The sequence below is a fragment of the Streptomyces sp. NPDC102283 genome (assembly GCF_044766265.1).
Classification (GTDB): domain Bacteria; phylum Actinomycetota; class Actinomycetes; order Streptomycetales; family Streptomycetaceae; genus Streptomyces.
Window position 1 is genome coordinate 230,687 of sequence record NZ_JBIWLQ010000009.1, and the last position, 55,856, is coordinate 286,542.

General features: G+C 71.8%; 52 protein-coding genes (2 of these 52 running past the window's edge). 28 read left to right on the forward strand and 24 right to left on the reverse strand.

All coding sequences use genetic code 11. The features are described from left to right. A protein-coding gene (locus ACIRJT_RS19935; RefSeq protein ID WP_403910912.1) for a PQQ-binding-like beta-propeller repeat protein crosses the window boundary here: on the forward strand, positions 1-1,637 show its 3' portion. It extends 613 nt beyond the left edge of the window; the window shows 1,637 of its 2,250 coding nt (coding positions 614-2,250); its start codon lies beyond the left edge, outside the window; the stop codon is at positions 1,635-1,637. Positions 1,638-1,680: 43 nt separating this feature from the next. On the opposite strand, the gene ACIRJT_RS19940 is transcribed toward ACIRJT_RS19935, so the two are convergent. Both ACIRJT_RS19940 and ACIRJT_RS19945 read right to left on the reverse strand, forming a co-directional pair. Further along, complete coding sequence (locus ACIRJT_RS19940) at positions 1,681-3,447, reverse strand: siderophore-interacting protein (protein WP_403910914.1); 1,767 nt, start codon at positions 3,445-3,447, stop codon at positions 1,681-1,683. Further along, on the reverse strand, positions 3,447-4,433 hold the full coding sequence (locus ACIRJT_RS19945) for an ABC transporter substrate-binding protein (protein WP_403910916.1): 987 nt from the start codon (positions 4,431-4,433) through the stop codon (positions 3,447-3,449). The genes ACIRJT_RS19940 and ACIRJT_RS19945 overlap by 1 nt, the downstream gene beginning before the upstream one ends. A gap of 137 nt (positions 4,434-4,570) precedes the next feature. Between ACIRJT_RS19945 and ACIRJT_RS19950 the strand changes: the two genes are divergently transcribed. The 4 genes from ACIRJT_RS19950 to ACIRJT_RS19965 all read left to right on the forward strand — a co-directional run bounded on the left by ACIRJT_RS19950 (position 4,571) and on the right by ACIRJT_RS19965 (position 8,195). Beyond that, entirely contained in the window at positions 4,571-5,317 is a 747-nt protein-coding gene (locus ACIRJT_RS19950) for a helix-turn-helix domain-containing protein (RefSeq protein ID WP_403910918.1), read from the forward strand. Between the two features lie 91 nt (positions 5,318-5,408). Continuing rightward, the gene (locus ACIRJT_RS19955) at positions 5,409-6,467 is read left to right on the forward strand and encodes an iron chelate uptake ABC transporter family permease subunit (RefSeq protein ID WP_403910920.1); all 1,059 of its coding nucleotides are present in this window, start codon (positions 5,409-5,411) and stop codon (positions 6,465-6,467) included. Then, positions 6,464-7,498, forward strand: coding sequence for a FecCD family ABC transporter permease (locus ACIRJT_RS19960; protein ID WP_403910922.1), 1,035 nt, complete (start codon positions 6,464-6,466; stop codon positions 7,496-7,498). The genes ACIRJT_RS19955 and ACIRJT_RS19960 overlap by 4 nt, the downstream gene beginning before the upstream one ends. A 70-nt stretch (positions 7,499-7,568) precedes the next feature. Then, complete coding sequence (locus ACIRJT_RS19965; protein WP_403910924.1) at positions 7,569-8,195, forward strand: hypothetical protein; 627 nt, start codon at positions 7,569-7,571, stop codon at positions 8,193-8,195. A gap of 586 nt (positions 8,196-8,781) precedes the next feature. Here the strand turns inward: ACIRJT_RS19965 and ACIRJT_RS19970 are convergent. Further along, positions 8,782-9,387 (reverse strand): GNAT family N-acetyltransferase, encoded by a 606-nt coding sequence (locus ACIRJT_RS19970; RefSeq protein WP_403910926.1) that lies wholly within the window; start codon positions 9,385-9,387, stop codon positions 8,782-8,784. Positions 9,388-9,532: 145 nt separating this feature from the next. Here ACIRJT_RS19970 and ACIRJT_RS19975 point away from each other — a divergent pair, with 145 nt between their 5' ends. Both ACIRJT_RS19975 and ACIRJT_RS19980 read left to right on the forward strand, forming a co-directional pair. Further along, on the forward strand, positions 9,533-9,901 hold the full coding sequence (locus tag ACIRJT_RS19975; RefSeq protein ID WP_403910928.1) for a BlaI/MecI/CopY family transcriptional regulator: 369 nt from the start codon (positions 9,533-9,535) through the stop codon (positions 9,899-9,901). Continuing rightward, a complete protein-coding gene (locus ACIRJT_RS19980; RefSeq protein WP_403910930.1) occupies positions 9,898-10,797 on the forward strand; it encodes a M56 family metallopeptidase in 900 nt (299 codons plus the stop codon). Before ACIRJT_RS19975 ends, ACIRJT_RS19980 begins: the two co-directional genes overlap by 4 nt. A 30-nt stretch (positions 10,798-10,827) precedes the next feature. Here the strand turns inward: ACIRJT_RS19980 and ACIRJT_RS19985 are convergent, their stop codons facing one another. The 4 genes from ACIRJT_RS19985 to ACIRJT_RS20000 all read right to left on the reverse strand — a co-directional run bounded on the left by ACIRJT_RS19985 (position 10,828) and on the right by ACIRJT_RS20000 (position 15,128). Further along, complete coding sequence (locus ACIRJT_RS19985; RefSeq protein WP_403910932.1) at positions 10,828-11,886, reverse strand: NlpC/P60 family protein; 1,059 nt, start codon at positions 11,884-11,886, stop codon at positions 10,828-10,830. A 214-nt stretch (positions 11,887-12,100) separates the two neighbouring features. Further along, positions 12,101-12,628, reverse strand: a complete 528-nt coding sequence (locus tag ACIRJT_RS19990) for a GNAT family N-acetyltransferase (protein WP_403910936.1) — start codon at positions 12,626-12,628, stop codon at positions 12,101-12,103. Positions 12,629-12,734: 106 nt separating this feature from the next. After that, positions 12,735-14,252 carry a glycerol kinase GlpK gene (gene glpK / locus ACIRJT_RS19995; protein ID WP_403910938.1) on the reverse strand — a complete coding sequence of 506 codons (1,518 nt, stop codon included), beginning with the start codon at positions 14,250-14,252 and terminating at the stop codon, positions 12,735-12,737. A 27-nt stretch (positions 14,253-14,279) separates the two neighbouring features. Next, positions 14,280-15,128, reverse strand: a complete 849-nt coding sequence (locus ACIRJT_RS20000) for an MIP/aquaporin family protein (protein ID WP_403910940.1) — start codon at positions 15,126-15,128, stop codon at positions 14,280-14,282. A 319-nt stretch (positions 15,129-15,447) separates the two neighbouring features. Between ACIRJT_RS20000 and ACIRJT_RS20005 the strand changes: the two genes are divergently transcribed. From ACIRJT_RS20005 to ACIRJT_RS20040, 8 genes are all read left to right on the forward strand, one after another. Further along, positions 15,448-16,299 carry a heparin lyase I family protein gene (locus ACIRJT_RS20005; RefSeq protein WP_403910942.1) on the forward strand — a complete coding sequence of 284 codons (852 nt, stop codon included), beginning with the start codon at positions 15,448-15,450 and terminating at the stop codon, positions 16,297-16,299. A 79-nt stretch (positions 16,300-16,378) separates the two neighbouring features. Further along, positions 16,379-18,400 carry a PQQ-binding-like beta-propeller repeat protein gene (locus ACIRJT_RS20010; RefSeq protein WP_403910943.1) on the forward strand — a complete coding sequence of 674 codons (2,022 nt, stop codon included), beginning with the start codon at positions 16,379-16,381 and terminating at the stop codon, positions 18,398-18,400. Positions 18,401-18,514: 114 nt separating this feature from the next. Beyond that, entirely contained in the window at positions 18,515-19,603 is a 1,089-nt protein-coding gene (locus tag ACIRJT_RS20015; protein ID WP_403910945.1) for a substrate-binding domain-containing protein, read from the forward strand. Between the two features lie 113 nt (positions 19,604-19,716). Further along, positions 19,717-21,021, forward strand: coding sequence for an ABC transporter substrate-binding protein (locus tag ACIRJT_RS20020; protein ID WP_403910946.1), 1,305 nt, complete (start codon positions 19,717-19,719; stop codon positions 21,019-21,021). Between the two features lie 103 nt (positions 21,022-21,124). Beyond that, entirely contained in the window at positions 21,125-22,021 is an 897-nt protein-coding gene (locus ACIRJT_RS20025; RefSeq protein WP_403910948.1) for a carbohydrate ABC transporter permease, read from the forward strand. Next, positions 22,018-22,917: a carbohydrate ABC transporter permease gene (locus tag ACIRJT_RS20030; protein WP_403910950.1), complete on the forward strand. Its 900-nt coding sequence runs from the start codon at positions 22,018-22,020 to the stop codon at positions 22,915-22,917. Before ACIRJT_RS20025 ends, ACIRJT_RS20030 begins: the two co-directional genes overlap by 4 nt. A 21-nt stretch (positions 22,918-22,938) precedes the next feature. Then, complete coding sequence (locus ACIRJT_RS20035; RefSeq protein ID WP_403910952.1) at positions 22,939-23,949, forward strand: hydroxyacid dehydrogenase; 1,011 nt, start codon at positions 22,939-22,941, stop codon at positions 23,947-23,949. A gap of 25 nt (positions 23,950-23,974) precedes the next feature. Next, complete coding sequence (locus ACIRJT_RS20040) at positions 23,975-24,655, forward strand: ThuA domain-containing protein (RefSeq protein WP_403910954.1); 681 nt, start codon at positions 23,975-23,977, stop codon at positions 24,653-24,655. 40 nt (positions 24,656-24,695) lie between these two features. Here the strand turns inward: ACIRJT_RS20040 and ACIRJT_RS20045 are convergent, their stop codons facing one another. The 5 genes from ACIRJT_RS20045 to ACIRJT_RS20065 all read right to left on the reverse strand — a co-directional run bounded on the left by ACIRJT_RS20045 (position 24,696) and on the right by ACIRJT_RS20065 (position 31,271). Further along, positions 24,696-25,634 (reverse strand): dihydrodipicolinate synthase family protein, encoded by a 939-nt coding sequence (locus ACIRJT_RS20045; RefSeq protein WP_398069615.1) that lies wholly within the window; start codon positions 25,632-25,634, stop codon positions 24,696-24,698. Continuing rightward, a complete protein-coding gene (locus tag ACIRJT_RS20050) occupies positions 25,631-26,638 on the reverse strand; it encodes an oligopeptide/dipeptide ABC transporter ATP-binding protein (protein ID WP_403910956.1) in 1,008 nt (335 codons plus the stop codon). Before ACIRJT_RS20050 ends, ACIRJT_RS20045 begins: the two co-directional genes overlap by 4 nt. Continuing rightward, positions 26,635-28,608, reverse strand: a complete 1,974-nt coding sequence (locus ACIRJT_RS20055) for a dipeptide/oligopeptide/nickel ABC transporter permease/ATP-binding protein (protein WP_403910958.1) — start codon at positions 28,606-28,608, stop codon at positions 26,635-26,637. Before ACIRJT_RS20055 ends, ACIRJT_RS20050 begins: the two co-directional genes overlap by 4 nt. A gap of 1 nt (position 28,609) precedes the next feature. After that, a complete protein-coding gene (locus ACIRJT_RS20060; RefSeq protein WP_403910960.1) occupies positions 28,610-29,560 on the reverse strand; it encodes an ABC transporter permease in 951 nt (316 codons plus the stop codon). A 115-nt stretch (positions 29,561-29,675) separates the two neighbouring features. After that, on the reverse strand, positions 29,676-31,271 hold the full coding sequence (locus ACIRJT_RS20065) for an ABC transporter substrate-binding protein (protein ID WP_403910962.1): 1,596 nt from the start codon (positions 31,269-31,271) through the stop codon (positions 29,676-29,678). Positions 31,272-31,445: 174 nt separating this feature from the next. Between ACIRJT_RS20065 and ACIRJT_RS20070 the strand changes: the two genes are divergently transcribed. The 3 genes from ACIRJT_RS20070 (at position 31,446) to ACIRJT_RS20080 (ending at position 34,827) form a co-directional block, all read left to right on the forward strand. Beyond that, entirely contained in the window at positions 31,446-32,177 is a 732-nt protein-coding gene (locus ACIRJT_RS20070) for a FadR/GntR family transcriptional regulator (RefSeq protein ID WP_403910964.1), read from the forward strand. Between the two features lie 160 nt (positions 32,178-32,337). Next, entirely contained in the window at positions 32,338-33,336 is a 999-nt protein-coding gene (locus tag ACIRJT_RS20075) for an acetylxylan esterase (protein ID WP_403910966.1), read from the forward strand. 51 nt (positions 33,337-33,387) lie between these two features. Beyond that, the gene (locus tag ACIRJT_RS20080) at positions 33,388-34,827 is read left to right on the forward strand and encodes an exo-alpha-sialidase (protein WP_403910967.1); all 1,440 of its coding nucleotides are present in this window, start codon (positions 33,388-33,390) and stop codon (positions 34,825-34,827) included. Positions 34,828-35,088: 261 nt separating this feature from the next. On the opposite strand, the gene ACIRJT_RS20085 is transcribed toward ACIRJT_RS20080, so the two are convergent. From ACIRJT_RS20085 to ACIRJT_RS20100, 4 genes are all read right to left on the reverse strand, one after another. Beyond that, complete coding sequence (locus ACIRJT_RS20085; RefSeq protein WP_403910969.1) at positions 35,089-36,474, reverse strand: erythromycin esterase family protein; 1,386 nt, start codon at positions 36,472-36,474, stop codon at positions 35,089-35,091. Between the two features lie 285 nt (positions 36,475-36,759). Then, positions 36,760-37,602 carry a hypothetical protein gene (locus ACIRJT_RS20090; RefSeq protein ID WP_403910971.1) on the reverse strand — a complete coding sequence of 281 codons (843 nt, stop codon included), beginning with the start codon at positions 37,600-37,602 and terminating at the stop codon, positions 36,760-36,762. After that, positions 37,599-39,488 carry an FAD-dependent oxidoreductase gene (locus ACIRJT_RS20095; RefSeq protein WP_403910973.1) on the reverse strand — a complete coding sequence of 630 codons (1,890 nt, stop codon included), beginning with the start codon at positions 39,486-39,488 and terminating at the stop codon, positions 37,599-37,601. The genes ACIRJT_RS20090 and ACIRJT_RS20095 overlap by 4 nt, the downstream gene beginning before the upstream one ends. Beyond that, positions 39,485-39,919, reverse strand: a complete 435-nt coding sequence (locus ACIRJT_RS20100) for a hypothetical protein (RefSeq protein WP_403910975.1) — start codon at positions 39,917-39,919, stop codon at positions 39,485-39,487. The genes ACIRJT_RS20095 and ACIRJT_RS20100 overlap by 4 nt, the downstream gene beginning before the upstream one ends. Before the next feature lie 464 nt (positions 39,920-40,383). On the opposite strand from ACIRJT_RS20100, the gene ACIRJT_RS20105 reads away from it, so the two are divergent. Continuing rightward, positions 40,384-41,247: an RNA polymerase sigma factor SigF gene (locus tag ACIRJT_RS20105; protein WP_403910976.1), complete on the forward strand. Its 864-nt coding sequence runs from the start codon at positions 40,384-40,386 to the stop codon at positions 41,245-41,247. Positions 41,248-41,378: 131 nt separating this feature from the next. Here the strand turns inward: ACIRJT_RS20105 and ACIRJT_RS20110 are convergent, their stop codons facing one another. The 6 genes from ACIRJT_RS20110 to ACIRJT_RS20135 form a co-directional block, all read right to left on the reverse strand. Further along, positions 41,379-41,855 carry an ATP-binding protein gene (locus ACIRJT_RS20110; RefSeq protein ID WP_403910978.1) on the reverse strand — a complete coding sequence of 159 codons (477 nt, stop codon included), beginning with the start codon at positions 41,853-41,855 and terminating at the stop codon, positions 41,379-41,381. A gap of 143 nt (positions 41,856-41,998) precedes the next feature. After that, positions 41,999-43,381, reverse strand: a complete 1,383-nt coding sequence (locus ACIRJT_RS20115) for a PP2C family protein-serine/threonine phosphatase (RefSeq protein WP_403910980.1) — start codon at positions 43,379-43,381, stop codon at positions 41,999-42,001. Continuing rightward, positions 43,378-44,598, reverse strand: a complete 1,221-nt coding sequence (locus ACIRJT_RS20120) for a SpoIIE family protein phosphatase (RefSeq protein WP_403910982.1) — start codon at positions 44,596-44,598, stop codon at positions 43,378-43,380. Before ACIRJT_RS20120 ends, ACIRJT_RS20115 begins: the two co-directional genes overlap by 4 nt. Then, positions 44,586-44,999 (reverse strand): anti-sigma regulatory factor, encoded by a 414-nt coding sequence (locus ACIRJT_RS20125; protein ID WP_403910984.1) that lies wholly within the window; start codon positions 44,997-44,999, stop codon positions 44,586-44,588. Before ACIRJT_RS20125 ends, ACIRJT_RS20120 begins: the two co-directional genes overlap by 13 nt. Beyond that, positions 44,996-45,400, reverse strand: a complete 405-nt coding sequence (locus ACIRJT_RS20130; RefSeq protein ID WP_403910986.1) for an STAS domain-containing protein — start codon at positions 45,398-45,400, stop codon at positions 44,996-44,998. Before ACIRJT_RS20130 ends, ACIRJT_RS20125 begins: the two co-directional genes overlap by 4 nt. Then, positions 45,397-46,260: an STAS domain-containing protein gene (locus ACIRJT_RS20135; protein WP_403911117.1), complete on the reverse strand. Its 864-nt coding sequence runs from the start codon at positions 46,258-46,260 to the stop codon at positions 45,397-45,399. The genes ACIRJT_RS20130 and ACIRJT_RS20135 overlap by 4 nt, the downstream gene beginning before the upstream one ends. A 368-nt stretch (positions 46,261-46,628) precedes the next feature. On the opposite strand from ACIRJT_RS20135, the gene ACIRJT_RS20140 reads away from it, so the two are divergent. The 9 genes from ACIRJT_RS20140 to ACIRJT_RS20180 all read left to right on the forward strand — a co-directional run bounded on the left by ACIRJT_RS20140 (position 46,629) and on the right by ACIRJT_RS20180 (position 54,561). Beyond that, positions 46,629-47,588, forward strand: coding sequence for a dihydrodipicolinate synthase family protein (locus ACIRJT_RS20140; protein WP_403910988.1), 960 nt, complete (start codon positions 46,629-46,631; stop codon positions 47,586-47,588). Then, a complete protein-coding gene (locus ACIRJT_RS20145) occupies positions 47,585-48,544 on the forward strand; it encodes an ROK family protein (protein ID WP_403910990.1) in 960 nt (319 codons plus the stop codon). The genes ACIRJT_RS20140 and ACIRJT_RS20145 overlap by 4 nt, the downstream gene beginning before the upstream one ends. Next, positions 48,541-49,254 (forward strand): N-acetylmannosamine-6-phosphate 2-epimerase, encoded by a 714-nt coding sequence (locus ACIRJT_RS20150; RefSeq protein ID WP_403910992.1) that lies wholly within the window; start codon positions 48,541-48,543, stop codon positions 49,252-49,254. The genes ACIRJT_RS20145 and ACIRJT_RS20150 overlap by 4 nt, the downstream gene beginning before the upstream one ends. A 174-nt stretch (positions 49,255-49,428) precedes the next feature. After that, positions 49,429-50,355 carry an AEC family transporter gene (locus ACIRJT_RS20155; RefSeq protein ID WP_403910994.1) on the forward strand — a complete coding sequence of 309 codons (927 nt, stop codon included), beginning with the start codon at positions 49,429-49,431 and terminating at the stop codon, positions 50,353-50,355. Between the two features lie 76 nt (positions 50,356-50,431). Then, positions 50,432-50,992: an RNA polymerase sigma factor gene (locus tag ACIRJT_RS20160; protein WP_403910996.1), complete on the forward strand. Its 561-nt coding sequence runs from the start codon at positions 50,432-50,434 to the stop codon at positions 50,990-50,992. After that, positions 50,989-51,792, forward strand: coding sequence for a zf-HC2 domain-containing protein (locus ACIRJT_RS20165; protein ID WP_403910998.1), 804 nt, complete (start codon positions 50,989-50,991; stop codon positions 51,790-51,792). Before ACIRJT_RS20160 ends, ACIRJT_RS20165 begins: the two co-directional genes overlap by 4 nt. After that, a complete protein-coding gene (locus tag ACIRJT_RS20170; protein WP_403911000.1) occupies positions 51,789-52,622 on the forward strand; it encodes an ABC transporter ATP-binding protein in 834 nt (277 codons plus the stop codon). Before ACIRJT_RS20165 ends, ACIRJT_RS20170 begins: the two co-directional genes overlap by 4 nt. Beyond that, positions 52,619-54,001 (forward strand): hypothetical protein, encoded by a 1,383-nt coding sequence (locus ACIRJT_RS20175; RefSeq protein ID WP_403911002.1) that lies wholly within the window; start codon positions 52,619-52,621, stop codon positions 53,999-54,001. Before ACIRJT_RS20170 ends, ACIRJT_RS20175 begins: the two co-directional genes overlap by 4 nt. Continuing rightward, complete coding sequence (locus ACIRJT_RS20180) at positions 53,998-54,561, forward strand: hypothetical protein (RefSeq protein WP_403911004.1); 564 nt, start codon at positions 53,998-54,000, stop codon at positions 54,559-54,561. The genes ACIRJT_RS20175 and ACIRJT_RS20180 overlap by 4 nt, the downstream gene beginning before the upstream one ends. A 30-nt stretch (positions 54,562-54,591) precedes the next feature. Here the strand turns inward: ACIRJT_RS20180 and ACIRJT_RS20185 are convergent, their stop codons facing one another. Both ACIRJT_RS20185 and ACIRJT_RS20190 read right to left on the reverse strand, forming a co-directional pair. After that, positions 54,592-55,524, reverse strand: coding sequence for an ABC transporter substrate-binding protein (locus ACIRJT_RS20185; protein ID WP_403911006.1), 933 nt, complete (start codon positions 55,522-55,524; stop codon positions 54,592-54,594). 9 nt (positions 55,525-55,533) lie between these two features. Further along, on the reverse strand, positions 55,534-55,856 hold the 3' portion of the coding sequence (locus ACIRJT_RS20190) for an ABC transporter permease (protein WP_403911010.1). Its footprint extends 355 nt past the window's final position; only the last 323 of its 678 coding nucleotides appear in the window; its start codon lies off the right edge, out of view; its stop codon occupies positions 55,534-55,536.

A 55,856-nucleotide genomic window follows, 5' to 3' on the forward strand; every position in this document is an offset into this window, starting at 1 on the left:
CGGCGACCGGCCACGGGCCCTTCGACGCGGACAGCCCCTATATGACGGCCTACCAGGTGGTGCACGAGGAACCGTCACTGGACGCCGTGCCGGAGGCTCTGCGGGCGGTCGTCGAGCCGTGCCTGGACAAGGAGCCCGAGGGGCGCCCCTCGGCGGACGAACTCCTCGTGCTGCTGCGGGACCTGCCCGCCGAACTCGGCGGGGCCAGGACCGGCGGCCCTGGCGCGGGCCGCACCCGCGACATGGACACGCAGGCTCACCTCGCGACGGGGGGCACCTCGGCGCGGACCACCCCGACGGGCACCGGTACGGCAAGCACCGGCGCGCCGGTCGGCGGTCGTCCGCGCCGCCGCTGGCGGCCCGTGCTCGCGGCGGCGGTCGCGGTCGCGGCGATCGGTGGTGGAGTCGCCGCGCTGACGACGGACGGTTTCGACGGGAGCGGAGGCGGCACGAGCCCCGGTGGCACGGGCGCGGGGAAGAACACCGCGGTAGCGGCGGGCGCGCTTCCGGACGGCTTCGAGCCGTGGCGCGGGACCGTGCTGGGCGGTCGCGAGGACATCCCCGACGAACTGCGTTGCGTCGTGCGCGGCGACGCGCTGTTCTGCGGGGGCGGTGGCGTCGTCGCCACTCGGATCAGGGCTCACGACGGTTCCCGGGTGTGGACCGCGAAGAGTCCCGGCGTCCCCGCCCAGGGCATGCACCTGGTGGGCGCCACCGACGACACGGTCCTCGGCTACCGCTTCGCCGCCCAGGACGACCCCGAGGGCCCTCGCAGCGAGGTGGTGGCCCTCGACGCCGACAGCGGCCGGGAGCTGTGGTCCGCACCGTCCGGCGCCCAGTCGACGGCCGTCACGGGCCGGACCATGGACGCCGTCGTGGTCGGCTCCGCCGTGGTGACGGTCGACGCCTCCAACTCCCGCTTCGAGGCCCGGGACGCCCACAGCGGTGACGTCCTCTGGACGACGCCGTTCCCCGCCGGCACGCAGTGCGCCCCCGTCCCGCTCCGACCGCGGCTCCTCGCGATGTGCGCGGCCGACGTGGAGGTGGACGACCTACAGGTGAGCCGTCCCACCCTGCGTACGCTCGCCCTCCCCTCCGGGACACTGGGCGGGCCCGTCACCGTCGACGGCCCCGTCGTGCCGATGGGCGGGGCCCGCGGCGGGCTCGTCCTCCTCTCGAAGCGCCACGAGGGAACGGCTCCGGTCGGGTACGACGGAGTGGCGCGCTTCGACCCGGTCTCGCGGAAGGTCACGTACGCACGGTTCGACAAGGTGTACGCGGGCACGCCCGGCATGGCGGACGGCACCGTCTACGTGAGCGGGCAGGCCGGTCTTCTCACGGCTTTCGAATCCGCGACGGGGCGCAGGAAGTGGTCGCGTCAGACGGGTGTGGAGGGTGCGTCGGGCCCCGCGGCGGGAGCCGGCGCCCTGTACTTCAGCTCGGCCACCGGCCGGGTGGTCGCCCTGTCGCCGGACAACGGCAAGCCGTTGTGGGCGACGGATCCCCGGATCGACGCCCTGACGGGCGAGCAGGACGCCAGCCCTCGCGTGACCGTCGCGGGGCGCGCGGTGTTCGTGGCCGCGGCCACGAACACCCTCTTCGCCTTCGACGCGCAGAGGCCGCCGAGGTCGGGCTGACCCCGGCGGCCTGACGCCCGCCCCTCCCCTGTGGGGGCGGGCGTCAGGCCCGGCGCAGGACCGTGGCCTCCGTGCCCCAGCCGAGCGCGATCGTCCGGTCGACGCTCCAGCCCGATCGCTCCGCGAGAGCGGCGATCGCGGCGGAGTCGCGCAGCGGGCTGCCGGTCGCGGTGTACGCGTGCAGGGCCGCCTCGGCCGCGTGCGGGCTCAGGCCGTCGGGGCGGGAGGCCTCGACGAGGACCGCCGTCCCGGTCCATCCGGCCAGCCGCGTGAGGAGGTGGATGCCCTCCTCGTCGGTGCGGTGGGCGAGGGCCTTCGCGGCGACGGCGACGTCGGCGGGGCCGGCCGTCCAGTCGATGCGGTCCGGCGCCGTGACGTGGCCGCGCAGCACGTCGGCCGGGGTGGCTTCCTCCGCGATCCGCAGCCGGGGACGCCGCCCGGCATCGTCGAGAGCGGCGACCACCGAGGCGCTGCCCGGCCCCGTCAGGAGGCACGTTCCGACGTCCTCCCAGAGGGAGTCGGCCGTCAGGCCGGCCAGCAGGAAGACCAACTGCTCGCATTCCTCGACCAGTTCGCCGTAGCGGTCCGCGTCGTGGGCCACCGTGTCGTGCAGAGTGGCGCCCGAGGCGAGCCGCCAGGGGGACGTGCCGTCCCGGAGGGCGGGAGCCAGGTGCGCGAGGGCGAGCAGCAGCTCGGCCTCGTGGCCGGTGTACTCCTCGCGCTCGTGGTCCTCCAGGAGTTCCTCGCCCGCCCGGCCCAGGCGCAGCCCGGTCCCGTCGCCGCCGACGACCACGTCGTACGCGCCGAGCAGCGGAAGCAGTACGCCGATCCCCGGCCCGGACACGTCCAGGCGCGTCGCGAGCGCGTCGGCGGAGAGCCCCGGCGTGTCGGCCACCGCGTCGACGACGCCGAGCTGCAACGCGGCCCGTGCCACCAGCCACGGCAGCGGCGACGGGATCTCGGCGGTGCCCTGTGCGACGGCGTCCGCCGGGCCCTGCGCCTCCGGTGCGGCGGCCTCCTCGCGGTGCCAGTAACCCGTGATGTTCACGCGGTCCTTGGGGAGCTTGCGCTCCCGCTGGAGATACCGGCGTACCGGAAGCAGCGCCCGGCTCTCCGCGGCCGCCCAGGCGAATCCCTCGCCCGGCGGCGACGGCAGTGCGCGGACGGCTGCGTCCAGCGCCGCCGCGTCGCCCGGCTCCGCGACCACCCAGGTGATCGTGTCGCCGTCGCGCAGTGCCGGATCCTGGCGTGCCGCGTCGTCCGAGACGGTCACCAGGACGTGCGCCGGGGCGTCGAGCGGACGCTCGTCGAGGAAGCGGCCGATCGCGGGCAGCGCCGTCTCGTCCCCGATGAGGAGGATCCAGTCCAGCCGTTCCGGCAGCCGGAGCGACGACTTGGGCCCGACGAACCACAGCTCGTCGCCCTCCCGCGCCGACGCGGACCAGGCCTCCGCGGGCCCTTCGCCGTGCACCACGAAGTCGAGGTGGAGCTCTCCCGCCCGATGGTCCACCCGCCGGGGCGTGTAGTCGCGGGTCAGCCGGTGTTCGGCCGGTGTCCACTCGATGCCGTGCGGCAACTGGGAGGGGAGCGCCGCCCGGACGTCCCCGTCCGCGGCCAGGATCAGCTTGATGTGGTCGTCGAACCCGGGTGCGGCGAAGGCCGGGTGAGCGATCCCGTCGCGCGTGAACGCGGCGAGGTCCTCGCCGCCGAGGACCACCCGGCGCATCCTGGGGGTCACCTCGTGGACGCGGCGGACGGTGACCCGGCGCAGGACGAGGGGGTGCGTGGTGTACGCACGCTGGGCGGCCATCAGGAGAACCGCTTCTCGATGATGTCGAGCAGGGCCATCGACTCGTCGTAGTCGCCGCGCAGCACCCAGTGCGGCAGGTCGTAGGCCTGGTTCGTCCTGAAGGCGGGCAGCGCGCTGTAGACGGGGTTCTTCTTCAGGGTGGCGACGTCGGTCGTGTCGCCGTTGAAGCCCATCACGAACACGGACGGCTGGGTGATCGTCTGGCCCACCTTCTCGGTCGACAGCTCGAACATGTCACCGCCCTGCCCGTACACCTTGAAACCGCCCTCCGCGAAGACCGGTGCCGGCTCGATGCCGACCTTCTTCAGCTCGGTGGGCAGGCCCACGCTCTCCACCAGGCCGAAGGCGGTGCCGTCGCCGGTGAAGGTGAGGAAGGAAACGGGGCCGGCCGGCGGCTTGATCGCCTTCTTCACCTCGCCGATCCGCTGGTCGTAGGCGGCCAGGTGCTTGTCGTAGACGTCGGCCTTGCCGAACACGTCACCCGCGAGGAAGGAGAACTGGCTCCGCCAGTCGCCGAGCTTCTTGCCCACGAGCACGGTGGGGGCGATGTCGGTGAGGTCGTCGTACACCTTCTCCGCCTGGAACAGCGGGAAGCCGATGCCGCCGCCGACGATGAGGTCGGGCTCCAGGGCGAGGATCGCTTCCAGGTCGAAGCCGTCGACGCTCCACGGCAGGAACGTCGTGCCGTCCGCCTTCGCCTCCTTCGCCCAGTTCGGGGAGAACTCGCCCTTGCTCTCGGCGTCCTCGGGGATCGTGGCCCGCACCGGCACGTCGAGGTCGTAGAGGTATCCGGCGAGGGCGTGGTTCAGCACGACCACCTTCTTGGGCTCGGCCGGCACCTTCACCTTGCCGTAGTCGGTCGTGACGGTTCGGGTCTTCGCGGCGGAGGCCTTGTCCCCGTCGCCCGACGGGTCGGCGGCCGAGCAGCCGGTGAGGGCCAGCGCGGCGACGACCGCGACGGTGAGAAGGCGGGCAGGAGCAAACATGGGACCTCATGTGGCTGGGTAGGCTCGAATGTTCGAGCTGTTGGTAAGGTGAGGCTAACCTCGCTGGTTCCGCTGCGTCGATCCGAGTACGACATCGCCGGTGACGGACACGACGTATCGCACAACGGGAGGCACGCTTGCCGACGACATCCCTCGGCACCGTGGTCGCCGAGAACGCCATTCGCTTTCTGGGGCACGACACACATCGGCACGACGCGCCGCACCTCATCTACCTGGTGACCGGCAGCGCCCGCCTGTCCGCCGGCGGGGAGGAATGGCGGCTCGGACGGCACGAGGCCCTCTGGCTCGCTCCACGTGTGCCGCACGCGCTGCGGATCGAGCCGGGCGGCATGGCACTCGGCCCCCTCCTCGACCCTGCTGACCAGCCACGATGCCGGGTTCAACCGCTCGGGGCGGTACCCGCGATCGTCGAGGTCATGACCACCGCACTCGGCGCGGCGCCGACCACACCGGAGCAGGTCGAGCCGTTCCGCCAGGAGTTGGGACGCGTACTGAAGGGCATCTCCCGGCAGTACTTCCCGGTCGTGCTGCCCGTCCACCCCGCGGTACGCGCACTCGCCCGCGAGACCCTGCGCGCACCCTCCACGACCCTGGAAAGGCTCGCCGAACGGCACCGGATGAGCCCCCGCCAGGTGCAGCGCGTCTTCCTCGACGAGACCGGACTGCCCTTCACACGGTGGCGCAACCGGGCCAGGATGAACGCCGCCGTCGAACACCTCCGCGGCGGAGGCGAGCTGACGGCGGCGGCCAGGGCGGCCGGCTACGCGACCCGGGCCGGGCTGCTGCGCGCGCTGAGCCGCGAGTCCGGGGTGCCCGTGAGCGCGCTCACCACGGACGCGGTGGCGGCGCTCGGCGGCCGCTGAACCGGAATCCGGGCCGTTCCGGCAATTCATGTACGTCGATCACGCACGGCACCTCGGCCCGTCCGGGTGGCGGGTTGCACAGGGAGAACAGATGGCACAGGCGCTCGCGCCGACGACCGCGCCACCACCGGCCACACCGTCGAGGTCGTCGCGTCGCAGGACCCGCCGTCTCCTCGGCCTGGGCGTAGCCCTCGGCACGCTCCTCGTGGCGGTGGTGCTCAGCGTCGCGATCGGCTCGGCACTGCTTCCCCTCGACGTGGTGTGGCAGGCGCTGACCGCTCCGGACGGCTCCGCCTCGCACGCCACGATCAGCGGTGCCCGCGTGGACCGCACGCTGCTCGGCATCGTCGTCGGCGCATCCCTGGGCGTGGCGGGGGCGCTCATCCAGGCGCTCACCCGCAATCCGCTCGCCGACCCCGGTGTCCTCGGCGTCAACGCCGGCGCGAGTTTCGCCGTCACCCTGGGCGTGGCCGTCTTCGGCGTCACGCGCATCGACCAGTACCTGCCCTTCGCCTTCGTCGGCGCCGTCGTCGGCTCGGCGGTGGTCTACCTCGCCGCGAGCGGCGGCCGGGGCGGGCCCACACCGCTGCGCCTCACCCTCGTCGGGGTCGCCTTCTCGGCGGTCCTGCTCGGCATCTCCCAGACCCTCGCCCTGATCGACACGGAGACCTTCGACCGTATGAGGTTCTGGGAAGCGGGCACCATCACCGACCGCCCGGCCGGTACCGCCGCCGACATCGCGCCCTTCGTCCTGGCCGGACTGCTGGCCGCCGCCCTCTGCGCGCGCCCGCTCAACGCGATCGCGCTCGGCGACGACGCGGGGCGGGCCGTCGGGCTGCGGGTCGGTGCGACCCGGTGCGGTGTGGTGATCGCGGTGGCCCTGCTGTGCGGTTCGGCGACGGCCGCGGCGGGCCCGCTGATGTTCGTCGGCCTCATGGTGCCGCACGCCGTGCGCTGGCTCACCGGACCCGACTGGCGCTGGATCCTCGTCTACTCCGCCGTCCTCGCCCCGGCGATCGTGCTGTTCGCCGACATCCTGGGCCGACTGATCGTGATCCCCTCCGAGTTGCAGGTCGGCGTCATGATGCCGCTCATCGGCGCGCCCGTATTGATCCTGCTGGTGCGCGGAAGCCGGGTGAGGGAGCTGTGAGCGGGGCATTCGTCCTCAGGGCGGGGTCCCTGAGCCTGCGAGCGACACGCCGCGGTGTCGTGGTGTGCGGACTGCTGTCGGCCGCGCTGCTCGCACTGGCCCTGTGGGCCTTCACCCTCGGCAGCTACTCACTGAGCCTCGGCGACCTGGCCTCGGTGATGTCCGGCACCGCCGGGAACAGCGTCCGCACCGTCGTCCTGGAATGGCGGGCGCCGCGCATCGTCGCCGCCGTACTGTTCGGGGCCGCCCTCGCGATGGGCGGCGCGGTCTTCCAGTCCCTGACCCGCAACCCGCTCGGCAGCCCCGACGTCATCGGCTTCACCACCGGCTCCTACACCGGTGTCGTCCTCACGCTGCTCGCGGGCGCGAGCAGCTACGCGGCGCTCGCGGCGGGCGCGCTGGCCGGCGGACTCGTCACCGCCCTCGCCGTGTATCTGCTGGCGTTCCGGCGGGGCGTGCGGGGCTTCCGGCTCATCATCGTGGGGATCGCGGTCGGCGCGCTGCTGTCCTCGGTCAACACGTGGTTCTCGGTCAAGGCCGACGTGGACACCGCGCTGAGGGCCGCGGTGTGGGGCGCCGGCTCGCTCAGCGCCATCGGCTGGCCCGCCGTGACGATGGCCTCCGTCCTGATGGCGGTGGTCGCCCTGGCGGCCCCGGTGGCGCAACGCCGGATGCGATGGCTCGAACTGGGCGACGACACGGCGGCGATGCTGGGCGTACGCGTCGAGCGCACGAAACTGCTGCTGGTCGTCCTCGGCGTGGCCGCCACGGCCGCGGTGACCGCCGCGGCGGGCCCCATCGTCTTCGTGGCCCTGGCCGCACCGCAGATCGCCCGCCGCCTCACCGGGCGCGGAACCTCCGTCGACCTCGCCGGTTCGGCGCTCGTCGGCGCGCTGCTGCTGCTCGGCGCCGACATCGCGGCACAGCACGCGATCGAGGATGTGGTGCTGCCGACCGGTGCGGTCACCGTGTGCGTCGGCGGGGCGTACCTCCTGGTGCTGCTGGTACGGGAGTCCCGGCGGGGGTGGTAGGGCTCCGCCCCGGACCGTTGCCCTGGAGGCCCCCACGATGTGCCGTGCCTGTCGTTCCTATGCTGCTGCCATGAGTGTGGACCTCACGGTGTTCATGGTGGACGGGGAGCGGTTGGGCGCCATCCCCGTCGAGAGCCGGATCGGACGACTCGACGACATGGCGTGGCCGTGCGAGCCCGGCGACGTGTGTGACGGCGGGTACGAGCGTGCCCGCGGCTGGCACCGGCCGCCCGGCCCCGCACCGGCGTGGTGCGCCGTGTACAGCTTTCTCACCACAGGCGCCCATGTGCCGCATGTCCGCGCGGGCGCCGCATGGACTGACATGCGGCCGCTGGTCGGTGCGTCCGTGCGGGAGATGATGGACATCTTCCTCGGAGGTCTGATCTGGGACGCGGATCAGGCCGATGCTCCGGCAGAGACCGGCGGCGGAGCGGTCTTCCCGCCTGCCGCCGACCGTTGGAGCCCGCATGTCCTTCTCGTCCGCGCGCCGGAGGCGGTGGCGGCCAAGGCTCAAGCCTGGGAGAGGGTGGAGCCGTGCCTGGAGGAGCTGAGAGGTCTGTTCGCCGTCGAGTGCGAGTGCGAGGGCTGGGCGGGGCGGCCGGACACCTTCGAGGATTTCGTCGCCCTGCTGCGGGAATGGGGCGGAGTGGTCACGGAGACCGCTCGCCGGGGCTGGGGCCTGGTGGGGCTGCCTTAGCCTTCAGCGGTGCCGGGTGCGAGGCATGGTAGGCCGTGAGCGCCCAGCCCCATGCCGAGGCCGCCACCGAACTGCGCTCCGTGATCGCGCGTGCCACCGTCCGCGGCCCGGCACCACCAGCACGAGAAACCGAATGCCGGCTCGCATGCGCGACCCGCGTCCTGCTTTACCGCATGGCCTACCGCGTCGACGACCAGGTCCTCGCGCTCCGAACCCGCCCCGACCCCTAGGACGAACACCGCCAGCAGTGGTGGGAGGAACTGGCCACCGAGCTCCGCCGCTGGTAACCCGCACTTCCCGCAGACGCCCACGCCGGGTGCCGGCGCCGGCTCCCCAGTGCTCCGTTGACCATGCTGTCGTTCTCGGTGGTCACCTGGCCGGGGCTTCTCCGGCCGCCGGGGAGCGGATATCCGTCCCGGTGAACAACCGTCGGCGGGGTCGGCCCGCCTACCCCGTGACGAAGTCAGACGGTGCCTGTCGGACGGTGCCGGTCCCGGGCCCGGTGACCGGGCAGAGGTGCGCGGCGGAGATGCGGGCTGCCTGGCCCGGCGTGAGGATCGACGGTGCGGGCAGCAGCCCGGGGCCATCAGCTCTGGATCCGCGCGGTGTCACCGTCCCGTCGTTCCGAGCCCCCCGCCCCGATTCCGGTCAGCTCGTACCGGATCTCCAGGGCGTCCGGGGCGGAGCCGGAGGGTGCGGCGGTGGGGTCGTGCCGCCAGCCGCCCTTCCGGTAGAAGTCGCGGCCCCGGGTATTGCGTTCCAGCACCCAGAGATATGCAGCCCGCGTGCCCCGCTCCTCCCAGACCGACAGCGTGGAGCGCATCAGGCTGCGTCCGACCCCGGTGCCCCAGCAGTCGGGTCGGGCGTAGAACGCGTACAGCTCCTCGACGGCGGGCCGTTGCCCGAGGTCCTCGTCGCGGGCCGGGCCGAAGGACGAGAAGCCGGCGACCTGCCGGCCGTCGTCGTGGACGAGCACGTGGGCTCCGTCCGCGGTGCCGGCCCCGATCCGGTCGCGCCAGAAGCCGGTGAGGGCGGTGGTGTCGAGAGCGTGGAGCTCGGCGGCCGGCAGGATTCCGGCGTATGCCGTGCGCCACGCGGCTACCTGGAGCCCGGCGATCTGCTCGGCGTCGTCCTCGCGCGCGTGCCGGTCACGCCGGGGGACGGCCCGGCCGTGCGAATCCGTGGTCAGCATGGGTGCTCCCTGAGGTTCGGGGGTTGCTCGACGCCCGGCGCGGCTGCCGGCCGCCGCGGTCCGTCGCGGCCGTCGGAGGGCGGTGGAGCGTGAACCTACTATGGTTCCCGGGGGCGCGACGGCGCACGGAATCAAGGGACGTGGAATGCGACGGCTCGGAGAGCTCGAAGCCGAAATCATGGACTGTCTGTGGAAGTGGGACAGGCCGGCGACGGTCCGTGAGGTCGTCGACGACATCAACCTCCGCCGCCCGGCCGCCTACACGACGGTCATGACCGTGGCCACCATCCTCTACGACAAGGGCTGGCTGACCCGCCGGAAGCAGGGGCAGGCGTGGCTCTACACGCCGGTCCGCAGCCGCGAGGCCTACTCCGCCGCCCTGATGGAGGACGCCCTGGGAGCGAGCCGGGACCGGTCGGCCGCGCTCGTGCACTTCGTGGAGCGGATGACGGAGGAGGAAGTCGCCGCGCTCCGCGAGGCGTTGCGCGCGACGGGCCGCGGCGGCGAGCTGTGAACGCCGCACCCTTCTTCCTCGGCTACGCGGCGGCCGTCGGCGTCCTGGCCCCGCGCGTGCTGCTCCGCAGCAGCTGGCCCCAGCGGTCACCGCTGCTGGCGGTCGCCGTGTGGTTCGCGCTGGCGGCCTCCTTCTCCGTCTGCGTCGCCCTGGCCGCCCTGCACCTCACCACCCCGGGCGCACACCTGCACGGAATCCTCTACTCCTGCCGCTCGGCCCTGGGCCTCGGCCCGTCCGGCGGCGGCCTCCTGCCGGGGCTGGGGCTCGCCGCCGTCGCCGTCCTGGTCGCCGCCCACCTCACCGGATTCGCCGTGCACGCCGTGCGCGCGTACGCCGCCCGCGCCCGGCACCGCGAGATCCTGGACAAGGTCGGCCGCCGGTCGGCCTGTTCGCGGGCCACGGTGCTGGAACACGCCGAGCCCGCCGCCTACTGTCTGCCCGGCCGCCGTCCGAGGATCGTCATCAGCAGCGGGGCCGTCGGCCTCCTGTCCGGCAGAGAACTCGACGCCGTCGTCGAACACGAGCGGGCCCACATCCGCGGCCGCCACCACCTCGTCCTCGCGGCCGCCCACGCCTTCACCGGAGTCTTCCCCGGTGTACCGCTCGCCCGCCATCTCCAGGTGCAGATCCCCCTGTTGCTGGAGATGGCCGCCGACGACCGCGCACTGCGCCGCTGCCCGCGCGGCGCGCTCGCCGCCGCCATGTTCACCCTGGCGGCGGGCGAGGCGCCGAACGGAGCCCTGGCGGCGGGCGGCCGGACGGTGCTGGTCCGGCTCCGGCGCGTGCTGGCCCCGGCGCACCGCGCGCATCCCGTCCTGCGCTGCGCGGTCGGCACGGGCGCCCTGCTCACGCCCGTGCTCCCCGTACTGCTGACCTGCCACGCCGGACTCGGGTGACAGCCGTCGTCCGCGGACCGGCCGGGGGCCTCAGATCCGTACGCCCCACATGAACGGCATCCCGCTGCGGGCCATCGACTCGTACCGGACCTGGGCGCCGGGCTTCGGCGCGTGGAGTATCTGGCCGTTCCCGGCGTAGAAGCCCACGTGGCTCAGGTCGGTGCGCATGATGACGAGATCGCCGGGCTTGAGCGCACCGATCGAATTGATCCGGGTGCCGGCGCCTGCCTGTGCCTGCGACGTACGGGGCAGCGAGACGTCGGCCTGCTGGAACGCCCAGGAGGTCAGGCCCGAGCAGTCGAAGGACCCAGGACCGGTGGCGCCCCACACGTACGGCATGCCGACCCTGCTCTTCGCCGCGTCGAACGCCGCGGCCGAACGACCGGACGCGCTGGCCTCGTTGCCCAGCTCGCCCTGCTCACTGGCCAGTTGGGTCCGCTCGCTGGCCCGGTTGGCCCGCTCCTCCTTGGCGACGCGCTCGGCCCGCTCCTCGGCCGTGAGCGTGTTGAGGAGTCGCTGCGCCTGGGCCAGCTTGCCCTGGATCTCCTTCTTCTTGCTCCCCAGCTCCTTGCGCGTCTCCTGGAGGCTGCCGAGCTTCTCCGTGGCCTGAGTACGCTGCTGTTGCAGGGCGCGCTGCTGCGAGAGGAACCGCTGGAGCGTGTCCGACTGCCGTGCGCTGAGGCGGTCGAGGCCCGACGCCTGGTCCAGGTAGGCGTCGGGGTCGGCCGAGAGCAGCAGCTGCACGGAGGGGTCGAGACCGCCGGTGCGGTACTGGGCCGTGGCCGCCGAACCGAGCTGCTGCCGCAGCTCGTTGAGCGCCGCCTGCTTGCGGACGACCTCCTCGTGGAGGCTGTCCGCCTCCTTCTGCAGCTTCCCGGCCGATTCCTTCGCCCCGTTGTACTTCTCGGTGGCCTGGGTGGCCTGCTCGTACAGCCGGTCGATCTGCGCCTGGACACCCTTCTTGTTCGGGTCCGGCAGCGGATCGGCCGAGGCCGACTGCGCCGACAGCACGACCGTCACCGCCGCGGTCGCGGTGAGCACGGAGGTGTATCCGTGACTGGGCTGCTTGGGACGACGGTGGGACGCCACTGAGGCGGGCTCCTTCTTCCTCGGCCGCTGTCCGACGGTCCACGGACCGTCAAGTACCGCTGCGGGAAAGCGGCTTCAGCGACACCTCCACCGGTGCCCCGGGCGGGCGACCGGCCGTTCGGAGGCCGAGCCACGCATACTAATCAACTTAGTGGTCCACATCCAAGCGCGGCCCACGGAGCGCCCCTCTCCACCCGATCATGCTGTGACCTGCTCAGTCGCCGAGGATCCGCTCCCACAGCAGCCCGTCCCGCCAGCTCCCGTCGAGAAAGATCGCCGAGTGCGCGACGCCGTACGGGGTGAACCCGTTGCGGCGCAGCACCCGTTGCGAGGGCAGGTTCTCCAGGTTGGTCGACGCCTCGGCGCGGTGCAGGCAGAGTTCGTCCGTCATCACCCGGAGCACGAGAGCGACGGCTCTCCCCGCGTGCCCCTGGTTCTGGGCGACGGAGGCGATCCAGTAGCCGACGGAGCCGCGCCGCAGATGCGGCTGCGGCAGGATGCCTCCCACGGTGACCTGCCCGACCACCTGGTCGTCGGCGAGCACCACGCCCGGCCAGACCGTGCCGGCCCGGTGTCCGGCCAACAGGCCCTCGATCCTTTCCGCCTGGCCCTCCGGGGTGAAGTAGTCGGCCGGCTGGGCCGGTTCCCACGGCCGGAACGCCTCGACGTCCCGCACCCGGTGTGCGGCGATCGGGACGGCGTCGGCGGGCTCTATCAGGCGGATTCTCGTACGGCTGGGCATGGGGCCGGTCCTCGTCGCGGTGCGTCGGATGGGACCGCCAATCTATGCGAGGGCCCCGGGCCGCCGGGTGGTCAGGGGTCGCCGGGTGGTCAGGGGTCGCCCCTGATCAGGGGACCTCCACCCAGTCGAGGGTGCGTTCCACCGCCCTCTTCCAGCCCGCGTAGCCCTCCGCACGCTGCTCCTTCGACCACTCGGGCGACCAGCGCTTCGACTCGTGCCACTGGGTGCGCAGCTCGTCGGTGTCCTGCCAGAAGCCGGTGGCGAGCCCCGCCGCGTAGGCGGCGCCGAGAGCGGTCGTCTCGGCGACGACGGGACGGCTGACCGGGACGCCGAGGACGTCGGACTGGATCTGCATGCAGAGGTCGTTGGCGGTGACCCCGCCGTCGACCTTGAGCACGTCGAGATGGACCCCGGAGTCCTGCTCCATGGCCTCGACCACATCGCGGCTCTGGTAGCAGATCGCTTCCAGGGTGGCCCGCGCCAGGTGGGCGCCGTCGTTGTACCGGGCCAGGCCGACGATCGCGCCGCGGGCGTCGGACCGCCAGTACGGCGCGAACAGGCCGGAGAACGCGGGCACGAAGTACATGCCGCCGTTGTCCTCGACGCTCCGGGCCAGCTCCTCGCTCTCGGGCGCCGACTTGATGATCTTCATCTGGTCGCGCAGCCACTGCACCGCCGACCCGGTGACGGCGATGGATCCCTCCAGCGCGTAGACCACCGGACTGTCGCCGAACTGGTAGGCCACCGTGGTGAGGAGCCCGTGTTCCGAGCGGACCAGCTCGGTGCCGGTGTTGAGCACCAGGAAGTTGCCGGTCCCGTAGGTGTTCTTGGCCTCGCCGGGCGCGAAGCAGACCTGACCGACGGTGGCCGCCTGCTGGTCGCCGAGGACGCCTGCGATGGGAATGGCGGCGCTCAGCGGCCGGGAGGTACGGGTGGAGCCGTAGGCCTCGGGGTGCGACGAGGGGTTGATCTTCGGCAGCATCGCCCGGGGGATGTCGAAGAAGCCCAGGAGTTCCTCGTCCCAGTCGAGGGTCTCCAGGTCCATCAGCATGGTGCGGCTCGCGTTGGTCACGTCGGTGGCGTGGATACCGCCGTTCGGGCCGCCGGTCAGGTTCCACAGGACCCAGGCGTCCGTGTTGCCGAAGATCGCGTGACCGGCCTCGGCCGCTTCCCGCACACCGTCGACGTTCTCCAGGATCCACTGGATCTTGCCGCCGGAGAAGTACGTCGCCGGCGGCAGCCCGGCCTTGCGGCGGATGGTCTCGCCCCGCCCCGAGCGTTCGAGCTTCGCCGCGATGACGTCGGTGCGGGTGTCCTGCCACACGATGGCGTTGTAGTAGGGCCGCCCGTTGCGCGGGTCCCAGACCACCGTGGTCTCGCGCTGGTTGGTGATCCCGATGGCCACCAGGTCGGTCGGTGACAGGCCGCCGTGCCGCAGGGCGTTCTGCATCACCGAGTTGGTGCGCTCCCAGATCTCCACGGGGTCGTGCTCCACCCAGCCGGAGCGGGGCAGGATCTGCTCGTGCTCCAGCTGGTGCTTGGCGACCTCGTTGCCGCCGTGATCGAAGATCATGAACCGGGTGCTGGTGGTCCCCTGGTCCACCGCGCCGATGAAGTCCGCCATGATGTGTCGCCTCTCCGGCCGGTGTCGTCAGTCCCTGGAGGATGCCGGGACGCGTCCCGGCGGTTCGGGTGCGGCGGACGGCAGGAAGCGTCCGATGAAGGCCTTGTAGAGACCGGCGCCGAGCAGGCCGCCGACCAGCGGGCCGATGATGGGCACCCAGAAGTAGAGATTCCCGTACTGGTCCCGCCACGCACCGCCGTAACCGGTGAGGAAGCTCGCCAGCCGGGGGCCGAAGTCACGGGCCGGGTTGATCGCGTAACCCGCGTTGGTGCCCCAGGCCATGCCGATCGCGACCACGACCAGGCCGATGATGAACGGGCCCATGTTCGAGCCGGGCGGAGTGTTCAGCAGGTCCGTGATGGCCATGATCAGGAGCAGCAGGATGGCGGTGCCGATGACCTGGTCACGGAACGCGCCCCACTCGTGGACCGGCAGAGCCGGGTTGCCGTTGGCCGGCAGGGTGGAGAACACCGACTGCGTCTTGATGGTGTGCCCGGGGTCGGCCTTCGCCAGCGCCTCGCTGTAGTTCCACCGGACGAGGAGTGCGGCCACGAACGCGCCGGCCGTCTGCGCCAGCGCGTACGGAGCCACCTTGCTCCACGGGAACCCCTTGAACGCTGCCAGTGAGAGCGTCACCGCGGGATTGAGATGGGCCCCGCTCAGCCGCGCCGCCACATAGACGCCGAGCGTCACGCCCAGCCCCCACGCCCAGGCGATGCTGTCGTGGTCACCGAGCCCGCCGGCCGGATCCGTCAGGGCTCCGCCCGCCGCCACCTGGGCGACGACACCGCACCCGAAGAGGATGAGGATCATCGTGCCCGCGAACTCGGCGGACAACTCGCCGAGCAATCCGTGCTTCTTACGTGGTTCAGCCATGGAAGCTCGCCCTCCGCCGACGGTGCCGGCTGTCGACTTTCCGAGCAGTGTCAGCAGGCTAAGGCGATTTGCAAGATCGGGCATTTCGGGATGTTCGGGGCGTCGAGGCGGGGTGACTCTGCGCGCAGGGACGCATCACTCGCAACCGAGTCTTTCGAATGATGACTAAAAGTGTCGCCTCGGGTCTTCCGGTTTCGTTCGGAGGCGTGTCAGCATGCAGGCAATCCGACCGCCGCGGGCACCGCATCGAGCGATGCCGTACGGCCGCTTCGACGTGATGTCGCTGATGGCCGGTGTCCCGCAGACCTGGAGGAGCTCCATGACCAGGCTTCACAAGGTGTCGAAGGTGTCGATCGCCTTCTGCGCGGGGGCGCTGCTCGTTCCCGTCCTGTTCTCCGATCCGGCGGGAGCCGGGCCGGAGGGGAGCGAAGACGCCGGCCCGCCTCCCTCGCCGTCCGCCGCGGACCGCCTGCGGGTGGACTACGAGAGCGGAACGCCGGATTCCGCAGTGGAGGGCCTGACCACCACGAAGGCGGCGGCGCCGGACGCCTCCGGCGTCGTGCGGCCGGCGCACGAGGGCACGTACGCGGTTCAGCACAAGGTGACGCTCGGCGATCCGGCCTACGAGTCCAACGGCGCGCCGCGCAGCGAGAGCGCGACGGACCTGCTCCCGTCCGGACGCTTCGTCGTGGGGGACCAGCAGCGCTACGAGTTCAGCGTGCTGCTCAAGGACTGGAAGACCTACACGCCGGGAGCGGGCGAGTCGGGCGACATCGTCTTCCAGGGCAAGTACGCGGGCGACAACGTCCCGGCGTTCTACCTCATGGCGAAGCGCGACGGGATCGCGTTCCGGTCGCCGCACCTGAACCGGCAGTCGACGGTCGTGGAGGACCTCGGCCCGCAGGTGAACCGGTGGATGCGGTTCCGTGTGGACGCGCGCTGGACCACCGACGGGACCGGCTACTTCCGGGTCGCCGTGCGGCTCTCCGGCGAGGACGTCTACCGGCCGGTCGTCGCGTACGAGAACGTGCGCACCTATCAGCCGGAGAATCCGGCCGACCACGGCTACCTCAAGTGGGGCCTCTACCGCCCCTCGCAGTCGATCGGGAACGGTGACGTGCCCACCCGGATCGTCCAGCACGACGACCTACGCGTCACCGACCTGCCCTGACCCGGACCCGGGCCCTGACCCGGCCCCCGCGCACTCGATACATCCATCCCCGCACCCCACGCCCCCCCATGGAGTACAGATGACCCGCTTCTCTTCCCCGAGCAGGCGCCGCCTGCTCCAGGCCGGTGGCGCGTTCGGGCTGGCGACGGCCGCCGGAACCCTCCTCGCCCCCCGGGCCGGCGCCGCCGGGGCCGCGAGGGCCACGACGAAGGTGACCGGTCTGGGGCCGGGCCTGGTCCAGTTCTCGCTGATGAGCGGTCTGCTGGTCGGCGACACCGTGTACATCGGGTCGCGCAACATGCGGCCGGCCAGTGTGATCGGGTTCCATCTGCCGAGCCGCAAGGTGGTGTCCCGCACCGTCCTCGACGCGGGGCCCGAGCCGTCCGTCCAGGCGCTCGCGGCCGACCCCGCCGGCCGCTACCTCTACATCGGCGTCCTGGTCAAGGCCGACCAGGGCGGGCCGAACCTCTTCCGGTGGGACCTGAGGACGCCCGAAACCCCCGCCCTGGCCGTCGGCAGGACCGAGGACCGCGACATCCGGGATCTCGCGGTGGCCCCCGACGGCACCGTCTACGCCGTGGGCGGTGTCCCGGGGAAGGCGCCCTCCCTGTGGGAGTACGACCCGTCCACCGGCACCGTCACCGACCGGGGCGTACCGGACCCGAAGGCGACCCTGGCCAGGGCGGTCGCCGCCTCGGACACCACCGTCTTCTTCGGGGCGGGCAGCGTCCTCGCCGGCGGCGGTGGCGCGAGCAAGGCCTCCCTGTACGCCTTCGACCGGACGACGCACGCCTTCACCCCGATCGTGCCCAAGGAGATGGAGAAGGACCCCAGCCTGCGGGAACTCGCCGTCATGGACGGCCATTTGGTCGTCGGCACCTCGGGCGGGGCCGACCCCGCGAAGTTCGCCGTGATGGATCTGGACGACCTGTCCTCGTACACCGTCGTGCCCACACGGGGCACGGTGGTCAAGACGCTCGCCGCTGACGCGGACCGTATCTACTTCGCCTCCGAATCGGGTCTCCACGCCTACGCGAAGGCGGACCGGACGCTTTCGCCCGTGGAGTTCGACGGGCCGGACCTGGGCGAGATCTGGGGCGTGGACCACGTCGACGGGAAACTGGTGGTCGTCTCGGCGTACGGATTCGTCGCCGAGATCGACGTGGCGGCACGCACGTCGGTCGTCACCGATCTGCACGAGGCGGGCGCGGAGGCAGGACCGCAGGCGGGCATGGGGATAGCCGCCGGGCACGGATACGTCTACCTCGGCGGCAACGGTGCCATCTCCCGGCGCGACCTGAGGACCGGAGAGGTCGTCAACCTGCGGGCGCCCGGCGAGGCGAAGGACGCCGAGGTGATCGGCGGCGTCCTGTACACCGGCCAGTACAACGCGCAGGGCATCTGGTGCTACGACCCCGCCCGGCGGCGAGACCCGCAGCAGGCCGCGAGTTTCCCCAGCGGGCAGAACCGTCCGCTGGACACCTCGTGGGACCCGGAGAACAGGCTGCTCCTCGTCGGGGTCCAGTCCGACACCGAGGGCGGAGGCGCCCTGTGGACGTACTGCCCGAGGACGGGCAGGAAGGCCTCCTACGTCAATCCGATCGACGACGTCCAACTCGTCCGGGCCGTGGTCAACCGGGACGGCATCGCCTTCCTGGGCGGTGACAACACCTCCAAGGAGGGCCCGCGCGCCACCGTCGTCGCCCTCGATCCGGTCACGGGCAGGGAGAGGTGGCGCCTCGACACCGAGCAGACGGCGGGTGTGGCGGCCCTGGCGGTACAGGGCCGGAACCTCTACGGCCTCACGACGAAGGGCGCCCTGTTCGTCGTCGACGTGCGGACCAGGAAGGTGGTGCACACCGCTGACGTCGGCGCTGTGAGCAAGGGGTTCGCCGCCATGGTCACCCATCGCGGCGCGGTCTACGGCGTCTCGGACACCACGCTCTTCCGCTTCCACCCGAAGACGTTCGCCGTCAGCACGGTCGTCGCCGGGATCAACGGCGCCTGGTACAGCGGCCCGCACGTCAACGTGTACGACGGCCTGCTCTACACGCTCCGCGGGCACGACCTCGTCGCGGTCGACGACAGGCCCTCGCACTGAACCGGCCGCCGTTCGGGTGATCCGGCGTTCCCGGCCGATGGTGACCTTTGATTGATATCTTTCGGTTATCGAGTGAAGGGCTGTGACTCACTCGCTACCGAGAGGGGACTGAAGGTGTTGGCTGACGAGCGGCGGGAAGCGATTCTGCGCGCTGTGGAGCGCCAGGGGTCGATCACCGTGAAGGTACTGGCCGAGGAGATGGGCGTTTCCGCCGTCACCCTGCGCCAGGACGTACGGGAGTTGGCCGGCCGGGGGCTGCTGACGCGGGTGCACGGCGGCGCCAGGGCCCTGGCAGCGGCGGGCCCCGCGCCGGCCGAGACGCCCGTCGCCGCCGCGCCGTCCGCGACGGAGCGGTACGCCGTCGGGCTGGTGGTGCCCCCGGGCGGCTACTACTACGCGGAGGTCATCCGCGGAGTCCAGGACGCGGCCCGCTCGCTCGGCGTGCGGGTCGTGCTGGCCGTCTCCGGGGAGTCCCTGTCGGAGAACCAGGAACAGGTCCGCCAGCTCGTGGCCGGAGGCATCGACGGCCTGCTGCTGATGCTGCACCCGGGACTGCGTCCGGTGGACGAGGCCGAGCGGTGGCTGAGCGGCCTGGAGGTGCCGGCCGTCCTGGTGGAGCGCAGGGCGGGGATCAAGGCGGGCAGGCTGGAGCAGGTCGCGTCGGACCACGCCTACGGTGCGGCGCTCGCGGTACGCCACCTCGCCGGGCTCGGGCACGACCGGGTGGCCCTGGTCGCCCGGGTCGAGAGCCCCAACACCGCGCACCTCAGCGCTGGTTACGCCGAAGCCGTGGCGTCCATGGGCCTGCGGCCGGGGCCGGAGTACCGCATCGTCACCGGTGGCGACGCGGCCCCGGCCGACGGGCGGTTCGACGAGGTGATCCGGGCCGTGGAGGCCGGCGAGATCCGGGCGGCGCTGGTGCACAACGACATCGACGCCATCGCGCTCGTCGGTATCCTGCGCGCGCGGGGCCTGCGGGTGCCGGACGATCTGGCCCTGGTCACCTACGACGACGAGGTCGCCGAGCTGAGCGAGACGCCCCTCACCGCGGTGGCTCCTCCCAAGCAGGCCGTGGGGGCGTGGGCCCTCGACCTGGCGGTACGCCGGCTGTCCCACCCCGCCACGCCCCAGGCGGAGATCCTGCTCCGCCCCGAACTGAGGGTACGGGCGTCCTGCGGTGCCCAACGGCGGGCGAACGCCTGAGAAAGTGATGCATTCGCTTTCGTTTCCCAAAAAACGAAAGCGAATGCATTGACGCGATGTCGTACGTAACGAATGATTGCTGTGACACCCAAGCAAACGATCGGTGGCACATCATGTTTCGTAGACGGCTGACAGCGCTGGTCTGCTCCGCCGCGGCCCTCGGCCTGCTCGCCACGGGGTGTGGCGACTCGGACGGCGGGAAGCCCGCGGCGGAGGAGGGCACGGGAAAGGTCACCTTCTGGTCCTTCGTCAAGGGCTCCGACAAGGTGGCGGAGGCCTTCAACCGGTCCCACCCGGACATCGAGGTGACCTTCGAGGCGGTGCCCTCGGGCCAGGAGTACTACTCCAAGCTCACGAACGCCGTGAAGGCCGGCACCGTCCCCGATGTCGCGGTGGCCGAGTTCGCCCAACTGCCCGAATTCGCCACGCAGGGCAAGCTGGAGGGCCTCGACGACCGGCTCGGCCCGCTGGTCGAGGACCATTTCCCCGAAGCGGCAAGGGAGTTGGTCCAGCTGGGAGGCGAGACCTGGGGCGTTCCCCGGGACGCCGCCCCGCTGATGATGTTCTACCGGAACGACTTCTTCACCTCCCACGGGATCGACGTCCCCACCACCTGGGCCGAGTACCGGACCATGACCGGGCAGGTGAGGAAGGCGGACCCGAAGGCCCGCGGCGGCGTCCTGTACACCGACAACCCCGGCCTGCTGACCGCCCTCGCCCAGCAGGCCGGATCGCAGTGGTTCGACACGGAGAAGGACGCCTGGAAGGTGTCGCTGACCGACGCGCCCTCCCGGAAGGTCGCCGACTACTGGGGCGACCTCGCCGCCCAGGACCTCGTCCACTCCCTCAGCTCGCTCGACCCGTTCTGGACGAGCGTCCAGCAGAACCGGACCGTCGCCTACGTCTGCGCGAGCTGGTGCGCCGGAGCCCAACAGGCCACCGTCGCCGACCAGAAGGGCAAGTGGTCCGTCGCCCCGGTCCCCACCTGGGACGGCAAGCCGGCTTCCGCCATGTACGGCGGTTCCTCCTTCGTCATCCCGAGGGGCGCCAAGAACAGCGCGGCCGCCGCCGAGTTCATCAAGTGGATCACGACCGACCCCGAGGGCATGAAGGCGTGGGTCTCCACCGGCACCAGCAGCATGTTCCCCGCCGACCCCCGGCTCGTGCCGGTGACCAAGTCCGCCTTCCCCACCGACTACTTCGGCGGCCAGGACATCTACGCCGTGGGCAGCGAGTCCTACAAGGCCATCGTGCCGGGCTGGACGTGGGGCCCCGTCATGGGAACCACCAACACCGCCGTCGTCGACCGGCTTCCCAAGGTCGCCGGCGGCGGGACGAAGCTCCTCGACGTCCTCGCCGACGCCCAGCGGGCCACCGTCGAGGACATGGAACGTCGCGGGATGAAGGTCGCCCAGTAGGGGCGTTCCGGACGGCGAACCGCAGGTGGGCCGATGCCCGCCCACCCGACGAGGCCGGCATCGGCCCCCCGCACCTTCCCGCTCCCCTTGAGAAAGGCCCGGTATGACAGCCCCGTCAGCCCGCGCCCAGCGCCGTACCGCCGCGCTGCTTCTGGCACCGTTCTTCGTTCTCTTCACCGCCGTCACCATTGCCCCGCTGGTCTACGCCGGCTGGATGAGCCTGTTCACCACCCGCACCTCCGGCCTCGGCTTCGGCGGCGCGGAAGAGCTCTTCGCCGGAGTGGACAACTACGTCCAGGCGCTGTCCGACCCCGCGTTCCGCGACGGATTCGTCACGATCGCCGCGTACGTCGCCCTCTACATCCCGGTGATGATCGGCGGCGCACTCGTGCTCGCCCTGCTGCTGGACACGGCACTGGCCAAGGCGCGGGCCTTCTTCCAGCTGGCCCTGTTCCTCCCGCACGCGGTGCCCGGTCTCATCGCGGCGCTCATCTGGGTCTACCTGTACACGCCGGGCCTGAGCCCGGTGACCGACTTCCTCGCCTCCGGAGGCCTCGACATCGACTTCCTGTCGGCGGACAACGCGGTGTTCTCCGCGGCGAACATCGCCGTCTGGGAGTGGATCGGCTACAACATGGTCATCTTCTACGCCGCGCTCCAGGCGGTGCCGGGGGAGACCCTCGACGCGGCGAAGATCGACGGCGCGGGCGGCATCCGCACCGCCCTCTCGATCAAGGTGCCGATGATCCGCCCGGCCATCGCGCTGGCCGTGCTGTTCACCGTCATCGGATCGGTCCAGCTCTTCACGGAGCCGAAGGTCATCTACAGCGCCTCCAGCGCGATCGGCAGCAGCTGGACGCCCAACATGTTCGTCCAGACCGCCGCCTTCACCCACAACAACTTCGGTCTGGCAGCGGCCGCCTCGCTGCTCATCGCGCTGTTCGCCGCGGTGCTGTCCTTCCTCGTGACCCGTTTCTCGCGCAGCAGGAGCAAGCCGTGACCCAGCCCACGACACGCACCGCCCCGGCCCCGCGCGGACCGGGCAGGCGCCCCTCGGTCCTGCTGTCCAAGGCCGGCGTGACCGCGATGCTGGGGCTCGCCGCCCTCTACACCCTCCTGCCGATGCTCTGGCTGGTCCTGTCGTCCACCAAGAGCCGCCAGGATCTCTTCGCCACGAACGGCTTCGCACCGGGCGACGACTTCGCGCTCCTCGACAACCTCCGGTACCTGTTCGAAGCCGACGACGGCATCTTCCTGCGCTGGCTGCTCAACACGGTCCTGTACGCCGGCGTCGGCGCGCTGCTGGCCACGGTGTTCAGCGTGGCCGCCGGGTACGCCTTCGACAAACTGGACTTCCCCGGCAAGGAGAGGGTCTTCTCCCTCGTCCTGCTCGGCGTGATGGTGCCCGGAACGGCGATGGCGATCCCGCTGTACCTGATCGCCGCCGAGGTCGGCCTCGTGAACAGCTTCTGGGGCGTGTTCATCCCCGGTCTCGTGTTCCCGTTCGGGGTCTATCTGGCCCGGGTCTTCAGCGCGTCCTACGTCCCCGGCGAGGTCCTCGAAGCGGCCCGGGTGGACGGGGCCGGTGAGTTCAGGACCTTCTGCCGGATCGCCCTGCCGATGGTCGCGCCCGGCTTCGTGACCATCTTCCTCTTCCAGTTCACCCAGATCTGGAACAGCTTCTTCCTGCCGCTGGTGATGCTGTCCGACGAGGAGCTCTTCCCGGTCAACCTCGGCCTGTACGTGTGGTATTCGTCCGCGCTCTCCCAGGGCCACCCGCAGGACTACCTCCTGGCGATCGTCGGATCGCTGGTGTCCGTGGTCCCTCTGGTCGTCCTCTTCCTGATGCTCCAGCGGTTCTGGAAGTCCGGCATGACCGCCGGCGCCGTCAAGTAGGCCACCGTCCCGAGGATCCCCATGCCACCCACTCCGCCCCGCCCGCGCGCCCTGTTCGCCATGGGCCGCCGGCACCGCGACGCCCTCTTCACCCCGGCCGCGATCGACCGGCTGACCCGCCATGTCGACATCGACCCGCACCTCGTCGCCGAGACCTTCGACGAGGTGCCGGACCCGACGGCCGTCGAACTCCTGATCACGTCCTGGGGATGCTTCCCGCTCGCCGCCGCCGCCCTCGCCCGCATGCCCGCGCTGAAGGCGGTCGTTCACGCGGCTGGCAGCGTCAAACACCATGTGACGGGCGCCTGTTGGGACCGAGGCATCCGCGTCTCCACCGCGGCCGCCGCCAACGCCGTCCCCGTCGCCGAGTACACGCTCGCCGCCATCCTCTTCGCGAACAAGCGCGTACGGGAGATCGGCGGGCTCTACCGCGAACACCGCGAGGTCCTGGACTGGGCCGCGTACTACCCCGGCTTCGGCAACTACCGCAGGACGGTCGGCCTGGTGGGCGCGTCCCTGGTGGGCCGCAGGGTGCTGGAGCTGCTCCGCCCCCATGACTTCGACGTCCTGCTGGCCGACCCCCACCTCGACCCCGCCGAGGCCCGGTCGCTCGGCGCCCGGCTCGTCGGACTCGACGAGATGCTCCCCGTCTGCGACGTCGTCTCGCTCCACGCGCCCGCCCTGCCCGAGACCCACCACCTCCTCGACGCCCGGCGACTGTCGCTCCTGCGCGACGGCACCACCCTCGTCAACACCGGCCGCGGCTCGCTCGTCGACACCGAGGCCCTCACCGCCGAGGCGTCGTCGGGACGCGTCCACGCGGTCCTGGACGTCACCGAACCCGAGGTGCTGCCCGCCACGTCGCCCCTGTACGTGCTGCCGAACGTCCTTTTGACCCCGCACATCGCCGGCTCCCTCGGCGGCGAACTCCAGCGGATCACCCGCAGCGCCCTGGACGAGGTCGAACGCTACTGCGCGGGAGAGGAGTTCGCCCACGGGGTGACCCGCGCGGCCCTGACCACCTCGGCCTGATCCCCCGGAGAAGCGGAGCAACCGCATGCCCCTGACCGGCCACCTGGCGGACGTCCTCGTCTACACCCGTACGACGGCCTACCGGCACGCATCGATCCCCGCCGCGCGCACCGCTCTGCGCGAACTGGGCGAGGAGGAGGGCTTCACGGTGGAGGCGACCGAGGACCCCGCGGTCTTCACCGACGCCTCCCTGGCGGGGCGTGGCGCGGTGGTCTTCCTGTCCACCAGCGGCGACGTCCTCACCGAGGAGGGACGGGCCGCGCTCCAGCGGTGGGTCTCGGGCGGCGGCGGCTTCGTGGGCGTCCACTCCGCCGCGTGCACCGAGTACGCCTGGCCGTACTACGGCGAACTGCTCGGTGCGCGCTTCGGGGGCCATCCCGCCTTCCAGCCCGGCACCGTGCTGGTGGAGGACCGGAGCCATCCGGCGACGGCCCACCTGCCGGCGCGGTGGGAGTGGAGCGACGAGTGGTACGACTTCCGGGCCGGCCCGCGCCGCCCGGGCGTGCGGGTCCTCGCCACCATCGACGAGACCGGCTACGAGGGCGGCGGCATGGGCGCCGACCACCCTCTGGTCTGGTGCGGGGAGTCCGGCGCGGGCCGCTCCTTCTACACAGCGCTGGGCCACGCGGACGAGGCCTACGGCGACCCGGACTTCCGCCGCCACCTGCTGGGCGGCCTGTACTGGGCGGCGGGAGCGACCGCCTGACGCCCGGCACCGACCGCCCAGGGTGGCTGGGCCTTGGTGCCTACCGGGCCAGGGAGAGCCCCGCCAGCTCCAGGCAGGCCGCGATCGACGCCGTCTCCGCCTCGTCCAGGCGGCGCATCGGCGCGCTCATCACGTTGGTGTCGATGACGCCGCGCAGCATCAGGGCCGTCTTGAACGCCCCCAGGCCCGCGGCCGTCGCCGAAGCCGTGCCGGGGCGGGCCGCGCGGACGATGTCGAACAGGCCGACGAGCCGGTCCTGTTCGGCCCTGGCGGTGTCCCAGTCGCCCTTCACCGCCGCCTCGTGCAGCCGCACATAGCCGTGCGGGTCCACATTGCCCAGGCCGGGCACGGAACCGTCGGCGCCGCTCAGCATCATCGCGTCGACCACCAGCTCGTGGCCCGTGAGCACCGAGAACCCGGGGAGGTCACGGGCCCCGATGACGAGGCGCCGGAACGAACCGTCGTCCCCGCTGGAGTCCTTCACCCCGGCGAGCACCCCGTCCGCCGCGAGCGGCAGCAGGAGTTCCGGGTCCAGCTTGCTGTGCACGCAGACCGGCACGTCGTACGCCAGGAGGGGCAGGTCCACGGCCGCCGCGAGCTCCCGGAAGTGGCGGTCGATCTCGGTGACATGGGTGCGCGTGTAGAAGGGAGCGGTGGCCACGACCGCGTCGGCGCCCAGGGCGGCCGCGGCACGGGCCCGCTCGGCGGCCCGGTCGGTGGTGGTCTCGATGGCTCCGACGAGGACCGGGACCTGGCCGGCCGCCGTCGCGGTGATCACCTCGATGACCTCGTCCTGCCGGCCGGGCGTCAGGTAGGCCGTCTCGCCCGAACTGCCCAGGGCGAAAAGGCCGTTGACCCCGCCGTCCAGGAGATGGCCGACGACCCGTTCCAGGGAGGCGCGGTCGAGCTCGCCGTCGGCGGTGAGCGGGGTCACGACGGGCGGGATCACTCCGGAGTACACGGGGGAGGGGGCGGTCATGCGGTGCTCCTTGAGGGCGGTACGGAGGTCCGGGGCCCCGAGGGGGACACGGAGTTCTGGGGGTGGACGCAGTGCCAGCGGTGTTCGGCGGGGCCGAACGTGGCCACCGGGAAGACCTCGGCGCACGCGTCGTCGGCCTTCCAGCAGCGGGTACGGAACGGGCAGCCGGTCGGCGGATGGGTGGCGGAGGGCACCGGGCCCGTGAGCACGATGCGTTCCGTCGCCTCCAGCAGACTGGGCGTGGCGGAGAGCAGCGCCTCGGTGTACGGGTGCCCGGGGGAGCCCGCCACGTCGGCGGCCCGGCCCTCCTCGACGATGCGGCCGAGGTACAGGACGGCGATGCGGTCGGCGAGGTAGCGCACGGTCTGGATGTCGTGGCTGATGAACACCATGCCCAGGCCGAGGCGTTCGCGCAGGTCGACCAGGAGGTTGAGCACCTGGGCGCGTACGGAGACGTCGAGCGCGGAGGTCGGTTCGTCGGCGACGATCAGCTCCGGTTCGAGGGCCAGGGCGCGGGCGATGGCGACGCGCTGGCGCTGGCCCCCGGAGAGCTGTCCGGGCAGGGCGGCGAGGGTGTGGCCGGGCAGCCCGACCAGGTCGAGCAGCTCCTCGACCCGGGCCTCGCGCGCCTCCCGCGTACCGCGCCGGTGCACGTCCAGCGGATCGCGGAGGATCTGCCGGACCGTGAGGCGGGGGTTGAGCGCTGTCGCGGGGTCCTGGAAGACGACGCCGACGGCCGAACCGAAGTCGCCGCGCCGCTCGGCGCCCGACATCTTCCACAGGTCGCGCCCGTGGAAGAGGACCTCGCCCTCGGTGGGCCTCTGCAGTCCGGTCAGCACGCGGGCGAGCGTGGACTTGCCGCAGCCGGACTCCCCGACCAGGCCCACGATCTCGCCGCGCTCGACCTTCAGCGTGGCGTCGGTGAGCGCGTGCACGGCATCGCGGGAGAAGATCCCGCCGCTGCGTGCCTTGTGGCGTACGTGGACGCCGTCGAGCCTGATCACAGGGCGCTCCCTTCCAGTTCCTCGGCGGTCGTCCTGGCCGGGTGGTGGCAGGCGAAGCCGTGGTCGTCCGTAGTGCCGCGCGGGGTGAGCGCGGGTGTCGTGGTGCGGCAGAGGCCGGTGGCGGCTCCGCAGCGTCCGGCGAAGCGGCACCCCTCGCCGAAGCCCTGGGGGGCGGGCACGACGCCCCGGATCTGGTGGAGCCGGTCCGCGCCGGCTTCCAGGGAGACGACGGAGCCGAGGAGGCCGCGGCTGTAGTGGTGGGCGGGCCCGGTGAGGACGGACCGGGTGTCGCCGACCTCGGCGAGCCGGCCCGCGTACATCACGGCGACCCGGTGGGAGAGGTCGCCGACCAGGGCGAGGTCGTGGGAGACCAGCACCATGGCGAAGCCGAGCTCGTCGCGGAGCCGGATGAGGAGTTCGACGACCTGGGCCTGGACGGTGACGTCGAGGGCGGTGGTCGGCTCGTCCGCGATCAGCAGGCGCGGGCTGCGGGAGAGGGCCATGGCGATGAGGACCCGCTGGCGCTGTCCGCCGGAGAGTTCGTGCGGGTAGCTGCGCAGGGTGCGTTCGGGGGAGAGGCCGACGAGTTCGAGGAGCTCGGCGGGGGTCTTCGTGGAGCCGCGCGAGGTCAGCTGCTTCAGCTGGGTGCCGACGAGCACGGAGGGGTTGAGGGAGGAGAGCGCGTCCTGGTAGACCATCGCGATCTCGGGGCCCATCAGGGCGCGGCGCTCCTTGGGCGGGAGCTTCAGCAGGTCCCGCCCCCGGTAGAGGATCTCGCCGCTGACCTCGGCGTTGCGGGCGAGGAGACCCATGACGGCGAGGCTGGTGATGGACTTGCCGCAGCCGGATTCGCCGACCAGGCCGAGGGTCTCGCCCTCGTGGACCGTGAAGTTCAGCCGGTCGACGACGGGGGTGTCGCCGTAGCGGTCGGGGAAGCGGATCGCCAGGTCGCGGACGACGAGGAGTTCCCCGGCGTCCGCGCGGACCGGGGTGATGGTGGGCTCGGTGGCGTTGATGTGCCGGGCGAGCCTGTCGAGGGCGGCGTCGATGTCGACGGTGGCGGCGGCCTCGACCGGGTCGGGCGCCGTGGTGCCGGCGGGCGCGGGGGAGGTGCGGGCGCTCCTGGGCGCGGCGGAGGCGTCGGTGAGCCCCTCGGAGAGGATGTTGAGCGCCAGGACGGTGATCAGGAGGGCCAGGCCCGGGAAGAAGGTGGCCCACCAGCCGCCGGCCAGGAGGATCTGCCGACCGTAGGCGAGGACGCTGCCCCAGCTGGGGTCGGGGTCCTGCACGCCGGCCCCGATGAAGGAGAGACTGGCCTCGAAGATGATCGCCTCGGCGACCATGACGGTGGCGAACACCATGACCGGCGCCATGCAGTTGACGGCGACGTGGCGGAGCACGATGTACCCGCGCCGGGCGCCGATGACCTTCTCGGCCGCGACGTAGTCCTCCCCGTACTGCGCGAGCACGCATGCGCGTACGACACGGGCGAGCGAGGGGGTGTAGACGAAGGCGATGGTGAAGATGATCACCGGGACGCTGGTGCCGAAGACGGCGACCAGGACGGCCGCGAGCGCGATCGGAGGGAACGACATCACGACGTCGAGCGTCCGCATGACGGATTCGTCGCCGAGCCTGCGCGAGGTGGCGGCGAGCGAGCCGAGCACGGCCCCGGCGATCAGCGCGACGGCGGTCGCGCCGAGGCCGATGACCAGCGAGTAGCGCGACCCGTGCACCACGCGGGCGAAGACGTCCCGGCCGGCCCGGTCGGTGCCGAACCAGTGGTCGGCGCCCGGGGCCTGGACGGGGGTGCCGGTGGTCAGCGGGTCCTGGGTGAGGAGGGGGGCGAACACGGCGCCGAGGATGACGACGAGCAGGACGCCGAGGGCGACGCGGGAGGTGACCGGCAGGGCGCGGAAGGCGATGCCCGGTCGGGAGAGCTTCTTGGCCAGACGGCCCGTGGCGAACATGTCACACCGTCCTGATGCGCGGATTGACCAGCAGGTAGAGCAGGTCGACGACGACGTTGACCACCAGGAAGGCGATGGCGATGGTCAGCACGGTGCCCTGGACCAGGGCGACGTCGCCGCCGGTGACACCTTCGAGGATGAGTTTGCCCATGCCGGGCAGGTCGAAGATCGCTTCGATGACGACGGCGCCGCTGAGCAGATAGCCGACCTTGACGCCGAGCACGGTGAGCGGGGTGACCAGCGCGTTGCGCAGCACCGAGCGGATCACCAGGAACACCGGCAGGCCGTTGCCCTGGGCGGTGCGTACGTAGTCGCGGTCGAGTTCGGCGACCATCGAGGTGCGTACGAGCCGGGCGAGGGACGCCGCGACCGGCACCGCGAGCGACACGGCGGGCAGGGCCATGGTGGTGAGCCAGCCCGTGAAGGAGTCGGCGGGGTTGGTGTAGCCGCCGGTCGGGAAGATCCGGGTGTTCAGCGCGAACTGCTGGATGAGCAGGACGCCGAGCCAGAAGGACGGGATGGCGACCCCGGCCATGGACAGCACGCGGAAGAGCTGATCGGGCCACCGGTCGCGGTACATCGCGCCCAGGACACCACCGATGACGGCGAGCGTGACCGCGAGGAACAGCCCGAGGAAGGTCAGTTGGAGGGTGAGCGGGAACGCCGCGGTGATCCGGTCGATCACGGGCTGGCTCGGTGGGACGGTCATCCCGAGGTCGAAGCGGAGCAGTTGGCCGAGGAAGTCGAAATAGCGGATCGGCAACGGGTCGTTGAGCCCGTTGGCCTCCGCGAAGGCCTCCCTGGCCTCGGGACTGGCGCTCTCCCCGAGCGCGTTGTAGGCCGGGTCGGCCGGCGAGAACTGCAGCACCACGAAGACCAGCAGTGCGATGCCGAGAATCATCACCGGCATCATCGCGACGCGGCGCAGCGCGAGCCGGAGAAAAGCAACCATCGTCGGGTTCCTTGCGATCGGGCGGAGGGCGGGTCCGGGCCGCCCGGGTCCTGTCGTCCAACTGCGGTTGTTCGACGACAGGACCCGGGAGGTGGCGGCCCGGACCGGGCGGACGTCAGGCGCGGCCGACGCCCACGAAGGACAGGCCCGTGGTGGGCAGCGGCTTGAAGCCGGGCAGGGCCTTCTCGTTCCAGGCCGTGGGCAGCTTGCGGTGCAGGATCGGGTAGAGCGCGGCCTCGTCGGCGACCAGGTCGGTGATCTCGCCCCACAGCTGCTTGCGCGTCGCCTCGTCGGCGGCCTGGGCTGCCTTGTCGAGGAGCTGCTTGACCTTCTTGTACGCGGGGGAGCCGGACCAGCCGTAACGCTTCTCCGGCCAGAAGCCGTAGTAGAACCAGCGCATCAGCAGGTCGACGTCGTTGCCGAAGACCGAGGGGTCGCCCGGGGCCACCATGACCTCGAATTCCCCGCCGTCGACCTTGGCGTACTGGGCGGCGGACTGGGCGATGTTCAACGTGGCCTCGATGCCGGCCGCGGCCCAGCTCTCCTTGAGCAGCGGTGCGATGTCCTTGACCCAGCCGGTGTCCGTGGTCAGCACGGTGAACTCGAGCTTGGCTACGCCCGCGTCGGCCAGCAGCTTCTTCGCCTTCGCCACGTCGTGGGTGTAGGCGGTGGCGGCCCGGTGGTAGTCGGGGTGGGTGGTGGGGACGTAGCCGGTGGCGGCCGTCGCGTTGCCGACCATCGCGGTCTTGATGATCTTCTCGGTGTCCAGCGCGTAGTGCAGGGCCTGGCGCACCCGCTTGTCGGCGAAGCGCTTGTCCGCGGTGTTGAACATCAGGAAGAGAAGGCCGAAGGACTGCACGGACTCGGTCTTCGTGGTGCCGGAGAGCCGCTGGACGTCGATGTACGGGACGTCCTCGATCGCCTGGACGCGGCCGGACTCCATGGCGCTGACGCGGGCCGACTGGTCCGACATCAGGCGCCAGACCATCTTCTGGGCCTTGGCCGGGTGCGGACCGTTGTACTTCGCGTACTTCTCGAAGACGATCTTGTCCTCACGGGTCGCCTCGACGAACCGGTAGGGTCCCGAGCCGACGGGCCTGGCGTCGAAGCCCTTGACGTCCGCCTCGACGATCTTCTTCGGCACGATCCGTGCCACGGCTATCCGGGAGGGGAAGAGCGCGAAGGCGTAACGGAGCTTGAACTCGACCGTCTTCGCGTCGACCGCCGTCACGGTGTCGATGAACGGCACGAACTGCGCCATCAGCGACGCGTTCTTCTCGTCCAGGATGCGTTCGAAACTGAAGACGACGTCCTCGGCGGTGACCGGTGAGCCGTCGTGGAAAGTCGCGCCGTCGCGCAGGGTGGCGCGGTAGGTGGTGGCGTTGATCTTCTTCGGCATCTCGGTGGCAAGCGCGGGGCGGGCCACGAGTGTTGCGGGATCGAGATCTACGAGCCCCTCGAATATGTGCATATTGGCGGCGTACGGGGTGGCGCCCGACGTGATCATCGGGTCGAAGCCGGTCGAGAGGGGATACGACAGGCCCGCCTCGATGGTGCCGTTGCCGTCGCCCTTTCCGGTCGCTCCACCGGCGGTGGAGGAAGGCCCGCCGCAAGCCGAAAGGCCTGCCGTGATGGCGGCTGCCGCGCCGAGGGCGCTGGTGTAACGCAGGAAGGTGCGGCGCTCGACGCCGGCTGGCCTCAGCTCGGGCACGGGTCCTCCAAGGGACGTTGGTGAGGAATGGGTGGAGAACGGATTTTTGAAGGCTATCGGGGGCTGTCGGGGCGCCTGTGCGGCGTGAGCATCAGACGTCAGATGTCTGATGCCTTGATAGCGTGGGAACGTAGCTTGACAATCGAGAGGGGTCAAGAGGTGGGGAGTTCACCTATGTCCGGCGCGAGACCCGGTCGCACCCTGTTGCGGCAGGAGGTCGTCGAGGGCATCAAGCGGTACATCCTCGACGAACGGCTGCGCCCGGGGGACCCGTTGCCGACGGAACCGGCCCTGTGCGAGGCGCTCGGCGCCAGCCGCTCCAGCGTCCGGGAGGCCGTCAAGATCCTCGCCGCCCTCGACATCGTCGAGGTCCGCCACGGCCACGGGACGTACGTCGGCCGACTGAGCCTGTCGGCGCTGGTGGAGAGCCTCACCTTCCGGGGCCTGCTCTCGCCCGACGACGACTTCCAGGTGATGGCCGACCTCGTCGACGTACGCGAGCTCTTCGAGCGGGGCATGGCCGACCGGATCATCTCCTCGCTGGACGCCGAGGAGCTGGACCGGCTGGACAGTCTGGTGGTGACCATGCGCGAGACCGGTGTGGGCGAAGGGCACGGCTTCGTCGCGGCGGACCGGGCCTTTCACGCGCTGCTCGTGGCGCCGCTCGGCAACGACCTGATCGGTCAGCTCTCGATGGCCTTCTGGGACGTCTACACGATCGTCGCGCCGCATCTGCAGGGGTTCACGCACGCCGACGAGGCGGAGACCGTCGCCGCCCACCAGAACATCGTCGACGCGGCCCGCGCCGGCGACGTCGCCGCGTTCCTGAAGGCCCTCGGTGAGCACTACGCCCCGGTCAGGCGCCGCATCGCCGAAGCCAGGGCGGACAGGGAGAGCGAGGGCTGATCGGGGCCGTCGCGCTCCCGTCCGGTCTCCGGGGCGGGAGCGCGGGGCGGCCCGGCTCTTGACGGGCGGCCCCGCGGCTCCCTACGGTCTGGTGTGCCATCAGGACATCTGACGTCTTCTGTCCTGTCGCTTCCCTCGTCCCCTCCAGGAGGGCACCGCCATGCCGTCGGCCGATCTCACGCTCGCGGAATGCCGCGCCTACCGGCCCGAACTGCCGCTTCCCGACGGGTTCGACGCCTTCTGGTCCGACACCCTGGACGAGAAGGGCCCCGACGGCGCACCGGACCGGCAGGCCCGCTTCGACGAGGTCGACAGCGGGCTGGTCCAGGTCCGCTGCTACGACGTGAGCGTCCCCGGCCACGACGGCCGTCCCGTACGGGGGTGGCTGCGGATGCCCGCCGGGGCCACCGGGCCGCTCGGCTGCGTCGTGGAGTTCCTCGGCTACGGGCGCGGCCGGGGCCTGGCCCACGAGCAGCTGACGTGGGCCTGCGCCGGATACGCGCACCTGGTCATGGACACCCGCGGCCAGGGCTGGTCCTCGGCGACCGGCGACACCCCCGACACCGACCCCGGATCCGCCGGAGCCGTGCCGGGCTTCCTGACCCGGGGCGTCGAGAGCCCCGCGACGCACTACTACCGGCGGGTGTTCACCGACGCGGTCCGCTGCGTGCGGGCGATGCGCGAGCACCCCGGGGTCGACCCCGCCCGCATCGTGGTGACCGGGGTCAGCCAGGGCGGCGGCATCGCGCTGGCGGTGGCCGGGCTCGTGCCGGGGCTCGCCGGAGTGATGCCGGACGTGCCGTTCCTGTGCAACATCCCCCGGGCCGCGCGGATCGCCGCGACACCCCCGTACACCGAGATCGCCGCCTACCTCCGGCTCCACCGCGACCGCGTCGAGCCGGTGTTCCGCACCCTGTCGTACTTCGACGGGGCCCACCACGCCACCCGGGCCACCGCCCCCGCGCTGTTCTCCATCGCGATGGCGGACGACATCTGTCCGCCCTCCACCTGCTTCACGGCCTACAACCGGTACGCGGGCCCCAAGTCGGTGCGCGTCTACGAGTTCAACGGGCACGAGGGCGGCACCGAACACCACCGGGCCGATCAACTGGCCTGGGTGCGTTCCCTGTTCGCCGGCCTCCCGGCCGAACGCTCCTGATCGCCGACCGCTCCGTCCGCACCTCTCCCCTCACGAGAAGAGAGATCGTCCATGCAGCGCAGAGTCACCGTCGCCCTGTCGTCCGCCGCCCTCCTGGTGGCCACCACCGCCGGCACCGCCCAGGGCGCACCGGCCGCCGCCCCCGGCGAACTGACCTCCCAGGACATAGCGACCCAGGGCGTCGGATCCCCCCACTACCGCATCCCCGCGCTCACCACCTCCGTCAAGGGCACGGTGATCGCCGCCTACGACACCCGCCCCACGCTCGGCGACCTGCCCGGCAACCTGGGCGTCGTCGTACGGCGCAGCACCGACGGCGGCACCACCTGGGGGAGTCAGCGGGTCGTCCGCAAGGAGGCGGCCCCCAAGGGCTTCGGCGACCCCAGCCTCCTCGTCGACCGCACGACCGGCCGGATCTTCGTCTTCTACGCGGGCTCCGTGAACCAGGGCTTCTTCGGCTCGGCCACCGGCAACGACGAGAGCGACCCGGACGTCCTCCAGGCCGACTACAGCTATTCGGACGACGACGGCGTCACCTGGACCCACCGCCGCATCACGAAGCAGATCAAGAACCCCGCCTGGGCCGGCGTGTTCGCGGCCTCCGGCGAAGGCATCCAGGTGCGCCACGGCGCGTACAAGGGGCGGTTGATCCAGCAGTACGCCATCCGGAACAACGGCGCCAACTACGCCGTGAGCGCCTACAGCGACGACCACGGCGCGACCTGGAAGACGGGCAACCCGGTCGGTCCCGGCGGCGACGAGAACAAGACCGTCGAACTCAGCGACGGCCGGATCATGCTCAACAACCGCTCCGCGCCCTACCGGACCGTCGCGTACTCCAGCGACGGCGGCGTCACCTACACGCCGTTCACCCAGGACACCAACCTGCGCGATCCGGCGAACAACGGCTCGGTCATCCGGTACGCCCCGGACGTCCCCGCCTCCCACCCCCAGGCGTCCTGGCTGCTGTTCAGCAACACCGACAGCACCGCACGGAAGAACCTGACCGTGAAGATGTCCTGCGACAACGGGAAGACCTGGCCGATCCGGAAGGTCGTCGACCCCGACAGCGCCGCCTACTCCACGCTGACCCGGCTGCCGGACGGCCGGCTCGGGCTGCTCTACGAGCGCGACGACTACCGGCACATCACCTACGCCTCCTTCGACCTGAAGTGGCTCGGCGGCACCTGCGCGGACCTCACCATCACGCCGCCGGCCACGCTGAGGGCGGGGACGGCCACCGAGGTGACCGTGCGGGTCGTCAACCGGATGGACGTCACCCGCAACGCGGGCACGCTCGACCTGACCGTGCCCGCCGGCTGGAGCACGAAGCAGGTGGCGTTCCCGGCGCTCCGCCCCGGTGAGGGCGCGAACATCAAGGTTCCGGTCACGGTCCCGGCGGGCGCGTCCGGCGCCGCCGAACTGACCGTGACCTACCGGGCCGACGGCAAGCAGGCGTCCGGAAGCCGTTCGGTGACCGTGACCCCGTAACGGCCCCCGGCCGGGCGCCACTTCGGGCGGGAGCGGAAGCCGTCGCAGTGGGGGCGCGCATCGCCGACGCCGCCGTCGCGCCAACGTCCACGAGACCCGCGCCCCGCCCTTCACCAGCAGGGGCAGGGCCGTGGTCGCCACGGTGAGCCGGTGGTTCACGCTCTCAAGGTTCCGGAGGACACAAGCTGCGTTGCCTCTGCTTCTCTCGGAGCGAGAGCCGACACAAGGAGTTGGCTCCGTCGCCGCCGCGTTGTTCGGCGTTCATCGGAGCGGGACGGCTTCTTCGACCTCGTGCAAGTGGATGAGGACGTCGTATGCCTTGCCGATGGCAAGGCTGGGGAGCGGGTCGTTCTTGAAGGACGATCCGGCGTCGTAGACGGGACGCGGGGTGTCGAGCCAGTCACGGGCGGCGGAAGGGAGTTGGCGCAGGCTGATGTAGTAGTCGCGACGGTGTACCTGATCGAGGAGGTACTCCTGCATGTCCGAAGTGGCGGCGGGGACCGTGACCTTGCTCCACGCGCCCCCGAGTGTGGTGCCGGTGAGGAAGGATCCGTGGTTGAAGGTGAACCCGATGGCGGTGTAACGCCGTCCCATGGCGTCGCGCAGGTAGACGCCCTGTGTCCTGGGGTACATCACGGGGTCGGTGGAGAGGTAGCCCACATGTCCGTTGTGGGCCGATAGCAAGATTCTGTGGCCGGTGTGGCGATGCCACCAGGTGACGTTCGCTGCCATTGCCTCGTCGCGTAGGTGCTCCGCGTCGGAGACCGACTGCGGATCGGACAGGTCGAGAGAGGTGAACGCGAAGGTGTGGGCGATGTTCCGGGCGTGCTGTTCGGCCCAGGCGTACGCTTCGTCGCCCGCGCCTCCGGCCGCGATCACCAGGTTGAGTGCTTCCTGGGCGGTTGCGGCATCGCGGAGCCGTTCGGTGCGGGGCCTGCCCAGGTAGACGAAGAGGTCGTCCATGGGGCGCAGGCTCTCGTACAGCGTTTCGATGCGGGGGAGGTCCTGTGGGCGGGCCGCGCGGATGTACGAGACCACCCGCTCGAAGGCGGTGTCGCCGAGCCCGGGTGCTCCGATGTCGTTGCCCATGAAGTGGAGCCGGCTGCCAGGGTGACGGTCGTTGTGCCTGCGCATCCAGGTGAGGAGGCTGACGAACTCCTCGCGCTCCCAGGGCGATCCCGCCAAGGTCTCCCTCGCGATCGACCGGGCGTCGCCGGGACCGCCCTGAAGGTACTCATCGATCCGCAGGCCTGCCGTCCAGCTCATCTCCAGGGAGAAGGTGGTGAAACCCTTCTCTTCGACGAGATACCGGAAGACTCGTTCCTTCATGGTGAAGAACTCGTGCGAGCCGTGGGTGGCCTCTCCCAGACCGACCACCTCGGCGTCGCCGATCATGCCTCCCAGAGCCCGGAGGTCAGGGCGCCGTCCGTGGGGCTCGGTGGACCGAAGAGGATGGGCGGCCCGCTCCAGGGCCCTCAAGGCGGCGGCCTGTGCGCCGCTGGGCCGTCTGGCAGACTCGGGCGCTGCCGGTGGTGTCGCGGAATGTGCGGAGGTCGCGGGGGCAAGTGCGGCCGAGGCGGCGAGCGCGCCGGTGGCGGTGGCGGTGAGCAACCCTCGTCGGCTGATCGGCTGTTCATGCATGGTCATCCTGATCACTCCTCGTTCTGATGCCCGCCGGGGGCAGTGGAATGATCATGGCGCGAGTCGCGGCGGTTCTCGCTGGAGCTGGCCACCAGCCTTTTGCGGGGGTTATCCCGATAGTCGCCCCGGAGCTCCAGGTGGCGAGGGACGTCCGCGCCGGCGGGTGGCCCCCGGGCAGGCGGGAGCGGAGCCCCGCCCATTACTCGGCCCCGCTTCCACGGCGACTGGAGCCGCACCCATCCACGGCCAGGTCCGGGAACCGCCCGTCGGCGTCGTGTGCCGACGGGCCTGTCATCCGAGGTAGTAGGGGCGGTTGTGCGCGGCGACGGGGGGTGACTGGAATGTCCAGGCTCCGGCGGCGGGTGTGTCGCGGACAAGACGCAGGAGGTCCTGGCCGACGTCACCTGCCGGGTCGTGCACCGTGAGCTGGGAGCACGCGGACGCCGGGCCGCTGAGGTCATACCAGCGATAGGGCTGGTAGACGTTCATCGGGCCGGCGAGTGCGGCGCCCGTGGAGTCGGTGCCGTACCCGGTGATCGGGGTGTTGTTCGCGGGAGAGGACGTGAGCCGGCCCAGGTGGGCGCTGAAGGAGAACAGCTCGGTTTCCAGAGGGGCGATACCGCCGTCGGAGGTGGCCTCGGCGGCGTGGCAGCGAATGTTCCAGGTGTCGCCGGCCGGGCCGTTGAGCGAGGGCATCTCCGCCTCGAACCAACCGGGATATTTGGGTTCCGCGTACAGGGTGCGTCCGGCGTCGATGGCCAGGGCGTTGTCGCACAGCACGTGGATCCGCGCGATGCCGAGCAGCTTGGTCTGGTCGTGACCTTGGGCGTACTGCTGATAGGTCACCTGGGGGATCCGCCGCGCTGCCGCGGTCGGGTAGGCGACGATGTTGACTTCGATCTCCTGGGTGATGCCCCCGCCGGACTGGTACTGCGCGAAATACAGTTGGTAGTTCAGCGAGACCAGGCACTGGCCGTCGAAGTCCGCCGCGGTCAGGGCCGGATGGTGTTCCGCCAGTACCTCGCGCACCGGATCGGGGCCGACGAGGTAGTCCAGGCCGATATTGTGCAGCGCCCCGTAGTGGAAGGGCAGTTGGTAGGGCGCCGCGACGGGCGGCAGGGGCAGTGGGCTCACGAGGCGGCTCCGGAGGTGCGGTCGGCGGTCACGGTGATGGGCCGGTCGCGTTCGGCCAGGTCGGCTTCGATCCGCTCGGCGCTGCGCAGGGCGAGTGCGGCCATGGTCAGGGTCGGGTTGGAGGTGGCCACCGACGGCATGCTGCCGCAGCCGACCGCGTAGAGGCCGGGGTGGTCCCAGCAGCGCTGCCACTGGTCGACGACCGAGGTGGTCGGACCGGCGCCCATGAGGTGGGTGCCGGCGGCGTGGCCCGCGCCCCGGTAGCCGTAGGTCCGGCCCCGGTGTTCGAACCGGCCGGGCCAGTCGGCGGCCTCGAAAACGGTGTGGTCCTCGGCGCCCAGCAGCGTGAAGATCTGGTCGGACACCGCCTTGGCCGCCGCGATGCCTTCCTTCACGTGCGGGGACAGGCCGTAGGTCACCACGGGGCGCGGCAGACCGAGCCGGTCGCGGTGGCGGGGGTCGAGAGTCACCCGGTTGGCGGGGTCGGCACTCTGTTCCATCTCGAACTGGAGCGTGAACTGCCGTCCGATACGGTCGGCCACCGCTTGCCGCAGCTCGCGGCCCCGCAGGCCGGGCCGGTGAGGTCCCGAGGCACGCATCAGCTCGACGACGTCCGTGTCGACGGGGCCCTTCGCCCACACCCAGCCCCAGTTGCCGATCTCGATGCGGAACGGAGCGCGCAGACGGCGGGATGGGCCGGACCGGAACCCTTCCAGGCCGGAGGTGGAGCCGGGCCCCCGGTAGGGGCCCACCTGCTCGGGGAGGAGTCCCCAGGTCAGCAGGACAGGATGGTCCATCAGGTTCCGCCCCACCTGTCCGCTGCGGTTGCCGAGGCCGGACAGAAGCAGCAGCTTGGCGTTCTCGATGGCGTGTGCTGCCAGCACCACCACGTCCGCGTGCACCGTCCGGCGGACGGCCCCGGCCTGCCCCCTCCGCTGGATGCCGCCGGTCCGCGGATAGGTCAGGTACTCGACTCCGGTGGCCCGGCCGGCCGGGTCGACGAGGACCAGGCTGACCACGGCCCGGTCCCGGAGGGTGACCGACGGGGCCCAGCGGGCCTGCGTCTTGAGGGGGGTGTACTTGGCGTGGGAGGGGCAGTGGGGGATGCAGGAAGCACTGCCCACGCAACGGCTGCCCGGCTCGGGACGCCCGTGCGCACCGACGGGCTCGAAGCCTGCGCCGCCGCCGTAGCGAGGATCGGGGACGCCGTTACGCCCCTGTGGGGTGCCCGCCACCCGCAGCTCCACCAGTTCCTCGACGCCGGGCTCCTTGATTCGGTGGCCGTCCAGGCGTGCGGCCATCACGGTGTCGACGCGGCTGGGAGGCAGGCCTCGCATGGGGAAGACGTAGCCCTCGGGGAACGGCAGGCCCACTGCGTCGCGCTGCTCGTCGACGTCTGCCGACACCCCGATCGCGAACTCCGCTGCGCGGTAGTAGGGCTCGAGGTCCGCGTAGGTGAGGGGCCAGCTGCGGCCGTAGCCGAACGTCTCGGTGTCGAAGTCCTCGGGCAGCATGCGTGGGGTGAGCCCTGTCCAGATGTTGCCGGTGCCGCCGTTGACCCGCACGTATCCGCTGGCGTACGGGAGGGTGCCGCGCTGGACCAGGTACCCCTCGGAGCGGTATCCGCCATGGTCCGTGCCGGTCAGGTCACTGATCTCGGGCCACGGGATCGCCTCGTGCGGGGAGTAGGGCGATCCGGGCACCTTGGCCGAGGCTGCCAGGAAACGTGCCCCGGCCTCGCGGTGGCCCGTCTCCTGGTCGACCGCGCGGGCGCCGGCCTCCAGTACGAGGACACGGCGGCCCTGGTCGCCCAGGTGCCGGGCCACGAGTGAGCCCGCGACACCACCGCCGACCACGATCACGTCATACCGGCCCTCTTCCGTCATCGCCGCCGCCCGGCTCCCGCACCGGAGGCGTCCGCCGGCTCGGCCCAGCTTCCGAAACCCGGAGCGGAGGTGCCCGGGGCGTGCCCGCTGATGGCCCGCCACACCAGGGCGCCCGCGTAGGCCCGAGGTGACACCAGGAACGGCGCACCGCCCCCTGCCGGCCTCTGCCAGCTGCCCGTGTACCAAAGGCGGATGAGAGCCTCCGCCACTGCCACGAGCTCCTCGTCGCGTGCGTCGGGCGCCGCGGCCAGCCGCCGGTAGGTCTCGGCGCCGACCTGCTCCAGCACTACAGCCAGGAGTTCCGGCGCCAGGCCGTCCTCGCGCAGTTCCTCGATGCCGAAGCCGGTGAGACGGCTGGAGAGCCCGAGGAACTCCTCCACCTCGCAGCCTTCGTTCCCGGCGTGCCCGTTCGCGCTCCCGCCTGAACTCACCGCGATCCCTTCGTCGACGCTGTCCCTGCGACGACGGCCATCGGCCTGTCACGGCGATCAGCCCTGCCCCGGCGAGGAGTCGGCCATGCTCCCCCTCCGCCGTGCGGCCTGAACTCTTCTGCCATTGACCGGAATCACGATCTCTCCGGCAAGAATCCGCCGCCCTCTGCCGTCAGCGCTTCGGCCAGATCGGCGGAGCCCGCCCAGCCGTCCGGGTCGCCCCGAACCCTGACCGGCACGACACCGTCGCCGACGTCTCCAGGAACGAACCCACATCCTCTGACCCTCCCGACGAGGGCTCTCTCATAGGTGCCACGCGGCAGTCTTCACAGTGATGACAGACCGCTCTGCGACCCACTCGGGAAAGAGGGGCGCTTCGGCGAGCGTGGCTGGGATGGGCGAGGGTAGGCGCAGCTGCATGCAGGCGGGTTTCCGCGGCATCCTCTGTGATTGGGAATTCCGGCATGACGATATCCACGGAGGCCCCGGCCGCCAGACCCACCGGCGCGGCTCAAGCGGCGGATCTTCCGCAGATCGCTGACCCGCGGAAGGTAGCCCCCAGGGACGCCCGGGCGATGAGCACGATGTTCTTCGACCGGCTGCAGATCCTCGACGAGGGCACGCACGAGTACCAGTACGCGCGGAACACGTTGATCGAGATGAACCTGTCGTTGGTGCATTTCGCGGCGAAGCGGTTCCGCAACCGCGGCAGCGGCGAGATGGAGGACATCGTCCAGGTCGGCACCATCGGACTGATCAAGGCGATCGACCGCTTCGAACTCAGCCGCGAAGTCGAGTTCACCTCCTTCGCGATCCCCTACATCGTCGGCGAGATCAAGCGGTTCTTCCGCGACACCACCTGGGCAGTCCACGTGCCCCGCCGACTCCAGGAGTTGCGCGTCACCCTCGCCAGGACCAAGGAAGAACTCGTCGGCCGGCTCGACCGCAACCCCACCGTCGCCGAACTCGCCCAGTGCCTGGACCTCACCGAGGAAGAGGTCATCGAGGGCCTCATCGCCTCCAACGGCTACACCGCCGGCTCCCTGGACCTGCCGATCGGTTCGGAGCAGAGCAGCGCGGACACCGTCACCTACGGGGACGTCACCGGTGGCGACGATCCGGGCATGGAACTGTTCGAGAACCTCCACGCGTTGGCTCCGCTGCTGGAGGGTCTGGCGAGCCGGGACCGGGAGATCGTGGCCATGCGCTTCGGCCAGGAGATGACCCAGTCGCAGATCGGTGTGCATCTGGGCATCTCCCAGATGCACGTCTCCCGTCTGCTGGCCCGCATACTGATCAAGCTCCGGGAAAGCATGCTCGCCCCGTAGCGGACGGCGCTTCGGCGACCTCCGAGGCAGGCACATCTCCCCCTGCCCACGCATGCGGGGCCGCCGCCGTTTCCGGCGAGGTCGGGCTTCCCGGTACTGCTGAAGGACGCGGGCGTTCACCCGGCGGCGCGTTACGCCGGAGTCTGGCCCAGGGAGTCGTGGAGCGGGATTTCCACGCGCACCCGTTTGCCAACGGGTGCGCGGTGGACCGAGAAGCTCCGGCAGGCCAGGAGGACGATCTCCAGGCCGTGCCGGCCCACGCGGCTGGGATCGGCCTGTTCGGGTGCGGGGAGCAGGGTGCCCGAGTCCCACACGGAAATCCGCAGCAGGCCGCCGGACGCTTCGAGGTCCACCTGACAGGGGCCGGGAGCGTACTTGGCGACGTTCGTGGCGAGTTCGCTGACGATGAGCTGTGCTGTATCCACGGCCCGCCCAGAAACGTTCATGCCGTGCCGCGACCGCAGTTCGAAGAGGAACTCGCGTACGAAGTCACGCGTGTGGGCGATCTTCCCCGGGCTCATCTCGTACACGGCACTTCCCAGGATTCCGCCGGTGCCGGCACCCTCTTCGTCCGAGGCCGCTGGGCTGCTTGCCGGCTGCTGCTCCATGGGTCATCTCCTGCCGTTCTGCCGCGTCATGCCGTTGCCGGGTGCGTTGTGCCGTCGCCGCGGCCCAGGAGTTCCGGTGGGCGGTGGGTGAGGGGCGGTGAAGCAAGCGGGGTGGTCCGAAGCTCAACCCCTGAGAGACGGGTCTACATGGTTGGGCGGGCGGGGGCGGGGGCGGGGTGCAGGCGGGCTGCGAAGACGATGATGTCGTCCTCCGGGTCCTTCCCGAAGGTGTCCACCAAGGTGGTGCACAGCGCTTCCGGGTCCTCCGCTGAGCTGGAGGCGGTGGTTCCCAGGAGATCGAGCCGGTCCTGGATGTCACTGCTGCGTGTTTCGATGAGTCCGTCGGTGATCATGAGGAGTCGGCTTCCCGGGTCGACGCGGTGGCCGACCGCTGGGGGTTGGACCAGGCCCAGGCCGAGCAGCGGTCCGTGTTCGCTCAGGAAGCGGGGTGCCTCGCCGGGTGAGAGGAGCAGGGGAGGAAGGTGGCCCGCGTTGGCGACCTGGATCCCGGCATTGCCCGGTTCGACGAGCACGATGCAGACGGTCGCGGTCCATCCGGGCTGGTGCAGGCGCAGGAGGCGGTCCAGGTGCTGCAGCAGGATGTGCGGGGGATGGTCCTGCGCGGCGTACGCGCGCAGCGCGTGGCGCAGTTCGCCCATGACGGTGGCCGCCTGCAGTGAGTGGCCGACGACGTCGCCGACGGCCAGGAGCAGGCCCTTGGGGGTGGCGAGGGCCTCGTAGAAGTCTCCGCCGATCTCGGTCATGGCGGTTGCCGGCAGGTAGCGGACGGCGAGGTCGGCGCCCGCGACCTCGGGGAGGGTGGCCGGCAGGAAGGTGCGTTGCAGGGTCAGGGCCAGTTCGTGTTCCTGCCCGTAGCGTTCCACGACGTCCTTGTGCTCGACGGTGAGTTCCGCGTAGAGGGCCATCACTCCGGCGTTGGTCTCCGTCAGTTCTTCGTTGAGGCGTTCCAGCTCGTCGCGTTGGGCGTGGGCTTCCTGCAGTGCGGCGATCAGGTCCCGGGTCTGTGCCTGGAGGTCGTCGATCGCGCTCGGGGGGCTGGCCGATTCCAGAAGGGCCAGGACGTGCTCTGCCTTCAGGTTCCGGGCCGCGGACTCCGGGATCGGGCAGCTGATCTCGATCCGGCCGCCGGGAGAGCGGTTCGAACGCCCCGTGTCGGCCGGGGTGAGGGAGGAAGCGTTCTCGAAGCGCGTCTGGGGCAGCAGCCTGGTGACGGCTCCCAGCGAGTCGGGGCTCGGGGTGCGGTCGTCGCGCCACTGCAGGATTGTTTGCAGAGCTGGAGGCCGCTGTTGCAGGGTGAAGGCGGCGGTCATGATGCCGGGGCGCAGGAGGTCGCGGCCCAGTTCGCTCAGCGCGGTGGCGAGCCGCACCTGGTCACGGTTGTCCAGGCCGACCGCTTGGGAGATCGTTTTGGCGTGGCGGCGCAGCGCGAAGACGTCCTGCTCGGTGCCGACCTGAGAGACGAGCAGAGCGGTGTGGTCGCGGGGGCGGGGGACGGGAGATCTCACCGGGGCGTCCTGGCGATCACCGCGCTGGCGTCGTCACGGCGCGTTCCCGCGTGGCGCAGGAGGGCGGTGGCGATCAGGGCGGGCGGGTGGTGCAGGAGACCCGCCAGATCGGCCGGCCGCCATCGTTCGCTCAGGCCGTCGGAGTGCATGACCAGGATTCCGTGGGCGGGCAGGTGGTGCTCGTAGGTGCGCAGCTGGTGCATCTGGTGGCCGACGATCCCGGGATGCGACAGCAGGGTGGAGCGCGTCCCGGTCGTTACCAGGGCGGCGGTGATGTTCCCGACGCCGCAGAACAGCAAGCGCCCGTCCGGTTCGATGCGTGCGACGGCGACCGCGGCACCGCGGGTTCCGCGCAGTGCCCGGTGCATGTGCTCGATGGCCTGCTCGGGGGTGCGGGCGCCCCCCGTGCGGAAGGCGTGGACAGCGGCCTGAGCGGCCACTGAGGCCAGGGGCCCGTGTCCGAGGCCGTCGCACGACATCACCAGGTAGCCCTGGCCGGGGCCTGCGACGGCGGCCCGTACGGGCATGGAGGAGCGGCCCTCGACGCCCGGGCGGGGGCGGGGTGCGGCTTCTCGGCTGAACGGCTGGGTCCCTGTCAGGGCCGACCAGCTCGGCCGCACCGGGCCGTCCGGAGCGGGGGCTGCCCCGTTGTCGGCCGGCGGTGCCACGGACGGCACTGTGTTCGTGTCCGTGCGTGCGGCCCAGGCGTCGCCGCAGGCCTGCTCGCCACCGATCGGGCGGGTGATCCCTGCGACCAGTGGCTCCCCGTTCACGGATGGTGGCAGCGGGCGCGGCCAGAAACGGGCGAGCTGGACGGTGCCGAGCCCCGGCTGTGAGTGGATGTCGAAGGTGTCGGCCAGCCGGCCGACGGCTCCCAGTCCGATACCCAGGGTTCCGGCGGTCGACAAGCCGTCCCGCAGCGCCCCTGGCACATCAGCTATTCCGGGGCCCGAGTCCACCACAATGAGCTCCACCCCGGCGACCGCCTCGTTGCGTACCACGCGCAGCAGGACGGAGCCGTCCACCGCGTACTTGGTGACGTTGGCCGCCAGCTCGGCCACGGCAAGCACCAGTTCGGCGGTGCGCTGTTCACCCAGGCCGATACGCCGGCCCAGAGCGGCAGCGGCCCCGCGGGCCCCGTCCGGCCGGTCACGGAACCAGGCCACGTCCTCGGAGTCCACCAGCGGCAACGCTCCCGCGGCCGTCAACGGACCCACTTGGTCACGGTGACCACGGTGCCCCGGCCCGGCTGGGTCTCCAGGACGAAGTCGTCCACCAGGCGCCTGGACCCGGACAGCCCCAGACCCATGCCGCCGCCCGACGTCCAGCCATCGGTCAGGGCCAGGTCGACGTCGGCGATGCCGGGGCCCTCGTCGGCGAAGACCAGGCGCGTACCGCGCCGGCCGCGTTCCTCCACGAGGGATGCCGTCATCGTCCCGCCACCGCCGTGCACGAGAGTGTTACGGGCCAGCTCACTCGCAGCGGTGATCAGCTTCGTCTGTTCCACGAGGGAGAACCGGCACTCCTGGGCGAGGGTGCGTACCAGCTGACGTGCCTGCACCACCCCGGCGTTCGCCGTGATCCGGAGAACCTCCGGACCCCGGGGCTCGCCGCTCACTGGCCGGCCGCGGCATCCGGCCTCGCGCCCTCGAGACCGGTCGCGGCACGGGCCTGTTCCAGCACCCGCAGGCCCTTGTCCAAAGTCAGCGCGGTCCTCACTCCGCCCAGGGAGAGACCGAGCTCGACCAGGGTGATCGCCACCGCCGGGCGCATCCCGACCACGACCGTCTGCGCGTCCAGGAGACGCGAGATCGACGCGATCGTGGCGAGCATCCGGCCGACGAAGGAGTCGACGATCTCCACGGCGGTGATATCGATGACCACGCCGTGCGCGCCCGCATCGACCACGGCCGCAGCCAGGTCGTCCTGCAGCAGCATCACCGCCTGGTCGTCCAGATCGGTCTGGATCGACACCAGCAGCACCTGTCCGATCCGCAGGACCGGAACCCGTTCGGTCACAGCGCACCGGCCTGCGGGGCCGTCCGCGACAGTGCGACACCCGAGCGCCGCAGCGCGTGCCGCAGCGCATCGGCCAGAGTGGCCTTGGTGACGATGTCACCGAAGTCGATCCCCAGAGCCACGATCGTCTGCGCGATCTGCGGACGGATCCCGGAGATCGTGCACTCGGCGCCCATCAGCCGCGCCGCCACCACCGTCTTCAGCAGGTGCTGGGCGACCTCCGTGTCCACGGCGGGAACACCGGTGATGTCGATGATCGCCTGCTCGGAACCCGTGTCGATGAGCGCCTGCAGCATCTTCTCCATCACCACCATCGTGCGCGCCGAATCCAGCGTCCCCACCAGCGGTACACCGATCACGCCGTCCCACAGCTTCACGACCGGCGTCGACAGCTCCAGCAGCTGCTCGGCCTGCGCGGAGATCAGCTCCTCACGGGCCCGCGTGTAGGTCTCGACGGTGAACAGACCCAGGGTGTCCAGCAGGCTGGAGAACTTCAGGTACGCCTGCAGATCGCCGTCCTCACCGGACACCGCCGGCTCCAGCACCTCTTTCAGGGAGAACACGCTGACCGCGGTCTCGCTGGGGCTGAAACCCTGTTGCGCACGATTGCGCGAAAGCTCGCCGAGCAGCGCCCGCACCTCACCGAACGCCTCGCTGTGTCCGTCGAGGCTTCCGCTGCCGATAGCCGACACCAGAGCGGTGTAGATCTCCTGCAGCTCACGCTGAACCTCCGCCCGGCTGACCCGCCCGCCCAGCGAGCCGGTCACCCTGTCCGCCCACTCGGCGCCGAGGTCCTCGCCCCGGACGGACAACAGAGCGATCAAACGACTTGAAACGTCCTCACCAGGCACGGGGCACATCCTCTTCACACGGAGGCCACGCAGCCTCCCCAGAATCTTATAGGCCAGAAGAGTGATCCAGGTCCGCGCTCTCCGGTGAGTCGCCCCGTCTCTCCATGGTGTGAGCCGGGTCTCGGCACCGCTCGCGCGCGGACCCCCGGAGCTGGACGAAGAGGCGCACGGCCTCGGTGTCCTGCGCCACGGTGAGGCGTGCCGCGACCGTCCTCCCGAGGGGGTGTCGGCCGCCGCGGCCTCTTGACCGGCCGCCGGGGCATCGGCTTAAGGTAAGCCGAGACGTCAGACATCTTACGTCTCATGTCCTGGTCCCGTCCTCGCCTTCCGGCCGACAGGCGGAAGACCGGCGTTCCGAGCGAGCTGGAGCTTCCATCATGTCCCTGACCGCACCGCTGCGCGGCGTCGTACCGCCGGTCTGCACTCCGCTCGACGACCGGGGCGAGGTCGACACGGCCTCCCTCACCCGGCTCGTCGGCCACCTCGTCGACGGCGGAGTGCACGGCCTCTTCGCCCTCGGTTCGACCAGCGAGGTCGCCTACCTGACCGACGCCCAGCGCGCCACCGCCCTGACGACCGTCGTCACCGCCGCCGCCGGGCGGGTCCCCGTACTCGCCGGGGCCATCGACACCACGACCCCCCGGGTGCTCGCCCACGCCCGGACCGCCGCGGAACTGGGCGCCGACGCCCTCGTCGCGACGGCGCCCTTCTACACCCGTACCCACCCCACCGAGACCGCGCGGCACTTCCGCGGCCTGCGCGCGGGCGTCGACCTGCCGCTGTTCGCCTACGACATCCCGGTCGCCGTGCACTCCAAGCTCTCCGCCGAATTGGTCCGCGAACTGGCCGAGGACGGCACCCTGGCCGGCCTCAAGGACAGCAGCGGTGACGAAGGCGGCCTGCGCAGGCTCCTCGTCGCGCTCGGCGGGCGCGCGGGCAGGGCCCAGGGCCCGGTCCCGCACTTCAGTGTGCTGACCGGGTCCGAACTCACCGTGGACGCGGCCCTGCTGGCCGGAGCCGACGGTGTCGTCCCCGGACTCGGCAACGTCGATCCGGCCGGTTACGTACGGCTGTACGACGCCGTGCGAGCGGGCGACCTGGCGCTCGCCGCCCGCGAACAGGAGCGGCTCGTCGAGCTGTTCGCCATGGTCGACGTCGGCCCCGAGCAGGAGATGGGCCGCAGCTCGTCGGCGCTCGGAGCCTTCAAGGAGGCGCTGCGGCTGCTCGGCGTCATCGACCGAGGCGCCACCGCCTTCCCGCAGATCCCGCTGTCCGCCGCTTCCGTCGCCTCCGTCGCGGAGCGCCTGCGCGGCGCCGGTCTGCCGCCGGTCCGATGACCGGGCGGACGACGACCGGGCCGACGACCGGAGCCGTGGTCATCGGCCTCGACCTCGGGGGCACGAAGATCGCGGCGGCCCTCTTCGCCCCCGACGGGGACGTGCTGGCCCGGCACACCCGGGCCACCCCCGCCCGGGAAGGCGCCGCCGCCGTGCTCGACGCGCTCGCCGCGGCGGCGGCCGAGGTCGACCCCGCGGGTCTGGCCTCCCGGGTGGGCATCGCCGCCGCCGGGGTCGTCGACCCCCGCAGCGGCATGGTCACCAGCGCCACCGACTCCATCCGGGGCTGGGCCGGCACCGCCCTCGGCCCAGACCTCGCGGACCGTACGGGCCTGCCGGTGGCCTGCGACAACGACGTGCGCGCCACGGCGGGACCCGAGCTCGCCGCCCTGGCCGGCGGCCACGGTTCGCTGCTGTACGCGGCCGTCGGCACGGGGGTCGGCGGCGCCCTCGCCGTCGACGGGCGGATGCTGCACGGCGCCGCCGGAATCGCCGGCCACCTCGGCCACCTGCCCAGCGCCGAGGCGGCCGGACTGCCCTGCACCTGCGGCGCCACCGGACACCTGGAGGTCATCGCCTCCGGCCCGGGCATCGCCGCCCACTACGCACGGCTCACCGGCACCCGGCCCGACCGGCTCGAAACGGTCGCCGCCCGAGCCGCCGGAGGCGAGCAGGCCGCCGTACGGGCCATCACCACCGGTGCGACGGCGGCCGGCCGGGTCCTCGGCGGCCTGGCCAACGCCCTCGGCCCCGACCGGGTCGTCGTCGGCGGCGGGGTCCCCCGTATCGGCGCGCTGTACCGCTCCGCACTGGCCACGGCCTTCGCCGCCGAACTCATGCCGCCCCTGCGGGGACTCCTCCCCGAACCCCCGCTCCACGGCGGGGACGCCGCCGTACGGGGTGCGGCGGCCCTGACCACCACCCTTCCCCTCCACCGTCCGGGAGCTCACCGATGAACGCACAGGATCTGGCCGCCGCACTCCGGGGCCGGCTGATCGTCTCCTGCCAGGCGCCCCCCGGGGACCCGATGCGCCAGACCGCCACCCTCGTCCGCCTCGCGCTCTCGGCGGCCGCCGGCGGCGGCGCCGCGATCCGCGCCAACGAACCGGAGGTCGTCGCCGCGATCGTGGCGGAGGTGGACCTGCCGGTCATCGGCCTGTGGAAGGACGGCGACACCGGGGTCTACATCACCCCGACCGTCCGGCACGCCCTGGCCGTCGCCGCGTCCGGCGCCGCCGTGGTCGCCGCCGACGCCACCGACCGGCCGCGCCCGGACGGCTCCACCTTCGCCGAGCTCGTCGCCGCCGTGCACACGGCGGGCGCCCTCGTCATGGCCGACGTCGCCACGCTCGCCGAGGGGATCGCCGCCGCCGGACAGGGGGCGGACTTCGTCTCCACCACCCTGTCCGGCTATGTGCCGGGAACCCCGAAGCAGACCGGACCGGATCTGGACCTCGTGGCGTCCCTGTCGGCCGCGATCTCCGTACCGGTCGTCGCCGAGGGGCGCGTCAACACCCCCGAGGAGGCCGCCGAGGCGCTCGCCCTGGGCGCCCACAGCGTCGTGGTCGGCACCGCCATCACCGCACCCACCGCACTGACCGCCCGCTTCGTCGCCGCACTGGCACACGGACCCGGCGACGGCGCGGGCGAAGCCGCCCGGAACTGAACCGGCAGGCGGCGGCCCACCGGTCGCGCCCCACCCCGCCTCGGGGGCGCGGCCCCCGGTCTGAGACGCTGTCCGGCACCTGACGAGGGTGTTCCACCCGGCCGGCCGCCCACCGCACCTGACCGGGTGTTCCACCCGGCCGGCCACCGCACCTGATCCACCCGCAAGGAAGACATGCAGGGAGTCCTCACCGGATTCACGGTGATCGCCACCGTCATCGCCGTCGGGTACGTCATAGGCCGCCGCGGATATCTGGGACAGGACGGCCGCACCGTGCTGACCCGGCTGGCCTTCAACGTGGCGACCCCGGCCCTGCTCTTCACCATGTTCGCGGGCGCCGACCTGTCCGTCGTCCTGTCGACACGCCTGCTGGTCACCGCGACGGCCACGGCCGCCGCCGCCGGAGTCTTCGTCGTGGCGGCCGGGCTGTTCCTGCGCTGGGACGCCGGACGGGTCACCATCGGCGCCCTGTGCTCCAGTTACGTCAACGCCGGGAATCTGGGCATCCCCATCGCCGTCTACGTCCTCGGAGACGCCTCGCTCGTCGCCCCGGTGCTGCTCCTCCAGCAGATCGTGGTGACCCCGCTGGCCCTGACCGTCCTTGACCTCGGCCGCCCCGGGGAGCCGGTGTCGGTGCTCCGGCGGCTGACCACCCCGCTGCGCAACCCGATGGCGATCGGATCGCTGGCCGGTGTCGCCGTGGCCGCGTCCGGCCGGACCCTGCCCGGGCCCCTGCAGGAGCCGCTCGTCCTCATCGGCAACATGTCGGTCCCCGCGGTCCTCCTCGCCTTCGGGATATCCCTGTACGGCGGCGAGCGCCCGGGCCGGGGTGAGGACCGGGTCGCGCTGTACCTGTCCGCCCTGCTGAAGACGGTCGCCCAGCCGGTCGTCGCCTGGGCCGTCGGCGCGGGGCTGTTCGGGCTGCGGGGCGAGGCGCTGCTGGCCGTCGTCGTGATCGCGGCTCTCCCGGCCGCCCAGAACCTCTTCACGTACGCCTCGCACTACGGGGTCGCCGAACGGTTCGCCAGGGAGTCGATCCTGCTGTCCACCCTGCTCTCGGTCCCGGTGCTGATCACCGTCGCCGCGCTGCTCGGGCGGTGACCCCCGACCCGGTCCCGGTGTGACACACACCACTCCCGGATGAGAACCCGCGGGCCCCGCCCCGCGTCTGGCCGGTGTGAGACTACGAAAGAAGCGGCCCCCGGAACCGGCCGAGGAACACCTCCTCCGCCTGGTCGCCGACGGAGACCGCGCCGCGTTCGACGAGCTGTACCGGCGCACCTCGCCCTGGCTGGCGGTACGGCTGCGACGCCGGTGCGCCGACGAGCAGATCGTCGCCGAGGTCATGCAGGAGACCTATCTCGCCGTGTGGCGTGCCGCCGGCGCCTTCGTCGGCAGCGCCGTCGGCGGAAGCGCCGCCGGATGGCTCTGGACGATCGCGGCCCGCCGGCTGGTCGACGCCTTCCGCCGCCGCGCCCACCACGCCGAACCGCCCGTCGCCGCCGCCGCACGCGTCACCGCCCCGGCCGCCGAGGACGAGGCCCTGGCCGCCGCCGTCGGCGGAGAGGTCGGGGACGCCCTGCGGACCCTCGCCCCGGAGCTGCGGCAGGTGCTCCAGGCCCTGGTGCTCGACGGGCTCTCGGTCCGGGAGGCCTCGGTCCTGCTCGACCTCCCCGAAGGCACCGTCAAGACCCGGGCCCGCCGGGCCCGTATCGCCATGAGAAGGGCGCTGGCATGAGCGTCGAGCACCCGTCGGACCGACTCGTCGACAGCTACGCGCGGGGGGACACCGACCTGCCCGCCGACGAACTGTGGGCCGTGGAGGCCCATCTGGAACAGTGCGCCGACTGCCGCGGCAGACTGGCCGGCGCGGCGGCCGGCGTACCCGCCGTCACCGCCCTGCTGGCCGCCGTCCGCGACGGCCTGGAGCCGGCGCTGGACCGTTCGACGCCCGCCCCGCGCCGTCGCCGCCGCACCACGGCCTGGGCCACCCCGGTCATGGGCCCCTGGCTGGCCATGGTCATCGGCGTGAGCGTCGTCGCGGTGCTGCTGGACCGCACCGCGGGCTGGACGCGGGGCGCACCGACCGTCCTGCTGCTGGCGCCCGCCCTGCCGCTCGCCGGAGTCGCCGCGGCCTGGTCGCGCGGGCTGGACCCGGCGTTCGAACTGACCGCTGTCACCCCGCGCGCCGGGCTGTCCCTGCTGCTGCGGCGCACCCTCACCGTGCTCGCCGTCGTCCTGCCGGTGCACCTGGTCGCCGGACTCCTGACGGGCGTCGCCCTCGCGCAGTGGCTGCTGCCCTCCCTCGCCCTCACCGCGACGGCGCTGGCGCTCGGCAGCGTCATCGGCGTCGGCCGCGCCACCGCCGCCCTCGGCGCGCTGTGGACCGCGGCGGTCCTGGCCCCGGCCGCGGCTCTGGGCCGTCTCTTCCTCCTCCAGCCCGAACACCTTCCGCTCTGGGCCCTGGCGCTCGCCGCCGCGGCCGGCGTCGTCCTGGCCCGCCGCAGCGCCTACAGCACCCCCATAAGCCTGCGATGACCCCCCGCAAGGAGCATCAGATGACCGTCCCCACCGGCGCGCTCGACACCGCGCCACGCGTCTACGCCCATGAGATCCACGCCACCGGCCTCACCGTCAGGGTCGGCCGCGACCGGCTCGCCGTCGACGGGCTCGACCTCTCGCTGGGCACCGGAACCCACGGCCTGCTCGGCCCCAACGGCGCCGGCAAGACCACCCTGATCCGGACGCTCGCCACCGTCCTGCGACCCGCCGGGGGAGACCTCGAACTGTTCGGGCACTCCGTCCGCGACAGCGCCCGCCACCGGGAGCTGCGCCGCCGCATCGGCTATCTGCCGCAGGAGTTCGGCTACTACAAGCGGTTCACCGTCCGGGAGTTCGTCACGTACATGGCCTGGTTGAAGGAGATGCCCGCGCGGGACATCCCCGGCGCCGTGCAGCGCGCCGTGGAACGGGTCGGACTCGCGGACCGGGCCGACAGCCGGATGAAGGCGCTCTCCGGCGGAATGGTGCGCCGCGTCGGCATCGCCCAGGCCATCGTCAACGACCCCTCGGTGCTGCTGCTCGACGAACCGACCGTCGGCCTCGACCCGGCCCAACGCCTCCAGTTCCGCGCCCTGCTCCAGGAGCTCGGCCGGGAGAGCTGCGTCCTGGTCTCCACCCACCTCGTCGAGGACGTCGCCGCGGCCTGCACCGATGTGGTGCTCTGCGACCGGGGCCGGCTCGTCTTCCAGGGAACCCCTCAGGCGCTGGCCGCCGCAGGAACCGCCGACCAGCCGGGCGACAGCCCCCTGGAACGCGGCTACTCCGCCCTCCTGTCCGGCTCCGACCACGAAAGGGACGGCTGGTGAACCTCCGCGTCCTGCGCACCGAACTCCTGCGCTCCGCCGCCCCCTTGGCCGGCCTCACCGTCCTGGCCGGCGGGTTCGCGTTCCTCTACGGCATCGACGGGAGCTGGTGGGGCACCTCGGTCGACTGGACCGGGCAGTGGACCTCGCTGGCCCTGTGGACCCGGGGGCTGCTCGCCTACCTGTGGCCCCTGGTCGCCGGGATCGGCGCCCTGTACGGGCTGCGCGACCACCGCTCCCGGATGCCGGAACTGCTGGCCGCCAGCCCGCGGCCCGGGTGGCAGCGTGCGGCGACCCCGGCGGCCGCGGTCGCCCTGGCGCTGGTCGCCGGGTTCGGGGCGCTGCTGGTGTGGGGCGGCGTCCAGGTGGCGCTCGGCCCGACCACGTACACCCACCTGGGCTGGCTGCCCATCTCGGCCGTCGCGCTGCTGGCCCTGGTGGCGGCCGCGGTGTTCGGCATGGGGGTGGGACGGGCTCTGCCCTCACCGCTGACACCGCCGGCCGTGACCGTCCTGTTCCTCGCGGTGACCGTGTTCCTGATGCAGCAGACCGACAGCGAACTGCCCACCGTCCGCGTCGGATCCCAGCTGCTCTCGCAGCTGTCCCCGGCGGTCGCCGAGCCGCGCCAGGTGCTGCTGACCCTCACCGGCGCCGTGCATCTGGGCCAGACCCTGTGGCTGCTCGGTCTCCTGGCCACCGGCTTCGCGCTGCTGAGCGCCATCCGTCGGCGGGGCCGCCTGATCGCGGTTGCGCCCGTGCTCGCCGGAGCCGCCCTGGCGCTGTTGGTGCTGCCCGGCGACGCCCGCGGCGGCTACCGTATCGACCCGGCGGCGGCCGCTTCCGTGTGCGAGGGCCGGGTCTGCGTCACGGAGGTGCACCGGCACCGGCTCGACGCCCTCGCGCCCTCCGCCACCCGGGCCCTGGCCGTCCTGGACACCGCGCTCGGCGACGAAGCGCCCCGGCAGGTCCGTGAGGAGACCGCGCTCCGGGCCGTGGGTGAGGAGCGCCGGCTCGCCGCGGCATCGGTGCTCGTCAACTTCGAGGATCCGCAGATCGACACGGCGGAGGGCGATCAGCTGGTGCGCCGGCTCGTCGGCGAGGGGCTCGCGCCCAGTTGCCGGGCCATCACCTCCCGGGAGTTCGGCGGCGACGAGGTGCTGGTCGTGCAGAGCGTGCTGGCGAGCTGGGCGCTGGGTGCGTTCCGGCCCATCGAGGCCGATGTGTACGACCGTGAGGCCTACCGGGTCTCGACGGGGAAGGCGTGGAAGCAGTTCACGGCACTCTCCCCGGACCAGCGGCGGAGCCGGGTCGCCGAGGTCCGCGAGGCCGCCCTCGGCTGCGAGTTCACCTGGGCCGACGAGCTGGCCGGGGGAGCGCGGTGACGAGCGGTCTTCTGCTGTACGCACGGTCGCGCCGGGCCCCGGCCACGGCCGGAGCACTCCTCGCCTCGGCGGTGCTGCTCGGGGCGGGCGCGGCGGCCGACGGCGACGCCGATCCGCGGCTGAGCGTCCTGGCCGTGGCGGTCGCCGTCGCCGCGGCGGCCCCCGGGCTGGGCGGCCAGGACGCCGCCCTGGACCGGACGGCGGCGATTCGCTGGGCCCCGCTCCGGGCGGCGCACGTCCTGCTGATCGCCGCCGCCGTCACCCTCGTGCTCCTGGCGGCACAGACGGCGGGGCGCGACCCGGCGACGGCGGCGTTCCTGGTCCGCGACGCCGCCGGGCTCACCGGTCTCGCCGCGCTCGGGGCCGTCGTGCTCGGTGCGGAGTACGCCTGGACGCCGGTCGTCGGCTGGCCGGCCGTCACCTTCTTCGCACCGCCCGACCCGGGCGGGGTCGGCGGCTGGCTGCTGGCCCGGCCCGACGCCCCGGCCGCCGCCTGGACCGCCGGCGCCCTGCTGGCGGCCGGCGTCACCGCCTACGCGGCGGCCGGGCCCCGGAGGTGACGGCCGGCGGGGAGGACCCGCCGGCCGCGGCTACTTCGTGATGCCGTGCTCCGCCGCCCAGTCGTTCGCGACGTCCTCGGGGTCCTTCCGGTCCTTGTCCACCAGGCGGTTGAGCTCGGTGAGGTCCTCGGTCGTCAGCACGGCGCCCAGACGTGCGAGCGCCTTGCGGACCGTCGAGTCGGCCTTGCGGTCGGCGATCAGCGGAACGACGTGCTGGCCGGGGATCAGGTTCTTGGGGTCGGTGAGGACGACCCAGCCCTCGGCGGCGATGTCGGTGTCGGTGGTGAAGAGGTTCGCCACGTCCACATCGCCCTTCTTGAGGGCTCCCTTGACCAACGGGCCCGAGGAGTCGAGGGACTTGAACTCCTTGAACTCCACGCCGTACACGTCCTTGAGGCCCACCGAGCCCACGGTGCGCTTCTTGACCTCGGGTGCCGCGCCGATGACGAGCTTGCCGTTGTGCTTCGCGAGGTCGGCCAGGGACTTCAGGCCGTACTCCTCGGCGGTCTCCTCGGTCACGGCGAAGGCGTCGGCGTTCTCCGCCTCGCCGTACGGGAGTATCTGGAGGCCGCCCGGCAGGAGCATCGCGAGGGCGTTCTGCATCGTGCCCTCCTCGGTGGCCGTGGCCTTGGCGTCGAGGTAGTGCAGCAGCGCGCCCTGGTACTCGGGCAGCAGATCGATGTCGCCGCCTTTCAGCGCGGGGATGAGGATCTCGCGGGTGCCCAGGTTGGGGCGGACCTTCGTCCTCACCCCGGACGCTTCGAGCGTCGCGGCGTAGAGGTACCCGAGGACCTGGTTCTCGGTGAAGTTGGCGGTGCCGATGGTGACGCCGCCCTCGCTGGAGCCCCCGCCCCCGCCGCCGGCCCCCTCCCCGTCGAGGGAGGTGATGCCGCTGCTGCACGAGGCGAGCGCGGGGACGGTGGCGGCGGCGAGGAGTCCGCCGAGGAGGTTTCTGCGGTTCATGGGGGGCTCCTAGGCCTGGGCCCGCGGGGCGGGACGGTGGCGGAAGAGGACGCGCTGGAGGACGGAGAGCGCGAGATCGAGGACGACGGCGACGAGCGCCACGAGCACGGCGCCGCCGAGCACCTGGACGAGGTCGCGCTGGGCGAGCCCGTCGAAGACGTACCGGCCGAGCCCGCCGAAGGAGACGTACGCGGCGATGGTCGCCGTCGCGACGACCTGGATGAGCGCGAGCCGGAGACCGGTCATGATCAGGGGCAGCGCGAGCGGCAGTTCGACCTGGAGGAGGACCTGGTGCCGGCGCATGCCCTGGCCACGTGCGGCGTCCCGCACCT

Bases quoted from the DNA above. Each gene is read 5' to 3' on its own strand.
- ACIRJT_RS19940 (WP_403910914.1), bottom strand. From the start codon at position 3,447: ATGGCCGCCCAGCGTGCGTACACCACGCACCCCCTCGTCCTGCGCCGG.
- ACIRJT_RS19945 (WP_403910916.1), bottom strand. From the start codon at position 4,433: ATGTTTGCTCCTGCCCGCCTTCTCACCGTCGCGGTCGTCGCCGCGCTG.
- ACIRJT_RS19955 (WP_403910920.1), top strand. From the start codon at position 5,409: ATGGCACAGGCGCTCGCGCCGACGACCGCGCCACCACCGGCCACACCG.
- ACIRJT_RS19965 (WP_403910924.1), top strand. From the start codon at position 7,569: ATGAGTGTGGACCTCACGGTGTTCATGGTGGACGGGGAGCGGTTGGGC.
- ACIRJT_RS19970 (WP_403910926.1), bottom strand. From the start codon at position 9,387: ATGCTGACCACGGATTCGCACGGCCGGGCCGTCCCCCGGCGTGACCGG.
- ACIRJT_RS19975 (WP_403910928.1), top strand. From the start codon at position 9,533: ATGCGACGGCTCGGAGAGCTCGAAGCCGAAATCATGGACTGTCTGTGG.
- ACIRJT_RS19990 (WP_403910936.1), bottom strand. From the start codon at position 12,628: ATGCCCAGCCGTACGAGAATCCGCCTGATAGAGCCCGCCGACGCCGTC.
- glpK (WP_403910938.1), bottom strand. From the start codon at position 14,252: ATGGCGGACTTCATCGGCGCGGTGGACCAGGGGACCACCAGCACCCGG.
- ACIRJT_RS20000 (WP_403910940.1), bottom strand. From the start codon at position 15,128: ATGGCTGAACCACGTAAGAAGCACGGATTGCTCGGCGAGTTGTCCGCC.
- ACIRJT_RS20005 (WP_403910942.1), top strand. From the start codon at position 15,448: ATGACCAGGCTTCACAAGGTGTCGAAGGTGTCGATCGCCTTCTGCGCG.
- ACIRJT_RS20010 (WP_403910943.1), top strand. From the start codon at position 16,379: ATGACCCGCTTCTCTTCCCCGAGCAGGCGCCGCCTGCTCCAGGCCGGT.
- ACIRJT_RS20020 (WP_403910946.1), top strand. From the start codon at position 19,717: ATGTTTCGTAGACGGCTGACAGCGCTGGTCTGCTCCGCCGCGGCCCTC.
- ACIRJT_RS20025 (WP_403910948.1), top strand. From the start codon at position 21,125: ATGACAGCCCCGTCAGCCCGCGCCCAGCGCCGTACCGCCGCGCTGCTT.
- ACIRJT_RS20035 (WP_403910952.1), top strand. From the start codon at position 22,939: ATGCCACCCACTCCGCCCCGCCCGCGCGCCCTGTTCGCCATGGGCCGC.
- ACIRJT_RS20040 (WP_403910954.1), top strand. From the start codon at position 23,975: ATGCCCCTGACCGGCCACCTGGCGGACGTCCTCGTCTACACCCGTACG.
- ACIRJT_RS20045 (WP_398069615.1), bottom strand. From the start codon at position 25,634: ATGACCGCCCCCTCCCCCGTGTACTCCGGAGTGATCCCGCCCGTCGTG.
- ACIRJT_RS20055 (WP_403910958.1), bottom strand. From the start codon at position 28,608: ATGTTCGCCACGGGCCGTCTGGCCAAGAAGCTCTCCCGACCGGGCATC.
- ACIRJT_RS20060 (WP_403910960.1), bottom strand. From the start codon at position 29,560: ATGGTTGCTTTTCTCCGGCTCGCGCTGCGCCGCGTCGCGATGATGCCG.
- ACIRJT_RS20070 (WP_403910964.1), top strand. From the start codon at position 31,446: ATGTCCGGCGCGAGACCCGGTCGCACCCTGTTGCGGCAGGAGGTCGTC.
- ACIRJT_RS20075 (WP_403910966.1), top strand. From the start codon at position 32,338: ATGCCGTCGGCCGATCTCACGCTCGCGGAATGCCGCGCCTACCGGCCC.
- ACIRJT_RS20080 (WP_403910967.1), top strand. From the start codon at position 33,388: ATGCAGCGCAGAGTCACCGTCGCCCTGTCGTCCGCCGCCCTCCTGGTG.
- ACIRJT_RS20085 (WP_403910969.1), bottom strand. From the start codon at position 36,474: ATGACCATGCATGAACAGCCGATCAGCCGACGAGGGTTGCTCACCGCC.
- ACIRJT_RS20095 (WP_403910973.1), bottom strand. From the start codon at position 39,488: ATGACGGAAGAGGGCCGGTATGACGTGATCGTGGTCGGCGGTGGTGTC.
- ACIRJT_RS20105 (WP_403910976.1), top strand. From the start codon at position 40,384: ATGACGATATCCACGGAGGCCCCGGCCGCCAGACCCACCGGCGCGGCT.
- ACIRJT_RS20110 (WP_403910978.1), bottom strand. From the start codon at position 41,855: ATGGAGCAGCAGCCGGCAAGCAGCCCAGCGGCCTCGGACGAAGAGGGT.
- ACIRJT_RS20135 (WP_403911117.1), bottom strand. From the start codon at position 46,260: ATGTGCCCCGTGCCTGGTGAGGACGTTTCAAGTCGTTTGATCGCTCTG.
- ACIRJT_RS20140 (WP_403910988.1), top strand. From the start codon at position 46,629: ATGTCCCTGACCGCACCGCTGCGCGGCGTCGTACCGCCGGTCTGCACT.
- ACIRJT_RS20145 (WP_403910990.1), top strand. From the start codon at position 47,585: ATGACCGGGCGGACGACGACCGGGCCGACGACCGGAGCCGTGGTCATC.
- ACIRJT_RS20150 (WP_403910992.1), top strand. From the start codon at position 48,541: ATGAACGCACAGGATCTGGCCGCCGCACTCCGGGGCCGGCTGATCGTC.
- ACIRJT_RS20155 (WP_403910994.1), top strand. From the start codon at position 49,429: ATGCAGGGAGTCCTCACCGGATTCACGGTGATCGCCACCGTCATCGCC.
- ACIRJT_RS20165 (WP_403910998.1), top strand. From the start codon at position 50,989: ATGAGCGTCGAGCACCCGTCGGACCGACTCGTCGACAGCTACGCGCGG.
- ACIRJT_RS20170 (WP_403911000.1), top strand. From the start codon at position 51,789: ATGACCCCCCGCAAGGAGCATCAGATGACCGTCCCCACCGGCGCGCTC.
- ACIRJT_RS20185 (WP_403911006.1), bottom strand. From the start codon at position 55,524: ATGAACCGCAGAAACCTCCTCGGCGGACTCCTCGCCGCCGCCACCGTC.